At 60.6% G+C, this 56200-nt stretch carries 60 protein-coding genes and 4 tRNA genes (2 of these 64 cut by a window edge); 8 read left to right on the top strand and 56 right to left on the bottom strand.

The features are described from left to right. The 48 genes from LLY24_RS13565 to LLY24_RS13330 all read right to left on the bottom strand — a co-directional run. Window positions 1-443: the 5' portion of a DMT family transporter gene (locus tag LLY24_RS13565; protein ID WP_259036835.1), read on the bottom strand. 439 nt of this gene lie to the left of the window's left edge; 443 of the gene's 882 nt are visible here — the first part of the coding sequence; its start codon is at window positions 441-443; its stop codon lies beyond the left edge, outside the window. Between the two features lie 102 nt (window positions 444-545). Then, a complete protein-coding gene (locus LLY24_RS13560; RefSeq protein ID WP_259036834.1) occupies window positions 546-1886 on the bottom strand; it encodes a serine hydrolase in 1341 nt (446 codons plus the stop codon). A 267-nt stretch (window positions 1887-2153) separates the two neighbouring features. Continuing rightward, the gene (gene rplQ / locus LLY24_RS13555) at window positions 2154-2540 is read right to left on the bottom strand and encodes a 50S ribosomal protein L17 (protein ID WP_259036833.1); all 387 of its coding nucleotides are present in this window, start codon (window positions 2538-2540) and stop codon (window positions 2154-2156) included. A gap of 39 nt (window positions 2541-2579) precedes the next feature. Further along, the gene (locus LLY24_RS13550; protein ID WP_259036832.1) at window positions 2580-3575 is read right to left on the bottom strand and encodes a DNA-directed RNA polymerase subunit alpha; all 996 of its coding nucleotides are present in this window, start codon (window positions 3573-3575) and stop codon (window positions 2580-2582) included. 118 nt (window positions 3576-3693) lie between these two features. Further along, a complete protein-coding gene (rpsD, locus tag LLY24_RS13545; RefSeq protein ID WP_259036831.1) occupies window positions 3694-4314 on the bottom strand; it encodes a 30S ribosomal protein S4 in 621 nt (206 codons plus the stop codon). Window positions 4315-4326: 12 nt separating this feature from the next. Next, window positions 4327-4713 (bottom strand): 30S ribosomal protein S11, encoded by a 387-nt coding sequence (gene rpsK / locus LLY24_RS13540; protein ID WP_009723883.1) that lies wholly within the window; start codon window positions 4711-4713, stop codon window positions 4327-4329. Between the two features lie 52 nt (window positions 4714-4765). After that, a complete protein-coding gene (rpsM, locus tag LLY24_RS13535; protein ID WP_259036830.1) occupies window positions 4766-5122 on the bottom strand; it encodes a 30S ribosomal protein S13 in 357 nt (118 codons plus the stop codon). A gap of 122 nt (window positions 5123-5244) precedes the next feature. Beyond that, window positions 5245-5358, bottom strand: a complete 114-nt coding sequence (gene rpmJ / locus LLY24_RS13530) for a 50S ribosomal protein L36 (protein WP_081139244.1) — start codon at window positions 5356-5358, stop codon at window positions 5245-5247. A gap of 29 nt (window positions 5359-5387) precedes the next feature. Then, window positions 5388-6719, bottom strand: coding sequence for a preprotein translocase subunit SecY (secY, locus tag LLY24_RS13525; RefSeq protein WP_259036829.1), 1332 nt, complete (start codon window positions 6717-6719; stop codon window positions 5388-5390). Then, window positions 6720-7154, bottom strand: coding sequence for a 50S ribosomal protein L15 (rplO, locus tag LLY24_RS13520; RefSeq protein WP_259036828.1), 435 nt, complete (start codon window positions 7152-7154; stop codon window positions 6720-6722). A gap of 3 nt (window positions 7155-7157) precedes the next feature. Further along, a complete protein-coding gene (gene rpmD, locus LLY24_RS13515) occupies window positions 7158-7337 on the bottom strand; it encodes a 50S ribosomal protein L30 (RefSeq protein WP_259036827.1) in 180 nt (59 codons plus the stop codon). A gap of 6 nt (window positions 7338-7343) precedes the next feature. Beyond that, window positions 7344-7844, bottom strand: coding sequence for a 30S ribosomal protein S5 (gene rpsE / locus LLY24_RS13510; RefSeq protein ID WP_259036826.1), 501 nt, complete (start codon window positions 7842-7844; stop codon window positions 7344-7346). Window positions 7845-7855: 11 nt separating this feature from the next. Beyond that, the gene (gene rplR, locus LLY24_RS13505; protein WP_259036825.1) at window positions 7856-8206 is read right to left on the bottom strand and encodes a 50S ribosomal protein L18; all 351 of its coding nucleotides are present in this window, start codon (window positions 8204-8206) and stop codon (window positions 7856-7858) included. A 9-nt stretch (window positions 8207-8215) separates the two neighbouring features. Then, window positions 8216-8746, bottom strand: a complete 531-nt coding sequence (gene rplF, locus LLY24_RS13500) for a 50S ribosomal protein L6 (RefSeq protein ID WP_259036824.1) — start codon at window positions 8744-8746, stop codon at window positions 8216-8218. 9 nt (window positions 8747-8755) lie between these two features. Then, a complete protein-coding gene (rpsH, locus tag LLY24_RS13495) occupies window positions 8756-9148 on the bottom strand; it encodes a 30S ribosomal protein S8 (protein ID WP_259036823.1) in 393 nt (130 codons plus the stop codon). A 32-nt stretch (window positions 9149-9180) separates the two neighbouring features. Further along, on the bottom strand, window positions 9181-9486 hold the full coding sequence (gene rpsN / locus LLY24_RS13490; protein ID WP_259036822.1) for a 30S ribosomal protein S14: 306 nt from the start codon (window positions 9484-9486) through the stop codon (window positions 9181-9183). Window positions 9487-9496: 10 nt separating this feature from the next. Further along, the gene (gene rplE / locus LLY24_RS13485; protein WP_259036821.1) at window positions 9497-10036 is read right to left on the bottom strand and encodes a 50S ribosomal protein L5; all 540 of its coding nucleotides are present in this window, start codon (window positions 10034-10036) and stop codon (window positions 9497-9499) included. Between the two features lie 18 nt (window positions 10037-10054). Beyond that, window positions 10055-10369 (bottom strand): 50S ribosomal protein L24, encoded by a 315-nt coding sequence (gene rplX / locus LLY24_RS13480; protein ID WP_009723895.1) that lies wholly within the window; start codon window positions 10367-10369, stop codon window positions 10055-10057. A 14-nt stretch (window positions 10370-10383) separates the two neighbouring features. Continuing rightward, a complete protein-coding gene (gene rplN, locus LLY24_RS13475) occupies window positions 10384-10755 on the bottom strand; it encodes a 50S ribosomal protein L14 (protein ID WP_259036820.1) in 372 nt (123 codons plus the stop codon). A 51-nt stretch (window positions 10756-10806) separates the two neighbouring features. Beyond that, window positions 10807-11067 (bottom strand): 30S ribosomal protein S17, encoded by a 261-nt coding sequence (gene rpsQ / locus LLY24_RS13470; protein ID WP_259036994.1) that lies wholly within the window; start codon window positions 11065-11067, stop codon window positions 10807-10809. A 1-nt stretch (window position 11068) separates the two neighbouring features. Further along, entirely contained in the window at window positions 11069-11260 is a 192-nt protein-coding gene (gene rpmC / locus LLY24_RS13465; RefSeq protein WP_096276518.1) for a 50S ribosomal protein L29, read from the bottom strand. Beyond that, window positions 11260-11673: a 50S ribosomal protein L16 gene (gene rplP, locus LLY24_RS13460; RefSeq protein ID WP_007112000.1), complete on the bottom strand. Its 414-nt coding sequence runs from the start codon at window positions 11671-11673 to the stop codon at window positions 11260-11262. The genes rpmC and rplP overlap by 1 nt, the downstream gene beginning before the upstream one ends. Window positions 11674-11688: 15 nt before the next feature. Beyond that, window positions 11689-12390, bottom strand: coding sequence for a 30S ribosomal protein S3 (gene rpsC, locus LLY24_RS13455; RefSeq protein ID WP_259036819.1), 702 nt, complete (start codon window positions 12388-12390; stop codon window positions 11689-11691). An 11-nt stretch (window positions 12391-12401) separates the two neighbouring features. Further along, window positions 12402-12734 carry a 50S ribosomal protein L22 gene (gene rplV, locus LLY24_RS13450; RefSeq protein WP_018917732.1) on the bottom strand — a complete coding sequence of 111 codons (333 nt, stop codon included), beginning with the start codon at window positions 12732-12734 and terminating at the stop codon, window positions 12402-12404. A gap of 18 nt (window positions 12735-12752) precedes the next feature. Beyond that, complete coding sequence (gene rpsS / locus LLY24_RS13445; RefSeq protein WP_009098993.1) at window positions 12753-13028, bottom strand: 30S ribosomal protein S19; 276 nt, start codon at window positions 13026-13028, stop codon at window positions 12753-12755. Between the two features lie 33 nt (window positions 13029-13061). After that, window positions 13062-13892, bottom strand: coding sequence for a 50S ribosomal protein L2 (rplB, locus tag LLY24_RS13440; RefSeq protein ID WP_259036818.1), 831 nt, complete (start codon window positions 13890-13892; stop codon window positions 13062-13064). Between the two features lie 17 nt (window positions 13893-13909). Continuing rightward, window positions 13910-14206 (bottom strand): 50S ribosomal protein L23, encoded by a 297-nt coding sequence (gene rplW / locus LLY24_RS13435; RefSeq protein WP_259036817.1) that lies wholly within the window; start codon window positions 14204-14206, stop codon window positions 13910-13912. After that, entirely contained in the window at window positions 14203-14808 is a 606-nt protein-coding gene (gene rplD / locus LLY24_RS13430) for a 50S ribosomal protein L4 (protein WP_259036816.1), read from the bottom strand. Before rplD ends, rplW begins: the two co-directional genes overlap by 4 nt. A 15-nt stretch (window positions 14809-14823) precedes the next feature. Continuing rightward, a complete protein-coding gene (rplC, locus tag LLY24_RS13425; RefSeq protein WP_259036815.1) occupies window positions 14824-15462 on the bottom strand; it encodes a 50S ribosomal protein L3 in 639 nt (212 codons plus the stop codon). Between the two features lie 147 nt (window positions 15463-15609). Beyond that, window positions 15610-15921 carry a 30S ribosomal protein S10 gene (gene rpsJ, locus LLY24_RS13420; RefSeq protein WP_009098983.1) on the bottom strand — a complete coding sequence of 104 codons (312 nt, stop codon included), beginning with the start codon at window positions 15919-15921 and terminating at the stop codon, window positions 15610-15612. A 157-nt stretch (window positions 15922-16078) separates the two neighbouring features. Next, window positions 16079-17272 (bottom strand): elongation factor Tu, encoded by a 1194-nt coding sequence (gene tuf / locus LLY24_RS13415; RefSeq protein WP_259036814.1) that lies wholly within the window; start codon window positions 17270-17272, stop codon window positions 16079-16081. Window positions 17273-17301: 29 nt separating this feature from the next. Further along, complete coding sequence (gene fusA, locus LLY24_RS13410) at window positions 17302-19425, bottom strand: elongation factor G (RefSeq protein WP_259036813.1); 2124 nt, start codon at window positions 19423-19425, stop codon at window positions 17302-17304. A 169-nt stretch (window positions 19426-19594) separates the two neighbouring features. After that, window positions 19595-20065: a 30S ribosomal protein S7 gene (gene rpsG, locus LLY24_RS13405; RefSeq protein ID WP_259036812.1), complete on the bottom strand. Its 471-nt coding sequence runs from the start codon at window positions 20063-20065 to the stop codon at window positions 19595-19597. 139 nt (window positions 20066-20204) lie between these two features. Further along, window positions 20205-20579: a 30S ribosomal protein S12 gene (rpsL, locus tag LLY24_RS13400; RefSeq protein ID WP_259036811.1), complete on the bottom strand. Its 375-nt coding sequence runs from the start codon at window positions 20577-20579 to the stop codon at window positions 20205-20207. A 178-nt stretch (window positions 20580-20757) separates the two neighbouring features. Beyond that, window positions 20758-24972, bottom strand: a complete 4215-nt coding sequence (gene rpoC, locus LLY24_RS13395; protein WP_259036810.1) for a DNA-directed RNA polymerase subunit beta' — start codon at window positions 24970-24972, stop codon at window positions 20758-20760. Between the two features lie 10 nt (window positions 24973-24982). After that, on the bottom strand, window positions 24983-29059 hold the full coding sequence (rpoB, locus tag LLY24_RS13390; RefSeq protein ID WP_259036809.1) for a DNA-directed RNA polymerase subunit beta: 4077 nt from the start codon (window positions 29057-29059) through the stop codon (window positions 24983-24985). 253 nt (window positions 29060-29312) lie between these two features. Next, window positions 29313-29684 (bottom strand): 50S ribosomal protein L7/L12, encoded by a 372-nt coding sequence (rplL, locus tag LLY24_RS13385; protein ID WP_259036808.1) that lies wholly within the window; start codon window positions 29682-29684, stop codon window positions 29313-29315. A gap of 89 nt (window positions 29685-29773) precedes the next feature. After that, entirely contained in the window at window positions 29774-30277 is a 504-nt protein-coding gene (gene rplJ, locus LLY24_RS13380) for a 50S ribosomal protein L10 (protein WP_259036807.1), read from the bottom strand. Between the two features lie 313 nt (window positions 30278-30590). Continuing rightward, on the bottom strand, window positions 30591-31283 hold the full coding sequence (gene rplA, locus LLY24_RS13375) for a 50S ribosomal protein L1 (RefSeq protein ID WP_259036806.1): 693 nt from the start codon (window positions 31281-31283) through the stop codon (window positions 30591-30593). A 2-nt stretch (window positions 31284-31285) separates the two neighbouring features. Continuing rightward, a complete protein-coding gene (gene rplK / locus LLY24_RS13370) occupies window positions 31286-31717 on the bottom strand; it encodes a 50S ribosomal protein L11 (protein ID WP_018917744.1) in 432 nt (143 codons plus the stop codon). A gap of 161 nt (window positions 31718-31878) precedes the next feature. Beyond that, window positions 31879-32412 carry a transcription termination/antitermination protein NusG gene (gene nusG / locus LLY24_RS13365; protein ID WP_259036805.1) on the bottom strand — a complete coding sequence of 178 codons (534 nt, stop codon included), beginning with the start codon at window positions 32410-32412 and terminating at the stop codon, window positions 31879-31881. 8 nt (window positions 32413-32420) lie between these two features. Further along, window positions 32421-32804 (bottom strand): preprotein translocase subunit SecE, encoded by a 384-nt coding sequence (gene secE, locus LLY24_RS13360; RefSeq protein WP_259036804.1) that lies wholly within the window; start codon window positions 32802-32804, stop codon window positions 32421-32423. Between the two features lie 71 nt (window positions 32805-32875). Further along, window positions 32876-32951: transfer RNA gene (locus LLY24_RS13355), tRNA-Trp, on the bottom strand. A 153-nt stretch (window positions 32952-33104) separates the two neighbouring features. Further along, window positions 33105-33179, bottom strand: a tRNA-Thr gene (locus LLY24_RS13350). A gap of 15 nt (window positions 33180-33194) precedes the next feature. After that, a tRNA-Gly gene (locus LLY24_RS13345) sits at window positions 33195-33268 on the bottom strand. Between the two features lie 102 nt (window positions 33269-33370). Beyond that, a tRNA-Tyr gene (locus tag LLY24_RS13340) sits at window positions 33371-33454 on the bottom strand. A 128-nt stretch (window positions 33455-33582) separates the two neighbouring features. Then, window positions 33583-34422 (bottom strand): type III pantothenate kinase, encoded by an 840-nt coding sequence (locus LLY24_RS13335; RefSeq protein ID WP_259036803.1) that lies wholly within the window; start codon window positions 34420-34422, stop codon window positions 33583-33585. After that, entirely contained in the window at window positions 34419-35402 is a 984-nt protein-coding gene (locus LLY24_RS13330; protein ID WP_259036802.1) for a biotin--[acetyl-CoA-carboxylase] ligase, read from the bottom strand. Before LLY24_RS13330 ends, LLY24_RS13335 begins: the two co-directional genes overlap by 4 nt. A 173-nt stretch (window positions 35403-35575) precedes the next feature. Between LLY24_RS13330 and typA the strand changes: the two genes are divergently transcribed. Beyond that, window positions 35576-37399, top strand: coding sequence for a translational GTPase TypA (gene typA / locus LLY24_RS13325; protein WP_259036801.1), 1824 nt, complete (start codon window positions 35576-35578; stop codon window positions 37397-37399). Between the two features lie 81 nt (window positions 37400-37480). Here typA and LLY24_RS13320 read toward each other — a convergent pair whose 3' ends face one another. Next, window positions 37481-39049 carry a phospholipase D family protein gene (locus LLY24_RS13320; RefSeq protein ID WP_259036800.1) on the bottom strand — a complete coding sequence of 523 codons (1569 nt, stop codon included), beginning with the start codon at window positions 39047-39049 and terminating at the stop codon, window positions 37481-37483. Next, on the bottom strand, window positions 39049-39279 hold the full coding sequence (locus LLY24_RS13315; RefSeq protein ID WP_259036799.1) for a hypothetical protein: 231 nt from the start codon (window positions 39277-39279) through the stop codon (window positions 39049-39051). The genes LLY24_RS13320 and LLY24_RS13315 overlap by 1 nt, the downstream gene beginning before the upstream one ends. Window positions 39280-39345: 66 nt before the next feature. On the opposite strand from LLY24_RS13315, the gene LLY24_RS13310 reads away from it, so the two are divergent. Both LLY24_RS13310 and rapA read left to right on the top strand, forming a co-directional pair. Next, a complete protein-coding gene (locus LLY24_RS13310; RefSeq protein WP_259036798.1) occupies window positions 39346-40149 on the top strand; it encodes a TlpA disulfide reductase family protein in 804 nt (267 codons plus the stop codon). A 106-nt stretch (window positions 40150-40255) separates the two neighbouring features. Then, window positions 40256-43198, top strand: a complete 2943-nt coding sequence (rapA, locus tag LLY24_RS13305) for an RNA polymerase-associated protein RapA (protein WP_259036797.1) — start codon at window positions 40256-40258, stop codon at window positions 43196-43198. A 14-nt stretch (window positions 43199-43212) separates the two neighbouring features. On the opposite strand, the gene LLY24_RS13300 is transcribed toward rapA, so the two are convergent. Further along, the gene (locus LLY24_RS13300; RefSeq protein ID WP_259036796.1) at window positions 43213-44118 is read right to left on the bottom strand and encodes a TIGR01777 family oxidoreductase; all 906 of its coding nucleotides are present in this window, start codon (window positions 44116-44118) and stop codon (window positions 43213-43215) included. 442 nt (window positions 44119-44560) lie between these two features. Between LLY24_RS13300 and LLY24_RS13295 the strand changes: the two genes are divergently transcribed. After that, complete coding sequence (locus tag LLY24_RS13295) at window positions 44561-45481, top strand: MerR family transcriptional regulator (protein WP_259036795.1); 921 nt, start codon at window positions 44561-44563, stop codon at window positions 45479-45481. 67 nt (window positions 45482-45548) lie between these two features. Further along, complete coding sequence (phrB, locus tag LLY24_RS13290; protein ID WP_259036794.1) at window positions 45549-46955, top strand: deoxyribodipyrimidine photo-lyase; 1407 nt, start codon at window positions 45549-45551, stop codon at window positions 46953-46955. Between the two features lie 28 nt (window positions 46956-46983). Here the strand turns inward: phrB and LLY24_RS13285 are convergent, their stop codons facing one another. Next, window positions 46984-48813 carry a putative bifunctional diguanylate cyclase/phosphodiesterase gene (locus LLY24_RS13285; RefSeq protein ID WP_259036793.1) on the bottom strand — a complete coding sequence of 610 codons (1830 nt, stop codon included), beginning with the start codon at window positions 48811-48813 and terminating at the stop codon, window positions 46984-46986. Between the two features lie 371 nt (window positions 48814-49184). Here LLY24_RS13285 and fabA point away from each other — a divergent pair, with 371 nt between their 5' ends. Beyond that, complete coding sequence (fabA, locus tag LLY24_RS13280) at window positions 49185-49700, top strand: 3-hydroxyacyl-[acyl-carrier-protein] dehydratase FabA (RefSeq protein ID WP_259036792.1); 516 nt, start codon at window positions 49185-49187, stop codon at window positions 49698-49700. A gap of 12 nt (window positions 49701-49712) precedes the next feature. Then, on the top strand, window positions 49713-50930 hold the full coding sequence (gene fabB, locus LLY24_RS13275; RefSeq protein WP_259036791.1) for a beta-ketoacyl-ACP synthase I: 1218 nt from the start codon (window positions 49713-49715) through the stop codon (window positions 50928-50930). A 93-nt stretch (window positions 50931-51023) separates the two neighbouring features. Here the strand turns inward: fabB and LLY24_RS13270 are convergent, their stop codons facing one another. The 4 genes from LLY24_RS13270 to LLY24_RS13255 all read right to left on the bottom strand — a co-directional run bounded on the left by LLY24_RS13270 (window position 51024) and on the right by LLY24_RS13255 (window position 54852). Next, a complete protein-coding gene (locus LLY24_RS13270) occupies window positions 51024-51806 on the bottom strand; it encodes a lysophospholipid acyltransferase family protein (protein WP_259036790.1) in 783 nt (260 codons plus the stop codon). After that, window positions 51803-52696, bottom strand: coding sequence for a sugar nucleotide-binding protein (locus tag LLY24_RS13265; protein ID WP_259036789.1), 894 nt, complete (start codon window positions 52694-52696; stop codon window positions 51803-51805). Before LLY24_RS13265 ends, LLY24_RS13270 begins: the two co-directional genes overlap by 4 nt. A gap of 64 nt (window positions 52697-52760) precedes the next feature. Beyond that, a complete protein-coding gene (locus LLY24_RS13260) occupies window positions 52761-53402 on the bottom strand; it encodes a single-stranded DNA-binding protein (protein WP_259036788.1) in 642 nt (213 codons plus the stop codon). Between the two features lie 61 nt (window positions 53403-53463). After that, on the bottom strand, window positions 53464-54852 hold the full coding sequence (locus tag LLY24_RS13255; protein ID WP_259036787.1) for an MFS transporter: 1389 nt from the start codon (window positions 54850-54852) through the stop codon (window positions 53464-53466). A gap of 181 nt (window positions 54853-55033) precedes the next feature. Here LLY24_RS13255 and uvrA point away from each other — a divergent pair, with 181 nt between their 5' ends. After that, window positions 55034-56200, top strand: the start of a protein-coding gene (gene uvrA / locus LLY24_RS13250; RefSeq protein WP_259036786.1) for an excinuclease ABC subunit UvrA. The gene runs 1668 nt beyond the window's last position; 1167 of the gene's 2835 nt are visible here — the first part of the coding sequence; the start codon lies at window positions 55034-55036; the stop codon falls past the right edge of the window.

Here is a 56200-nt window from a genome sequence, read left to right as displayed (position 1 = left end):
TTGAGCGCACTGCTCCCTGGGCGGATAACAATGACTACGCCAACGAAGCCGATCAGTGACGCCACCAGAACTGAGCGTTCGATACGCTCGCCCAATACCGGAAACGACAGCAGCGTTACGAAAAGCGGTGCGACGAAGGCGATGGCGGTCGCTTCGGCCAACGGTAAGAGCGTTAACCCCAAGACGAAAAACCCCATCGTGCCGGTATAGATCAGCCCGCGAAGCAGGTGCACGCCTGGGCGGCGCGTCCCTAGCTTGCGCAGACCGCCACTGGCGTAAGCAAGCGCGGCAATCAGCGGAAGCGACACCAGCGAGCGAAAGAACATAATCTGCAGCGGCGAATGCACCTCACCCAGCCACTTGGACACGGCATCGCCCAGAGCCAAGAACAGTACGCCAAGGCACATGCTGCCGATGCCTTTGAGAGAGCTTTGGGTGTGCATACGACGTCTCACTCCTGCGTTCTTTCGAGGTGGTGCGCGGGGTGTATCAGGCGCAAAAAAAGGCCCCGCCGCTAAGCAAGCGGCGGGGCCGAGTGTTGCCGCTTAAAGACTGGCGTTGACGACCATACAGTCCATGCCCTGGGCACGCAGGGCTTCGCAGGCGTGGCGGGCATCGGGCTCGTCAAGGGCCATCAGCCGGGCGCGATAGACGCGATTCTCGACGTTATCGACCTCGACCTGGCCGCTGACATCACCCGGCAGACGCGACGCCGCCTGCTCGGCGTATTGATGCGCCTGCGCAGCCTGACTGAAAGCGCCGACCTGAATGCCCCAATCGCTGGCAGCACTACGCCGCGTAGACGAAGGTGCTGGCGCCATACCGGCCATGACCTGCTCGCGTTCGATGAAGGCGCGTAACGGATCGTCTTGGGTCGGCGGTGGAGTACTTGGCACAGGTATTGAGGCTTGCGCAGGTGCGGCCACCTGGGTACGCGGCGCACCATGATCCACCGTGGCGAGAAGCGCTGAGCCCTGTCCTGGCCCCTGTGGCGAGCGTGAAGGAGCGCTGGGTGGCTGTACCGGCGCGTCACCGCCAAAGCTCATGAACTCACGGGAAAAGTGGGTATCGGCAAGCCATGTAGGCTGGTCTCGCAGTCCGGCGCGTAAGAAGCTGCGATCGAGCAGATCGGCCATATGGGTATCGCGCGACTGAGCGCTGAAACCGCCCATCACCACCGCGATCATGCGTCGGCCATCGTGCACGGCGGTGGTCGCAACGTTGAAACCCGATGCGCGGATAAAACCAGTCTTTAGCCCATCGGCGCCGGGGTAGCTACCGACCAAGCGGTTGTGACTGGTATGACGCGTACCGCGAAAGGTGAATTCAGTGAGCGAGAAATAGGGGTAGTACTCGGGAAAATCCTGGATCAGCCGTGCCGAGAGGATCACCATATCGCGGGCAGTGGTGCTCTGTGCATCGTCCGGCAACCCCGAGGCGTTGCGGAAAGTGGTGTGCAGCATGCCAATGGCGCGGGCTTTTTCGGTCATTAGATTGGCAAACTGCCGCTCGCTGCCACCCAGCGCCTCGGCTAGCACCACGGCTACGTCGTTGGCCGATCGCACGGTGAGCGCGCGGATGGCGTTATCCACCGAGATAGTGCTCCCTGCGGCCAGCCACAGTTTAGAGGCGGGCATGGCGGCCGCTTGGCTAGAGACAGGCAGCTCCTGATTGAGGCTAAGCGAGCCGTTATTCAGCGCTTCGAAGGTGAGATAAAGCGTCATCATCTTGGTAAGCGAGGCGGGATAACGCGGCGCGTCGGCGTTTTCCGAGTAGAGTACCTCGCCGTTTTCGGCATCGACCACGATCCCCGCATAGCGCGGGTTGCTCTGCGCCTGGACGGCACTTGCCGTCAATAGCGTCGCCAACAGTAAAAGCCATGCCACGTAACCTTTCGCGGCGGCCCTGGGCACGCCATACGCCCACCTGAACATAGGTTCCCCTTGCTGAACTCGCCCGTTGATGCCGACTGTGTAAATGAGGGTATTCGACTACGTCGATACGCGGCGCCCGAATATGACGCCTTTGGCTCCATCCTACCGCATACCTCGGTGTACGGCACCGCTAAAGGCAGCGGTTTTTTCACCGCCCAACGAAAAAACCGACCCCTAGAGGTCGGTTTTCTTTTTTCACCGCGAGCTGCGCGTGCAGGCTTACTCTTCTGCAGCTGCCGCTTCGGCGACCGGACGGTCAACCAGCTCAACGAAAGCCATGGGAGCGTTGTCGCCAGCGCGGAAACCGCACTTGAGAATACGGATGTAACCACCCGGACGGTTGGCGTAACGCGGGCCCAACTCGTTGAACAGCTTGCCGACGGCTTCTTTCGAGCGCGTGCGAGAGAACGCCAGACGACGATTCGCAACGCTATCCTGCTTAGCCAGGGTGATCAGCGGCTCGATGACGCGACGCAGTTCCTTGGCCTTGGGCAGGGTTGTCTTGATGACTTCGTGCTCGACCAGCGAGACAGACATGTTCTTGAACATCGCCTGGCGGTGCGAGCTGGTACGATTTAAATGACGACCACTCTTACGATGACGCATGGTTGTGATTCCTTACCAAACTGGGACTCGAGTCGACGCTCACGCGGAGGCCTTGTCGTCCTTCAGGCTAGCGGGTGGCCAATTTTCCAACCGCATGCCGAGAGACAAGCCACGGGCTGCCAGAACGTCCTTGATTTCGTTCAGGGACTTCTTGCCGAGGTTCGGGGTCTTCAACAGCTCCACTTCCGTGCGCTGGATAAGATCACCGATGTAGTAGATATTCTCGGCTTTCAGGCAGTTCGCGCTGCGAACGGTCAACTCAAGATCGTCTACGGGGCGCAGAAGAATCGGATCGACATGATCTTCTTCTTCTTCGACTTCCTGCTCTTTGTCAGCTTCAAGGTCGACGAAGGCGGCCAGCTGCTCTTGCAGAATGGTCGCGCTGCGGCGGATCGCTTCTTCCGGGTCCAGGGTGCCGTCGGTTTCCAGGTTGATAATCAGTTTATCAAGGTCGGTACGCTGCTCGACACGAGCGGCTTCGACCGAGTAGGAAACGCGGCGGACGGGACTGAAGGTCGCATCCAGCTGCAGGCGGCCAATCGCACGAGACTCCTCATCGGAGCCACGAGCATCCGCCGGCTCGTAACCACGACCCAACGCCACTTTGAGCTGAATCTTAAGCTCGGCGCCCTCATTAACGTGGGCGATGACGTGATCGGGGTTGACGATTTCGACGCTGTGATCGAGCGCGATATCACCGGCAGTGACGACGGCTGGGCCCTGCTTGTTCAGCGAGAGCACCGCCTCATCACGGCTGTGCATCTTGATCGCAACATCTTTCAAGTTCAGAAGGATTTCGATGACATCTTCCTGAACCCCTTCAAGCGCACTGTACTCATGCTCGACACCCGCGATCTCGGCCTCGACCACGGCAGCGCCGGGCATGGAGGAGAGCAGAATGCGACGCAGCGCATTTCCGAGGGTGTGGCCAAAGCCGCGCTCGAAAGGTTCGAGAACGATCTTGGCGTGATGTGCGCTGATTTCTTCGACCTTGATGTCGCGTGGGCGGAGAAACTCTGTCACTGAACGCTGCATATGAACACCTTTGAGGCTGCCAAACGGATACTGAGTTCTTAAGAACGCGTACTCAAGGGCATTCGGGCGGTCGGCGCGAGGCCATTCCGCCCGGGCTTCAACGTGAAGCCTTCAATGCTTACTTGGAGTACAGCTCGACGATCAGGTTTTCGTTGATGTCGGCAGTCAGGTCACCGCGTTCAGGCAGAGCCTTGAAAGTGCCTTCCATCTTCTTGGCGTCGATGTCGATCCACGCCACGTCGCCGCGGTTAGCGGAGAGCGACAGAGCACCCTGGATACGGGCCTGGTTCTTCGCCTTCTCGCGAACGGCTACCACGTCACCCGGCTTCACTTTGTAGGAAGCGACGTTGACGGTGCGGCCGTTGACGGCAATCGCCTTGTGGCTGACCAGCTGGCGCGCTTCGGCGCGAGTGGAGCCAAAGCCCATGCGGTAGACGACGTTGTCCAGTCGGGATTCGAGCAGCTGCAACAGTACTTCACCGGTAGCCCCTTTCAGGCGCGCGGCTTCTTTGTAGTAGTTGCGGAACTGCTTCTCGAGTACGCCGTACATACGACGTACTTTCTGCTTCTCACGAAGCTGCAAGCCGTAGTCGGAAAGACGCTGACGACGCTGGCCGTGTACACCCGGGATCTGCTCGGATTTACACTTTTTCTCGAAGGGAGTCACGCCACTCTTCAAAAAGAGGTCGGTGCCTTCACGACGAGACAGTTTGCACTTCGGTCCAATATAACGAGCCATGAATCTGTCTCCTTAAACGCGGCGTTTCTTCGGCGGACGGCAGCCATTGTGGGGAATGGGCGTCGCGTCGGTGATGCTTTGCACGCGGAAGCCGGCGGCATTCAGTGCGCGCACGGCGGATTCACGGCCGGGACCGGGGCCTTTGACCAGCACATCGACGTTTTTCACACCATACTCGGCTGCAGCAGTCGCTGCACGTTCGCTTGCAACTTGCGCAGCGAACGGGGTGCTCTTACGAGAACCACGAAAACCCGAACCACCGGCAGTTGCCCAAGAAAGAGCGTTGCCCTGGCGGTCTGTGATCGTCACGATCGTGTTGTTAAAAGAGGCGTGGATGTGCGCAACGGCGTCCACTACCTGCTTTTTAACCTTTTTACGGTTACTACGCGGGTTAGCCATGTTGATGTCTATTCCTGTCTTTACACAGACTCTCTATGCAAGAGTCGACGTGTTATTTGCGGATCGGCTTACGCGGGCCCTTACGGGTGCGCGCGTTAGTCTTGGTCCGCTGACCACGCAGCGGAAGACTACGACGATGACGCAGACCACGGTAGCAACCCAGGTCCATGAGACGCTTGATGTTCAGCGTCACATCACGACGAAGGTCGCCTTCTACGGTGTACTTACCAACTTCAGAACGCAGGGTATCCAGCTCGTCGCTGGAAAGGTCCTGAATCTTGGTAGTCGGCGCGATACCAGCAGCAGTACAGATGTTCTGCGCGCGAGTACGGCCAATCCCGAAGATATAGGTCAGCGAGATCGCCGCATGCTTGTTGTCCGGGATATTGACGCCTGCAATACGGGCCATCAGCTTACTCCGAAATTTGAGCGGCTTGCTCGTTAATCATCTACAAAAGGCGCAACAGCATACCCCTTAGACTGCCCTAAGGCAAGGGGTATGCCTGCACCCACTCAATGACAGCGTAGGAATTAACCCTGACGCTGCTTGTGCCGAGGTTCGACGCAGATTACGCGTACTGCGCCATTGCGACGAATGATCTTGCAGTTACGGCACATTTTCTTCACGGAAGCTCGAACTTTCATCGTTCTTTCTCCAATACGGGCGACGCGTTTCAGCGCATGATGCCGCCGCTACCGTAGCCTTTCAGGTTGGACTTCTTCATCACCGAGTCATATTGATGCGACATGAGGTGCGACTGCACCTGAGCCATGAAGTCCATGATGACCACCACCACGATCAGAAGCGAGGTACCGCCGAAGAAGAACGGCACGTTCCAGGCCACGATCAAGAACTGGGGCATCAGGGAAACTGCAGTGATATATAGGGCACCGAACAGGGTCAGGCGTGACATGACCTTGTCGATATAGCGAGCGGTCTGCTCGCCGGGGCGAATACCCGGCAGGAAGGCACCCGACTTTTTCAGATTGTCGGCGACGTCCTTGGGATTGAAGACCAGCGCTGTGTAAAAGAAGCAGAAGAATACCACCGCCGCTGCGAAAAGCAAGATGTAAAGCGGCTGACCCGGCGCAAGCGCCTGGGAGGCACGCTGCAGCCACTCGAGCCCCTCGCCTGCACCGACCCACTGGCCGATGGAAGCAGGAAACAGGAGAATGCTGGAAGCGAAAATCGCCGGGATAACCCCCGCCATATTCACTTTCAGCGGCAAATAGCTGCTTTGGCCCGCATACATCTTGTTGCCGACCTGCCGACGCGGATAGTTGACCTTGAGGCGGCGTTGACCACGCTCAATGAAAACTACGAACGCAACAGTCGCAATGCCGAGCACGGACAGCGCCAACAGCGGGAGGACGTTCCAGGCCCCTTCGTTACGAGCAAGCTCGAAAGCTTGTCCCACGGCACTGGGCAGCCCCGCTACGATACCGGCGAAAATCAGCAGCGAAATACCGTTGCCGATCCCCTTCTCGGTAATCTGCTCACCCAGCCACATCATGAACACCGCACCCGCCACGAAGGTGATGACTGCGGTGAAAAAGAAGCTGAAGTCAGCGCTGTAAGCGATGCCTTGGCTTGCCAAACCGACCGACATACCGGTCGCCTGGACAAGCGCCAGTATCACCGTGCCGTAGCGGGTGTACTGGCTGATCTTACGGCGGCCGGCCTCGCCCTCTTTCTTGAGCTGCTCAAGATGAGGGGAGACCGCTGTCATGAGCTGCATGATGATCGACGCCGAGATGTAGGGCATGATCCCTAAGGCGAGGACGCTCATGCGCTCCAGGGCGCCACCCGAGAACATGTTGAACATGCCCAGGATGGTGCCCTGTTGCTCTCTAAACAAGGCAGCAAGCTGGTCAGGATTGATACCCGGCACGGGAATGTGGGCACCGATACGGTACACCACGATGGCGATGAAAACGAAGCGCAGGCGAGCCCACAGTTCACTCAGACCGCTGCCCATCGCCGGCATATTTCCTGACTTGGCCATTTAGTCCTCTACTTTACCACCAGCAGCTTCGATCGCAGCGCGGGCACCTTTGGTGACCTTAACTCCACGAACGGTAACTGCTTTGTTCAGTTCGCCGGAAAGGATGACCTTCGCGAAACGCGTGGCATCTTTCAGCACGTTGGCTTGCTTGAGGGTTTCCAGAGTGACTTCGTCACCTGAAACCTTGGCCAGCTCTGCCAAGCGGACTTCCTCAGATACCAATGACTTGGCAGAGGTGAAGCCGAACTTGGGCAGACGACGCTGCATCGGCATTTGTCCGCCTTCGAAACCAGGCTTGACGCTGCCGCCGCTGCGCGACTTCTGACCTTTGTGGCCACGGCCACCGGTCTTGCCCAGACCGGAACCGATACCACGACCAACACGCTTCTCAGCGGGTTTGGAGCCCGGTGCCGGGCTCAGGGTATTGAGTTTCATGGATTACTCTCCCTCAACGCGCACAAGGTAGTTAACCTTGTGGATCATGCCGCGTACGGCAGGGGTGTCTTCCAGTTCAACCGTGTGACCGATGCGACGCAGACCCAAGCCCTTCATAGTGGCTTTGTGCTTGGGCAGGATGCCGATGGTGCTGCGGGTCTGGGTAACCTTGATAGCTGCCATGGTGTCTTACCCCGTAATCGCTTCGACAGACAGACCGCGCTTGGCAGCCACGTCTTCCGGTGCTTGCATGGAGGACAGACCTTTAACGGTTGCACGTACCACGTTGACCGGGTTGGTGGAACCGTAGCACTTGGCCAGTACGTCGTGGACACCGGCGAGCTCCAGTACGGAGCGCATGGCGCCACCGGCGATGATGCCGGTACCTTCGGAAGCCGGCTGCATGAAGACCTTGGAGGCGCCATGACGCGCTTTCACCGGGTACTGCAGCGTGTGGCCAGCGAGGTTGACCTTGACCATGTTGCGACGAGCCTGGTCCATTGCCTTCTGGATCGCGACCGGCACTTCACGCGCCTTACCACGACCGAAACCGACACGACCTTTACCATCGCCTACGACGGTCAGCGCGGTGAAGCCGAAAATACGACCACCCTTGACCACCTTGGCGACGCGGTTGACCTGCACCAACTTCTCTTGCAGATCTCCGCTTTGCTGTTCGTTCTTCGCCATCGTTAAACCCTTTAGAATTCCAGGCCGCCTTCACGAGCGGCGTCGGCCAGAGCCTTGACGCGACCGTGATACTTGAAACCAGCACGGTCGAAGGCCACCTGGGTGATGCCTGCTTCTTTTGCGCGCTCGGCAATCAGTGCACCGACCTTAGAGGCGGCATCTGAGTTACCGGTTGCACCCTCGCGCAGGGCCTTGTCCAGCGTGGAAGCGCTGGCCAACACCTTGCCACCATCCGGCGAGATAATCTGCGCGTAGATGTGACGCGGGGTACGGTTGACGCACAGGCGGAACGCGCCTAGCTCGCGGATCTTGGCGCGAGCGCGGCGGGCACGACGGAGACGAGATTCTTTCTTCGCGTTCATAACCCTGCCTTACTTCTTCTTGGCTTCTTTGCGACGCACCTGCTCGTCGGCGTACCGGACACCCTTGCCTTTGTACGGCTCGGGCGGACGGAAGGCGCGGATCTCCGCGGCGACTTGGCCGAGCTTCTGCTTGTCCGCGCTTTTCAGCACGATCGTGGTGTTCTTCGGCGTTTCCGCTTCGACACCAGCAGGCAGTTCGTAGTCAACCGGGTGAGAGAAGCCCAGTGAAAGATTGAGCGTCTGGCCTTTCGCTTGGGCACGATAACCGACGCCAACAATTTCGAGAGTTTTCGTGAAACCCTCGGATACGCCCGTTACCAGGTTCTGAACCAAGGCGCGGGTAGTACCGGCCATTGCCCAGCTCTTGGCAGTTTCGCTCGGGGCGAAGGTCAGCTGGCCATCTTCCTGAGCGATCACCACGTCCGGGTGAACGGTCAGCGACAGCGTGCCTTGGCCGCCCTTGGCGGTCAGCTGGTCGGCGTCGATCTTGATCTCGACACCGGCAGGCACTTTAACCGGATATTTCGCAATGCGGGACATTCCAGCCTCCTAGAATACGGTGCAGATGACTTCGCCACCGACACCCGCCTGGCGAGCGGCGCGATCGGTCATGACGCCCTTGGAGGTCGTCACGATCGCGATACCCAGGCCATCGGCGACCTTGGGCAGGTCGTCCTTACCCTTGTACTGACGCAGAGACGGCTTGGAGACCCGCTGAATGTGGTCGATAACCGGCTTGCCCTCGAAGTACTTGAGGGTAACAGTCAGTTCGGGCTTGGTGCCTTCGGCTACCGAGTAATCGGCAACGTAGCCCTCTTCTTTCAGCACGCGGGCCACTTCCACTTTCAGCTTGGAAGACGGCATGGTGACCGTCTCCTTGGTGGCCATCTGCGCATTGCGGAGACGTGTGAACATATCCGCCAGAGTATCTTGCATGCTCATTTAATGTGCGCTCCTGATGATTCTACGTGGCGTTACCAGCTGGACTTCTTGAGTCCAGGGACGTCGCCACGCATGGCGGCTTCACGCAGCTTGTTACGGCCGAGACCGAACTTGTTGTAAAAACCGTGCGGACGGCCAGTCACGCGGCAGCGGTTACGCTGGCGTACCGGGCTCGAGTCGCGCGGCAACTGCTGCAGCTTCAGCGTCGCCTCGAAGCGCTCTTCGTCAGAAGTGTTGACGTCCGAGATGATAGCCTTGAGCTCGGCGCGTTTGGCCGCATACTTCTCGACCAGTTCAGCACGCTTTTGCTCACGCTCGATCATACTTTTCTTAGCCATGATCCAACCCTTATTTCTTGAACGGGAAGTTCAGTGCCGTTAGCAGCGCACGACCTTCCTCGTCGGTGTTGGCGGTAGTGGTGATGGTGACATCCAACCCCCGGACGCGATCGACTTTATCATATTCGATCTCCGGGAAGATGATCTGCTCACGCACACCCATGGAGTAGTTGCCACGACCGTCGAAGGACTTCGGGTTGAGACCACGGAAGTCACGCACGCGGGGAATCGCGATGTTGACCAGGCGATCGAGGAAGTCCCACATGCGCTCAGAGCGCAGGGTCACCTTGATGCCGATCGGCCAACCTTCACGCACCTTGAAGCCCGCGATGGACTTGCGTGCCTTGGTCACCAAAGGCTTTTGACCGGAGAGTTTCTCCAGATCGCCGATGGCATTGTCGATCAGCTTTTTATCGCTGACCGCTTCGCCGATACCCATGTTCAGGGTCACCTTGGTGATCCGGGGTACCTGCATTACGTTGGCGTAGCTGAACTGCTCTTTGAGTTGAGCCACCACCTCGTTTTGATAACGTTCTTTCAAGTTCGCCATTTTGCTACCCGACTCGCGTTAGGCGTCGATCTGCGTCTGCGTCGACTTGTAGATACGTACCTTGGTACCGTCTTCCTTCACCTGGAAGCCGACGCGATCCGCCTTACCGGTCTCCGAATTGAAGATGGCTACGTTGGACGCGTGAATCGGAGCCTCACGCTCGACGATACCGCCCTGATTGCCCGCCATGGGATTGGGCTTGGTGTGACGCTTGATCATGTTCACACCGGATACCACGAAGCGGTTCTCTAGAACGCGCTTGACGGTACCACGCTTGCCCTTGTCCTTGCCGGCGATGACGATGACTTCATCGTCACGTTTGATCTTTTGCATATCCGCCTCGCTCCTTACAGCACTTCAGGCGCCAAGGAAATGATCTTCATGAACTTCTCGTTACGAAGCTCACGAGTTACCGGTCCGAAGATACGGGTACCGATCGGCTGTTCGTTGGTGTTGTTCAACAGAACAGCCGCATTTCCGTCAAAGCGGATCAGCGAACCGTCAGCACGACGGACGCCACTGCGGGTGCGAACGACGACCGCTTTCAGCACTTGGCCTTTTTTGACCTTGCCGCGAGGGATCGCTTCTTTCACCGTTACCTTGATGACATCACCAACGTGAGCGTAGCGGCGGTGTGAACCACCCAGCACCTTGATGCACTGCACCCGGCGCGCTCCGCTGTTGTCGGCGACATCCAGCATTGTCTGAGTCTGAATCATCGGTTTTCTCCAAACCTAATCTGACTGCACTGGTTTGACAGACGCAGGGTGTTAACCTTTGGCCTGCTCGACCACCTCGACCAGCGCCCAAGCTTTCTTCTTGGAAAGCGGACGGCACTCCTGAATGGAAACCGTATCGCCTGCCTTAGCTTGGTTCGCCTCATCATGGGCGTGCAGCTTGGTGGAGCGCTTAACGTATTTTCCGTAGATCGGGTGACGCTCACGGCGCTCGATCATTACCACGATGGACTTGTCCATCTTGTCGCTCACGACTTTACCGATGAGCGTGCGTGTCTTCTTCTCTTCGGCCATCTCAATCACCTGCCTTCTCGTTGAGCATAGTCTTCACGCGGGCGATGTCCCGACGGACCTGCTTGAGCAGATGAGTCTGGCTGAGTTGGCCAGTGGCCTTCTGCATGCGCAGGTTGAACTGCTCGCGGAGTAGCTCGAGGAGCTGCTCTTGGAGCTCTCCTGCGGACTTTTCACGAATTTCCTGTGCTTTCATCACATCACCGTCCGTTTCGCAAAGGTGGTGGACAGGGGCATCTTTTGTGCGGCCAGCTCGAATGCTTCACGGGCCAGCTCTTCGGATACACCTTCAATTTCGTACAGGACCCGACCCGGTTGGATCTGGGCTACCCAGTACTCAACAGAACCTTTACCTTTACCCATACGAACTTCGAGCGGCTTTTTGGAAATCGGCTTGTCAGGGAAAACGCGGATCCAGATTTTACCGCCACGTTTGACGTGACGTGTGATCGCACGACGGCCGGCTTCGATCTGACGCGCAGTGATGCGGCCGCGACCGGTTGCCTTCAGACCGTACTCCCCGAAGCTGATCTTGCTTCCGCGATGCGCCAGGCCACGGTTGCGGCCTTTCATCATCTTGCGGAATTTCATACGCTTGGGCTGTAACATCGACTCGCTCTCCCCTTACTTGGAACCTTTCTTCTTGGGCGCGTTGCCGGCCGGCTGTTGCTTGGCCTTGGCACGGACTTCCTCGATACCGCCGAGGATTTCGCCCTTGAAGATCCACACTTTGACGCCGATGACGCCGTAGGTGGTGTGAGCCTCAAAAGTGGCATAGTCGATATCAGCACGAAGGGTATGTAGCGGAACACGGCCTTCGCGATACCATTCGGTACGTGCGATTTCGGCACCACCCAAGCGACCTGACAGCTGGATTTTGATACCGCCAGCACCCAGACGCATCGCGTTCTGTACCGCACGCTTCATGGCGCGACGGAACATGACACGGCGCTCGAGCTGACCGGCAACGTTGGCAGCTACCAGCTTGGCATCCAGCTCCGGCTTGCGAACTTCTTCGATGTTCACATGAACCGGGACACCCATCATCTCGGTGAGGTCGCGACGCAGGCGGTCGACGTCTTCACCTTTCTTACCGATCACGATACCCGGACGAGCAGTGTGAATGGTGATGCGGGCGTTGTTGGCCGGACGCTCGATGTGAATGCGGCTCACGGAAGCGTTTTTCAGACGCTCTTCCAGGAAGCTGCGCACTTCGAGATCGTTGTTGAGCTTATCGGCGTAAGCGCCGCGCTCGGCATACCAGACAGAAGCATGGTCCTTGACGATGCCCAGTCGAATGCCTGTTGGATTGACTTTCTGACCCATCTGGTCGACTCCTACTTCTCGGCTACCTTGACGGTGATGTGGCAGGTGCGCTTCAAGATACGATCCGCGCGGCCCTTGGCACGCGGCTTGATACGCTTGAGCGTCATGCCCTCATCGACGCAGATGGTCGAGACACGCAGCTCGTCGATATCCATACCGTTATTTTCTTCCGCGTTTGCAATGGCGGACTGAAGCACTTTCTTGACCAGCTTGGCAGCCTTCTTCGGGGAGAAGGTCAGCAGGTCAATAGCTTCGGCGACCGGTTTACCGCGCACCTGGTCAGCCACCAAACGGGCCTTCTGGGCGGATAAACGAGCGCCACGCAGCTTAGCTGTGACTTCCATCTCTCAATCCTCTCTGGCTTACCGTTTGGCTTTCTTGTCCGCCGCATGACCGCGATAAGTGCGGGTGGCAGCGAATTCGCCCAGCTTGTGACCAACCATTTCCTCGGAGACATGCACCGGGACGTGTTGGCGACCGTTATGGACTGCGATGGTGAGACCCACCATGTTCGGCAGGATCATGGAACGACGCGACCAAGTCTTGATCGGTTTGCGGTCGTTCTTCTCCACTGCAGCCTCAACCTTCTTCAAAAGATGAAGGTCAATGAAGGGACCTTTCTTAAGTGAACGTGGCACAGCCGTTACCTCTTAATGTCTTGGCAATTTCGATCAACGCGTCTTGTTACGACGACGAACGATCAGCTTGTCGGTGCGCTTGTTCTTACGCGTCTTGTGACCCTTGGTCGGCACGCCCCAAGGCGTGACCGGATGACGGCCACCGCTGGTGCGGCCTTCACCACCACCGTGCGGGTGGTCTACCGGGTTCATCGCGACGCCGCGAACGGTCGGACGCACACCTCTCCAGCGCTTCGCACCGGCCTTGCCAAGTTGACGCAGGCTGTGCTCGGAGTTGCTCACTTCGCCCAAGGTCGCACGGCACTCGGCCAGGATCTTGCGCATCTCGCCAGAGCGCAGACGCAGCGTGGCGTAGTTACCTTCACGAGCGACCAGCTGGGCGCTAGTACCGGCACTGCGAGCAATTTGCGCGCCTTTGCCCGGCTTGAGCTCGATACCGTGAACGGTGGAACCCAGCGGGATATTGCGCAGCGGCAGGGCATTGCCCTTCTTGATGGGCGCGTTGACACCAGACTCCAGCACGTCACCCGCGCTGACACCTTTCGGTGCGATGATGTAACGACGCTCGCCATCGGCGTACTTCAGTAGTGCGATGTGAGCACTGCGGTTCGGATCGTATTCCAGACGCTCAACGGTGGCCGGAACGCCATCCTTGGTGCGTTTGAAATCGATCAGCCGGTAGTGCTGACGGTGACCACCGCCCACGTGGCGGGTGGTGATGCGACCGTTGTTGTTACGGCCACCGGACTTGGACTGCTTTTCCAGAAGCGGCGCGTAAGCGCGGCCCTTGTGCAGCCCTTCACCAACGATCTTGACGACGTGGCGACGACCGGCGGATGTGGGTTTGGTCTTGACGATTGCCATTATCCGTACTCCTGCCCTTATTCGGCGCCAGAGAAGTCTTCGAGCGTTTCGCCCGCAGCCAGGGTCACGTACGCCTTGCGGTAGCCTTTACGCTGGCCAACGCCATGTGCGGTACGCTTGGTCTTACCCTTGACGTTCAGCACTTGAACGCCGCCGACCTTCTTGCCGAACAGAGCTTCAACGGCTTTCTTGATCTCGGGCTTGGTCGCGTCGGAGGCGACTTTGAAGACGTACTGGTTGCGTTCAGCAGCCATTGCTGCCTTCTCGGTCACGTGCGGTCCAAGCAGAACCTTGAATACGCGTTCCTGGTTCATGCCAGCTTCTCCTCGAATTTACGCAGAGCGGAGACGGTCACGAGCACCTTGTCATAGGCGATCAGGCTGACCGGATCAGCGGCAGCAACGTCCACCACTTGTACGTGGGGAAGGTTGCGAGCGGCCAGATAGAGCTTCTCGTCGACTTCTTCGGTGACGATCAACGCCTTCTCGAGGTCGAGCTCTTTCAGCTTGGCAGCTACCTGCTTGGTCTTCGGCGCTTCGACGCTGAACTCTTCAACCACGACCAGACGCTCTTGACGCACGAGCTCGGAGAGGATGGAGCGCATGGCAGCGCGGTACATCTTGCGGTTGACCTTCTGGGTGTAGTCCTGCGGACGTGCCGCAAAGGTCACACCACCGCTACGCCACAAAGGCGAACGGATGGTACCCGCACGCGCACGACCGGTACCCTTCTGGCGCCACGGCTTTTTGCCGCCACCACGGACTTCGGAGCGCGTTTTTTGAGCGCGAGTACCCTGACGACCACCGGCCAAATAGGCGGTGACGACTTGGTGAACGAGCGCTTCATTGAATTCTTTGCCAAAAGTGGCGTCAGCTACTTCAACGCTACCCGTGCCTGCAGCAAGATTCAGATTCATTGCTAATTATCCCCTTCAGCCAGCTTTCACGGCGCTGCGAACGATAACGTCGCTACCGGTTGCTCCCGGTACGGCGCCCTTGATCAGCAGCAGGTTACGCTCGGCGTCGACACGGACGATCTCAAGGCTTTGAACGGTGCAGCGGACGTTACCCATCTGACCGGCCATTTTCTTGCCTTTGAATACACGACCCGGCGTCTGACACATACCGATGGAGCCCGGCGCGCGGTGCGACAGGGAGTTACCATGGCTGTTGTCTTGAGTACGGAAGTTCCAGCGCTTAACAGCACCCTGGAAACCTTTACCCTTAGAGGTGCCGGTTACGTCGACTTGCTGACCAGCTTCGAAGAGGGATACGGTGAAAGAGCCACCCACTTCCGGAGCGTCTTCGCCGTCTGCTAGACGGAACTCCATCAGGGAATAGCCAGCCTCGACACCCGCCTTGGCAAACTGTCCAGCTTGCGCTTTGGTGAGGTGCTTGGCCTTGCGAGAGCCAGTTGTAACCTGAACCGCGGCGTAACCGTCAGACTCGACAGTTTTAACGCGCGTGATGCGGTTAGGATCAACTTCAATTACGGTTACGGGCACAGATGCGCCGTCCTCGGTAAAGACGCGGGTCATCCCGGCCTTTTTACCGACCAAACCGATAGTCATTCTCAGTTCTCCTATAGTGTACGGGGCTATCACCCGCTATGGCTGCACTTTCCAGAGCATTCCACTAGCACATTGTATGGCGTCTCACGACGCGGCGGCTGCTGCACGAGACCATCTCGAGCGCTGGGCCGCAAGTGTCTAGTGTGATTAGTCGAGCTTGATTTGCACGTCTACGCCAGCGGCGAGGTCGAGCTTCATCAGCGCATCAACGGTCTTCTCGGTCGGCTCGACGATATCGAGCACACGCTTGTGCGTACGAATCTCATACTGGTCACGCGCGTCTTTGTTGACGTGCGGCGAGATCAGGATGGTGTAACGCTCGCGATTGGTCGGCAGCGGAATCGGGCCACGAACCTGAGCACCAGTACGCTTAGCGGTTTCAACGATTTCCGCAGTGGACTGATCGATCAGACGATGGTCGAAGGCTTTCAACCGAATGCGAATCTTCTGGTTCTGCATTGCCTTAAACTCCAATGGATGTCGACGGCGCGAGCCGTCTACCCACGCATTCAAAGGATGCGCATTATAGGCACGCCAAAAGCCCATGTCAAACACTTGCTGATGGTGCGCAGAAAGGGGGCTCTTGCGAGCCCCCTTTATCGATCAAGTAATAAGATTACTTGACGATTTTGGCTACGACGCCAGCGCCGACGGTACGACCGCCTTCGCGGATAGCGAAGCGCAGGCCGTCGTCCATAGCGATCGGAGCGATCAGGGTGACAACCATCTTGACGTTGTCGCCCGGCATGACCATCTCAACGCCTTCCGGCAGTTCACACGTACCGGTTACGTCAGTGGTACGGAAGTAGAACTGCGGACGGTAGCCTTTGAAGAACGGCGTGTGACGACCACCTTCTTCTTTGGACAGAACGTAGACTTCAGCTTCGAAGACGGTGTGCGGGTTGATGGTACCCGGCTTGGCCAGAACCTGACCACGCTCAACGTCATCACGCTTAGTACCACGCAGCAGCGCACCAACGTTCTCACCTGCACGACCTTCGTCGAGCAGTTTACGGAACATTTCGACACCGGTAACGGTAGTCTTGGTGGTGTCTCTGATACCAACGATCTCGATCTCTTCGCCGGCTTTGACGATACCGCGCTCGATACGGCCGGTAACAACGGTACCACGGCCAGAGATAGAGAATACGTCTTCGATCGGCATCAGGAACGGCTGGTCGATAGCACGCTCCGGCTCCGGAATGTACTCGTCGAGCGCCTTAATCAGGTTGGCAACGGCGGTGGTGCCCATGCCGTTGTCGTCTTCACCGTTGAGCGCCATCAGTGCAGAACCGATGATGATCGGGGTGTCGTCGCCCGGGAAGTCGTACTCGTTCAGAAGTTCGCGAACTTCCATTTCGACCAGCTCGAGGAGCTCTTCGTCATCGACCATGTCAGCCTTGTTCAGGAACACGACGATGTACGGAACGCCAACCTGGCGAGACAGCAGGATGTGCTCACGAGTCTGCGGCATGGGGCCGTCAGCAGCGGAACAGACCAGGATAGCGCCATCCATCTGGGCAGCACCGGTGATCATGTTCTTGACGTAGTCAGCGTGTCCCGGGCAGTCGACGTGAGCGTAGTGACGCTCTTCAGACTGGTACTCAACGTGAGACGTGGCGATGGTGATACCGCGCTCACGCTCTTCCGGAGCGTTGTCGATAGAATCGAACTGGCGCCATTCGCCGCCGAATACTTCGGCAGAAACGCGGGTCAGGGCCGCAGTCAGAGTCGTTTTACCGTGGTCGACGTGACCGATGGTGCCGACGTTGACGTGCGGTTTGGAACGTTCAAATTTTTCCTTAGCCACTGCTATAACCTCTTTACGTTAGCTAACGGTTAACCGTTTTGGTTGATGACGGCTTCAACGACGCTGGAGGGCGCCTCCTCGTACTTCGCGAACTCCATAGAGTAGCTCGCACGGCCCTGGGTCTGTGAGCGCAGATCGGTTGCGTAACCGAACATCTCACCCAGCGGCACCGTTGCACGAATGACTTTACCTGCGGCGGAGTCATCCATGCCCTGCACCAGGCCGCGACGACGGTTCAGGTCACCCATGACGTCACCCATGAAATCTTCGGGGGTCACGACCTCGACCTTCATCACCGGCTCCAGCAGCACGGCCTTGGCCTTCCTGGCACCTTCTTTCACTGCCATGGAAGAAGCAATCTTGAACGCAGTCTCGTTAGAGTCCACGTCATGGTAGGAACCATCGTACAGCGTGACCTTGACGTCGATCATCGGGTAGCCCGCGATGACACCGTTTTGCAGCTGCTCGAAAGCACCCTTCTCGACCGCCGGGACGTACTCCTTAGGAACCACGCCACCTACGATCTCAGAGTTGAATTTGAAGAAGATTTCGTCTTCGCCTTCACCCTTCTCTTCGGCGGTCAGCGGCTCGATGCGCAGCCAAACGTGACCGAACTGACCACGACCACCAGACTGACGCACGAACTTACCTTCCTGCTCGACGCTGCCGCGGATGGTTTCACGGTAGGCCACCTGCGGCTTACCGATGTTGGCTTCCACCTTGAACTCGCGACGCATACGGTCGACGATGATGTCCAGGTGCAGCTCGCCCATGCCCGAGATGATGGTTTGACCCGTCTCTTCGTCGGTCTTGACGCGGAAAGAGGGATCTTCCTGGGCCAGCTTGCCCAGCGCGATACCCATCTTCTCTTGGTCAGCCTTGGATTTCGGCTCAACGGCTACGGAAATAACCGGATCCGGGAACTCCATACGCTCGAGAACGATCTTGTTGTCAGGATCGCACAGGGTGTCACCGGTAGTGACGTCCTTCAGGCCGATACAGGCAGCGATGTCGCCCGCCAGTACTTCCTTGATCTCTTCGCGCGAGTTGGCGTGCATCTGAACGATACGGCCAACGCGCTCTTTCTTCTGCTTGACGGAGTTATACACGCCGTCACCAGAATTGAGCACGCCCGAGTAGACGCGAATGAAGGTCAGGGTACCAACGAAGGGGTCGGTCGCGATCTTGAACGCCAGGGCCGCGAAGGGCGCACTGTCGTCGGCTTCACGCGTCGCGATGGTGCCATCCTTATCGTCCAGCTCACCTTCGATCGCCTTGACTTCGGTCGGCGACGGCATGTATTCGATGACGCCGTCGAGTACCGCCTGAACACCCTTATTCTTGAACGCAGAACCACAGGTGACCAGAACGATCTCGTTAGCCAGCGTACGCGCGCGCAGACCCGCCTTGATCTCGGCTACGGAGAGCTCGCCCTCTTCGAGGTACTTTTCCATCAGCTCTTCGTTGGCTTCGGCAGCGGCCTCGACCATCTCTTCACGGTACTTCTCGGCAGTCTCTTGCAGCTCGGCCGGAATGTCGACGAGCTCGAATTTCATGCCCAGGCTCTCCTCGTCCCACAGGATAGCCTTCATTTCGATCAGATCGACGACGCCCTTGAAGTCTTCCTCGGTGCCCCAGTTGATCTGGATCGGCACGGCGTTAGCGCCCAGACGATCTTTCAGCTGGTCGACGACCATGAAGAAGTCAGCACCGGTACGGTCCATCTTGTTGACGAAAACCATACGGGGAACTTCGTACTTGTTGGCCTGACGCCAAACGGTCTCGGTCTGCGGTTGAACGCCGGAGGAGCCGCACAGTACGACGACCGCGCCATCGAGTACGCGCAAGGAGCGCTCTACTTCGATGGTGAAGTCAACGTGCCCGGGGGTGTCGATGATGTTGATACGGTGCTCATCGAACTGCTGGGCCATACCACGCCAAAAGGTGGTTACTGCCGCAGAGGTGATAGTAATACCACGCTCTTGCTCCTGCTCCATCCAGTCAGTAGTTGAAGCACCCTCGTGCGTCTCACCCAACTTGTGATTCAAGCCGGTGTAGAACAAAACACGCTCGGTTGTCGTGGTTTTACCCGCGTCAACGTGGGCGACGATACCGATGTTGCGATAACGCTTAAGTGGAGTCTTGCGTGCCACGGTGAAACTCCCGTTGGTTGGCGATGCTCGTTAATCTAGCGGTGCACTTTCTGCTTATGCCACCGCCGCCATCGACAACGATAGCGGCGGCGTGTTGCAAAACCGTATTTTCAACCGTTTAGCAACGCAGCACAGATAACAGAAAGCGCTGAGCCCAGGGTCACTGCGCTTAGAAGCGGTAGTGAGAGAAGGCCTTGTTGGCTTCTGCCATACGGTGCACGTCTTCACGCTTCTTGACTGCGGAACCCTTACCTTCTGCGGCATCCAGCATTTCGCCTGCCAGACGCTGAACCATCGTCTTCTCACCGCGACGACGCGCCGCGTCCACCAACCAGCGCATGGCGAGCGCTTGGCGGCGGGACGGACGAACTTCTACCGGCACCTGATAGGTCGCACCACCAACGCGGCGCGACTTCACCTCGACCATTGGCTGGATGGTTTCCAGCGCCTTGTCGAAGATTTCCAGCGGCTCTTCATTACTACGCTCGGCAACCTTGTCCAGCGCACCATAGACGATGCGCTCAGCTACGGACTTTTTGCCGCTGACCATCAGGTGGTTCATGAACTTGGCCAAACGCTCACTTCCGAACTTAGGATCCGGTAGGATCTCGCGCTTCGCTACAACTCTTCTTCTAGGCATGATAAGCCCTCGATTAAGGATCCTTCAGGTAAACCCGGAACTGACTCAATGCGCCGCCCGACCTTACTCTTATCAGACCATCAATAATTGATGTAAATCCAAACCGGCAAGCGCTTATGCCGCTTGCCCATACGCCGAATTAGGACTTCGGACGCTTGGTACCGTATTTGGAACGGCCCTGCTTACGGTTCTGTACGCCGGAGGTATCCAGGGCGCCACGAACAGTGTGATAACGCACACCCGGCAAGTCTTTTACACGACCGCCGCGAATCAGAACAACGGAGTGCTCCTGCAGGTTGTGACCTTCACCACCGATGTAGGAAGAGACTTCGAACCCGTTGGTCAGGCGCACACGGCAGACCTTACGCAGGGCCGAGTTCGGCTTCTTCGGGGTGGTGGTGTAGACGCGGGTGCAAACGCCGCGACGTTGCGGGCAGGCCTGAAGCGCGGGCACGTCACTCTTGCTGACGGGGCGCTTGCGCGGCTTGCGCACTAGCTGATTAATCGTTGCCATGGTGTTTAGCTGACTCCAATGGTTGCCTTGGCCTTTAACAAGTACTGACAGCAGATGCGGGCGCACCCACCCCACTGTTAAAGGCTGCGCATTCTAATGGCTGGCCCTAGGCGGCGTCAAGTCCTGCCGGGAGCACGCTCCCGGCAGGGGCTCGACCGCGTCGAACCAGGGTCTTTCTCTATAGCTCGTCGTCGGAATCCAGCGCGGTCAACTGCGCGCCCAGCTCCTGCTCGACCTCGGTAGCCGAGGGGCTGAACAGGCGCTCGACGTCTTCGCGCTTGCGACGACGCTCAGCGTGGTGGGTCAAGCCGGTGCCTGCCGGAATCAGGCGCCCAACCACCACGTTTTCTTTCAGGCCGCGCAGATAGTCGCGCTTGCCGGTAACCGCCGCTTCGGTCAGTACGCGGGTCGTCTCCTGGAAGGAGGCCGCAGAGATGAACGACTCGGTGGCCAGGCTGGCCTTGGTGATACCCAGCAGCAAGCGTTGGAACTTGGCCGGGAACTTCTCTTCTTTCTCCAGACGCGCGTTCTGTTCGAGCACGCGTACCACCTCGACCTGGTCGCCGGTGATGAAGTCGGAGTCACCGGCGTCGGTGATTTCGACCTTACGCAGCATCTGACGCACGATGACTTCGATGTGCTTATCGTTGATGCCTACGCCCTGGAGACGATAAACGTCCTGTACTTCGGCGACGATGTACTTGGCCAGCTCGCTGACACCCAGCAGACGCAGGATGTCGTGCGGGTTGCTCGGGCCATCCGAGATCACCTCGCCCTTCTCGACGCTCTCGCCCTCGAACACGGCGATCTGGCGCCATTTCGGGATCAGCGCTTCGAAGGCATCGCCAGATTCCGGCGTGATCATCAAACGACGCTTGCCCTTGGTCTCCTTACCGAAGCTCACCACACCGCTGATCTCGGCGAGAATCGCCGACTCTTTGGGCTTACGCGCTTCGAACAGGTCGGCTACGCGCGGCAGACCACCGGTGATATCCTTGTTGCCCGATGCCTCGACGGGAATACGCGCAACGATTTCACCCACGCCGATCTTCGCGCCATCTTCGACCGAGATGATCGAGTTACCCGGCAGCAGATACTGCACCGGCGTGTTGGAACCGGAGACCGAGACGTACTCGCCGGCCGCATCTTTTAACATGACCATCGGGCGCTTGTCGCGACCGGCCATGGGACGTGCCGCTGACTCGATGACCTCAATGGAGGAGAGACCGGTCATCTCATCGACCGAGCGGTGCATGGTGACACCCTCGTCGAGGTCGATGAACTGCGCCTGACCTTCCACTTCCGCCACGATCGGGTGCGTGTGCGGGTCCCACTTGGCGACCGTTGCACCGGCATCCACTACGTCGCCGTCACGCACCGACAGTTCAGCACCGTAGGGCAGTTTGTAGTACTCGCGCTCGCGACCGTGGTCGTCGGCAACCGCCAGCGCACTGGAGCGCGATACCACGACGAGTTTGCCGTCGGCACGCTCGACGTGCTTGATGTTGTGCAGACGCACCTTGCCGCCGTGCTTGACCTGTACGCTATCCACCGCCGAGGAGCGCGATGCCGCGCCACCGATGTGGAAGGTACGCATGGTCAGCTGGGTACCCGGCTCACCGATCGACTGCGCGGCGATAACGCCGACGGCCTCACCAATGTTGACCTGGTGACCACGGGCCAGATCGCGGCCGTAGCACGAGGAGCAGACGCCGTGTGCGGTTTCACAGGTAATCGCGCTGCGCACGATGATCTCGTCGACGCCCATGGTATCGAGCTCGGCACACCACTTCTCATCGAGCAGGGTGTTGCGCGGAATCAGCACCTCTTCGGTGCCCGGATCGACGACGTCCTGCGCTACCACACGGCCCAGTACACGCTGGGACAGCGGTACGATGATATCGCCACCCTCGATGATCGGGTGCAGCGTCAGGCCGTTTTCGGTGCCGCAGTCGACCTCGGTAATGACCAGATCCTGAGCAACGTCGACCAGACGACGGGTCAGATACCCCGAGTTGGCCGTTTTCAGTGCCGTATCCGCCAGGCCCTTACGCGCGCCGTGGGTCGAGATGAAGTACTGGAGTACGTTCAGACCTTCACGGAAGTTGGCCACGATCGGCGTTTCGATGATCGAGCCATCGGGCTTGGCCATCAGGCCACGCATACCGGCGAGCTGACGAATCTGCGCCGCACTACCTCGGGCGCCGGAGTCGGCCATGATGAAGACGCTGTTGAACGAGTCCTGCTCGACTTCGTTACCGTCGCGGTCGATGACGGTCTCTTTCGAGATACCCGCCATCATCGCCTTGGCGACTTTATCGTTGGCTTTCGACCAGATGTCGATGACCTTGTTGTACTTCTCACCCGCAGTCACGAGACCCGAGGAGAACTGGTCTTCGATCTCTTTGACTTCGGCCTCGGCCGCCTCGACGATCTCGACCTTGGCTTCCGGAATGACGAAGTCGTTGACGCCGATGGAGGCACCCGACCACGTCGCCAGACGGAAACCGGTGTACATCAGTTGGTCGGCGAAGATCACCGTGGGCTTGAGCCCGGAGCGACGGTACACCTCGTTGATCAGGCCAGAGATGGCCTTCTTCTTCATCGGCTTGTCGATCAGCTCGAAGGGCACGCCTTCGGGCAGGATACGGAACAGAAGCGCGCGGCCGACGGTGGTTTCATAGATACGGCGATGGAACGACTTCGCGCCGGTCTCTTCTTCAATATCGATCTCGTCCAGGCGCACTTTAACGCGGGCGTGCAGCGACACCGATTGAGTGCCGAAGGCGCGCTCGACCTCGTTGAGGTCGGCGAACACCATGCCTTCGCCCTTGGCGTTGATCTTTTCACGGGTCATGTAGTACAGACCCAGAACGACGTCCTGCGACGGCACGATGATCGGCTCGCCGTTGGCCGGTGAGAGCACGTTGTTGGTAGCCATCATCAGCGCACGGGCTTCGAGCTGAGCTTCCAGGGTCAGCGGTACGTGTACCGCCATCTGGTCACCGTCGAAGTCGGCGTTGTAGGCCGCACACACCAGCGGGTGCAGCTGAATCGCCTTACCTTCGATCAGCAGCGGCTCGAACGCCTGGATACCCAGACGGTGCAGCGTCGGCGCACGGTTGAGCAGTACCGGGTGTTCGCGGATGACGTCGGCGAGGATGTCCCACACTTCGGGCAGTTCGCGCTCGACCATCTTCTTGGCCGCTTTGATCGTGGACGCATGGCCCAGCGACTGCAGCTTGGAGTAGATGAACGGCTTGAACAGCTCGAGCGCCATCTTCTTCGGCAGACCACACTGGTGCAGGCGTAGAGTCGGGCCAACGGTGATGACCGAACGACCCGAGTAGTCGACGCGCTTACCCAGCAGGTTCTGACGGAAACGGCCCTGCTTACCCTTGATCATATCGGCCAGGGATTTCAGCGGGCGCTTGTTGGAGCCGGTGATGGCGCGGCCGCGACGGCCGTTGTCCAGCAGCGCATCGACCGCTTCCTGAAGCATACGCTTCTCATTGCGCACGATGATGTCGGGCGCATTGAGGTCGAGCAGACGCTTCAAACGGTTGTTACGGTTGATCACGCGGCGGTACAGATCGTTCAAATCCGACGTCGCGAAGCGACCGCCGTCCAGCGGTACCAGCGGACGCAGGTCCGGCGGCAGCACGGGCAGTACTTCCATGACCATCCACGCCGGCGCGTTGCCGGAGTGGTAGAAGGCTTCCAGAAGCTTCAGGCGCTTGGAGAGCTTCTTGATCTTGGTTTCGGAGTTGGTCTGCGGAATCTCTTCGCGCAGCGTGTTGATCTCCTCCTCCAGATCGATGTCCTTCAAAAGCTCCTGGATGGCTTCGGCGCCCATGCGAGCGTCGAAGTCATCACCGAACTCTTCCAGCGCTTCGAAGTACTGCTCGTCGTTCATCAGCTGACCGCGCTCGAGCGTGGTCATGCCCGGATCGATGACCACGAAGGACTCGAAATAGAGCACGCGCTCGATGTCGCGCAGGGTCATGTCCAAGAACATGCCGATGCGTGACGGCAGTGACTTCAAAAACCAGATATGAGCAACGGGCGAGGCCAGCTCGATGTGGCCCATGCGCTCACGACGCACGGCGGCCTTGGTGACCTCGACGCCGCACTTCTCACAGATGATGCCGCGGTGCTTCATGCGCTTGTACTTGCCGCATAGGCACTCGTAGTCCTTGACCGGGCCAAAGATCTTGGCGCAGAACAGTCCATCACGCTCCGGCTTGAACGTCCGGTAGTTGATGGTCTCGGGCTTCTTCACCTCGCCGAAGGACCAGGAGCGAATCATGTCCGGCGACGCCAGGGTAATCTTGATCGCGTCGAATTCTTCGGACTGAGACTGCGATTTGAGTACTTTCACCAAATCTTTCATTGGAAGGCTCCTAGCTCTCTAACTCGATATCGATGCCCAGCGAGCGGATTTCCTTCACCAGTACGTTGAAGGATTCCGGCATGCCTGCCTGCATGGTGTGGTCGCCGTCCACGATGTTTTTGTACATCTTGGTACGACCCTCGACGTCGTCCGACTTGACCGTGAGCATCTCCTGCAGGGTGTACGCTGCGCCATAGGCTTCGAGCGCCCACACTTCCATCTCTCCGAAACGCTGACCACCGAACTGCGCCTTGCCGCCCAGCGGCTGCTGCGTGACCAGCGAGTAGGAACCGGTAGAACGCGCGTGCATCTTGTCGTCCACCAGGTGGTTGAGCTTCAGCATGTACATGTAGCCAACGGTTACCGGGCGGTCGAAGGCGTCGCCGGTACGGCCATCGTACAGCGCCATCTGACCGGACTCGGGCACGTCGGCCAGGGTCAACAGATGCTTGATCTCGTGCTCTTTGGCACCGTCGAAGACGGGGGTGGCCATGGGCACACCGGCCTTGAGGTTCTTGGCCAGAGCGATCACTTCGTCGTCGCTCAGGGTATCGAGCGCTTCCTGACGCGTACCCGGGGTGTTGTACACCTGACCCAGGAAGTCGCGAATTTCGCTGACCTGCTGGTCACGGGCATCGCGCAACAGCGCTTCGATCTTGACGCCAAGGCCACGGGCCGCCATGCCGAGGTGGGTTTCGAGAATCTGACCCACGTTCATCCGCGACGGTACACCCAGCGGGTTCAACACCACGTCGACCGGCTCTCCCTTCTCGTCGAACGGCATGTCTTCGATCGGCATGATCGCCGAGATAACACCCTTGTTACCGTGACGACCGGCCATCTTGTCGCCCGGCTGGATGCGACGCTTGACCGCCATGTAGACCTTGACGATCTTGAGTACGCCAGGTGCCAGATCGTCGCCCTGAGTGAGCTTGCGCTTCTTGTCTTCGAAACGCTCGTCCATCTCTTTGCGACGGTTTTCGAGCTGCTCGTCGGCCTGAGCCAGCAGTTCGTTGTAGGTCTCGTCCTGCATGCGCAGTTTGAACCACTGCTGACGCGGCAGCTCGTTGAGGTAGGCTTCGTCGAGAACGTCGCCTTTCTTGAGCTGCGGACCGCCGTTGACGGCCTGACCTTCCAGGGTACGCTTGAGACGCTCGAAGGTAGCGTCTTCGGCGATACGGTAGGTCTCTTGCAGGTCCTTACGCACTTCGTCGAGCTGCATCTGCTCGATGGAGAGCGCGCGCGAGTCCTTCTCCACGCCGTCACGGGTGAACACCTGAACGTCGATGACGGTACCCTTCATGCCGGTCGGGGCACGCAGGGAGGTGTCTTTAACGTCAGAGGCCTTCTCACCGAAAATCGCGCGCAAGAGCTTCTCTTCCGGCGTCAGCTGGGTCTCGCCTTTGGGCGTGACTTTACCCACCAGAATGTCGCCGGGGCCCACTTCGGCACCGATGTAAACCACGCCCGCCTCGTCCAGCTTGGAGAGCGCCGACTCACCCACGTTGGGGATGTCGGAGGTGATCTCTTCCGGCCCGAGCTTGGTGTCGCGCGACACACAGGTCAGTTCCTGGATGTGGATCGTGGTGAAACGGTCTTCCTGGACCACCCGCTCGGAGAGCAGGATGGAGTCCTCGAAGTTGTAACCGTTCCAGGGCATGAACGCGATGCGCATGTTCTGACCCAGGGCCAGGTCGCCCATGTCGACGGAGGGGCCGTCGGCGAGGATGTCGCCAATGGCCACGCTGTCGCCCGGGCGCACGATCGGGCGCTGGTTCATGCAGGTGTTCTGGTTCGAGCGGGTGTACTTGGTCAGGTTGTAGATGTCGACCCCGGCTTCACCGCCGATGATCTCGTCTTCGTTGACCCGTACCACCACGCGACGCGCGTCGACAGAGTCGATCACGCCGCCACGGCGCGCGACCGCACAGACGCCGGAGTCACGGGCGACGAAGCGCTCCATGCCGGTACCTACCAGCGGCTTCTCGGCGCGCAGCGTGGGCACCGCCTGACGCTGCATGTTGGCACCCATCAAGGCGCGGTTGGCGTCATCGTGCTCGAGGAACGGGATCAGCGCGGCCGCAACCGAGACGACCTGACGCGGTGAAACGTCCATCAACGTCACCTGCTCGGGGCGCATGAAGGTAGTTTCACCACGGTGACGTACCTGAACCAGGTCGTCAGAGAGCTTGTTCGACTCGTCCACCGCAGCCGACGCCTGAGCGATGACGTAGTCGCCCTCTTCGATCGCCGAGAGGTGAACGATATCGTCGGTCACCTGACCAGCATTCACCTTACGGTACGGCGTCTCTAAAAAGCCGTAGCTGTTGGTGTGACTGTAGGTCGCCAGCGAGTTGATCAGACCGATGTTCGGGCCTTCCGGCGTTTCGATCGGGCACAGACGGCCGTAGTGCGTGGCGTGAACGTCGCGCACCTCGAAGCCTGCCCGCTCGCGGGTCAGACCACCCGGGCCGAGTGCAGACACACGGCGCTTGTGGGTAACTTCCGACAGCGGGTTGTTCTGGTCCATGAACTGAGAGAGCTGCGACGAGCCAAAGAACTCCTTCACCGCCGCCGCGACCGGCTTGGCGTTGATGAGATCCTGTGGCATCAGGCCTTCGCTCTCGGCCATGGAGAGACGCTCTTTGACTGCGCGCTCAACGCGCACCAGACCCACGCGGAACTGGTTCTCGGCCATCTCGCCGACGCAGCGAATGCGGCGGTTACCCAGGTGGTCGATATCGTCGACGTCGCCAAAGCCGTTACGGATGCTGATCAGCTCACGCATGACATCGAGGATGTCTTTACGGTCGAGCACGCCAGAACCGGTGTCTTCTTCACGACGCAGACGACGGTTGAACTTCATCCGCCCTACGCCGGAAAGATCGTAACGGTCTTCGGTGAAGAACAGGTTGTGGAACAGCGTCTCGGCGGCCTCTTTGGTGGGCGGCTCGCCGGGGCGCATCATGCGGTAGATCTCGACCAGCGCTTCGAGCTGTGAGCTCGTAGTATCGAGCTTCAGGGTGTCGGAGATGAACGGACCGCAGTCGAGATCGTTGGTGTAGAGGGTCTCGATACGGGTAATGCCACCTTCGGCCATGCGCTCGAGCACCTCGGGGGTGATCTCGGTGTTGCAGGGCACGACCAGCTCGCCGGTTTTGGCGTCGATCTGATCTTTGGCCAGGGTTTTGCCGTAGAGGTACTCCATCGGCACTTCCAGACGCTCGATACCCGCCTTTTCCAGCTGACGGATATGCTTCTGGGTGATACGACGGCTCTCTTCGACGATCACATCGCCATTGGCGTCCTTGATGTCGAAGGTGGCGGTTTCACCGCGCAGGCGCGACGGCACCAGCTCCACGGAGAAGCCGGACTTCTCGATGTGGAAAACGCTGGTGTCGAAGAACTCGTCGAGGATCTCTTCGGCGCTCATACCCAACGCGCGCAGCAGTACCGAGGCCGGCAGTTTGCGGCGACGGTCGATACGCACGAAGACGTTGTCCTTGGGGTCGAACTCGAAGTCGAGCCAGGAGCCACGATAAGGAATTACGCGAGCAGAGTAGAGCAGCTTGCCAGAGGAGTGGCTCTTGCCCTTGTCATGATCGAAGAACACACCGGGCGAGCGGTGGAGCTGGGAAACGATTACCCGCTCGGTACCATTGATCACGAAGGTACCGTTCTCGGTCATTAGGGGGATTTCCCCCATGTAGACTTCTTGCTCTTTGATGTCCTTGATCGCCTTGTTCGAAGAGTCGCGATCGTAGATGATCAGACGAACCTTCACTCGCAGCGGAGCCGAGTAGGTCACACCGCGCAGCTGGCACTCCTTGACATCGAACGCGGGCGTGCCGAAGCGGTAGCTGACATACTCAAGTGCGGCGTTGCCCGAGAAGCTCTCGATCGGGAACACGGACTTGAAGGCAGCGTGCAGGCCGACTTCGTGACGCTCGTCAGGCGAACGATCTTGCTGGAGAAAGTCGTAGTAGGAATCAAGCTGGATGGCCAGCAAGTAAGGCACATCCATCACTTGGGGCAGTTTGCCGAAATCCTTGCGGATGCGTTTTTTCTCAGTGTATGAGTAAGCCATCTGTATTCCCCAGCTTGTTCACCATGGGTGACCGATGCGTGGTCATCTGCCCTGCGGGCGTGTCAGACGCAGACAGCAAGCTCCTTTTCGGGTAGCTCGCCGTCGAAAATCTTGAACGATAACGCTGTTGCTCGTCTTCTGCCATAACGCGCGTCAGTTATAGCGCTTATTACAACAGAAAAAGGCCGGCAGCGGGAATTTCCCGCCGCCAGCCGCGGAAGCTTACGCGGTGCGTAAACCCGTGAGGCACAAATTACTTGAGCTCGACGGTAGCGCCCGCTTCTTCCAGTTTCTTCTTCGCAGCTTCGGCGTCGTCCTTGGACATCGCTTCTTTCAGCGTGGCCGGCGCGCCGTCAACGGCACCCTTGGCTTCTTTCAGGCCAAGACCGGTGATTTCACGAACGGCTTTGATGACGTTAACTTTCTTGTCGCCAGCAGAGGTCAGTACCAGGTCGAATTCGGTCTGCTCTTCAGCAGCGGCTTCGCCACCGCCAGCCGGGCCAGCCATAACGGCGGCAGCGGCAGATACGCCGAACTTCTCTTCCATCGCTTCGATCAGCTCGACGACTTCCATGACGGACATGTCGGCTACGGCGTTGATGATATCGTCTTTGGTCAGTGCCATTGTCTCATTCCTAACTTTGCGGGAGCGCTAAGCGCTCGGGATTCAGTGCTGGGTTCAAGCGGCGAGTCGCCGCCTGGCAGAAGCGCCGATTAAGCGGCTTCTTCCTGCTTCTTGTCGCGCAGGGCGGCCAGGGTACGAACCAGCTTGCCAGCGGAAGCTTCTTTCATGACCGACATCAGCTTGGCGATTGCCTCGTCGTATGTCGGCAGCGTTGCCAGACGGTCGATGTCGGCAGCCGCGATCAGCTCACCTTCGTAGGCCAGTGCCTTAACTTCGAAGTTCTGCTCGGACTTGGCGAAATCTTTGAACAGACGAGCGGCAGCGCCCGGGTGCTCGGTAGAGAAAGCCAACAGAGTCGGACCAACGAAGCTCTCGTTCAGACACTCCCACTGAGTGCCTTCGAGGGCGCGGCGTGCCAGAGTGTTGCGAACAACACGCAGCTGGACGCCATTCTCGCGCGCCTGCTTACGCAGACCGGTCATTTTCTCGACCGTGACGCCACGAGAATCGGCAACTACGACGGAGAGAGCGCTCTTGGCTGCTTCACTGACTTCGGCAACAATCGCTTTCTTGCCTTCAAGTGCTAGTGGCACAGTGATCACTCCTTCGTGCCGGAACCCGTTATCAGGCTCCGGTGGTTACCATCTCTTCCGACGCACGCGCCGGAAGCCTTGGGGATGGTGCTCACCAGAAAGCGGTTTTGCTCAGCTACAGCGAACTCAAGCTTCACCCACTGGCGGCCACACCATCTGCGCAGGCGCTCTAGGCGATTAAGCCGCGGATAACGAGGTCACCGGCGGCACCTGCGGTCTTTGACGATGCCCGAGGCGAAACGCCCCGGGGACCGCAAAGTTCTTGCTCGGTAGCGGCTGCCAGGGCAGCCGCATCGTGATCGCTCGGCGGGCCTTAGGCCAGCGCAGAGTGATCGATGGTCAGACCCGGGCCCATGGTGGTGGACAGAGTCATCTTCTTGAAGTAGATACCTTTGGACGCGCTCGGCTTGAGGCGCTTCAAGTCAGCGACCAGCGCTTCCAGGTTGCCCTGAATAGCGGCAGCATCGAAATCCACTTTACCCAGGGTAGTGTGAATGATGCCGTTTTTGTCGGTACGGAAACGCACCTGACCCGCCTTGGCGTTCTTGACCGCCGTCGCCACGTCAGGCGTTACGGTGCCGACCTTCGGGTTCGGCATCAAGCCGCGCGGACCAAGGATCTGACCCAGCTGACCAACGACGCGCATCGCGTCCGGCGAGGCGATGACGACGTCGAAGTCCATCACGCCTTTCTTGACCTGCTCGGCCAGATCGTCCATACCGACGATGTCGGCACCGGCTTCTTTCGCTGCATCGGCGTTAGCGCCCTGGGTGAAGACCGCTACGCGAACGTCTTTACCTGTACCGTTAGGCATAACGGTGGCGCCACGTACGACCTGGTCGGATTTACGCGGATCGACACCAAGGTTGATGGCGATGTCCACGGACTCCTTGAATTTGACGGTAGACAGCTCAGCGAGCAGAGCAACCGCTTCTTCCAGGGCGTAAGACTTGTTGGGGTCGACTTTTGCGCGAATCTGCTGCGCGCGCTTAGACAGTTTAGCCATGATCAGAGACCCTCCACGTTCAAGCCCATGCTACGCGCGCTACCGGCAATGGTGCGCACGGCAGCGTCAAGATCGGAAGCCGTCAGATCCGGCTCCTTGGTCTTGGCGATCTCTTCGAGCTGCTCGCGAGTAACGGTACCGACCTTCTTCTTGTTCGGCTCACCAGAACCGGACTTGATGCCAGCGGCCTTTTTCAGCAGCACGGCAGCAGGCGGCGTCTTGGTGACGAACGTGAAGCTACGGTCGGAGTAGACGGTGATGACGACTGGCGTCGGCAGACCCGGCTCGATCTCTTGAGTTGCTGCGTTGAACGCTTTGCAGAACTCCATGATGTTCACACCGTGCTGACCCAGGGCCGGGCCGACGGGGGGACTGGGATTGGCTTTACCTGCAGCAACCTGCAGTTTGATGTAAGCCTGTACTTTCTTGGCCATTGCTCGCTCCGTTTGGGTATTAGCGCCTTGCGGCTCCCCGTTTAGCAGCGCGCCGACCAGAGGCCAGCGCACAAAGAAAACGTTTTAAAACAGTAACTTTCAAACAACAATCTTTCAAACAGCAGCTTTAACACAAGCGGCATTAAAGCTGCTGTTACAACTTACTCTTTCTCGACCTGAGAGAACTCAAGTTCGACCGGCGTCGCCCGACCGAAGATCAGTACGCTGACCTGCAGGCGACTCTTGTCGTAGTTGACCTCTTCGACCACGCCATTGAAGTCGGCAAACGGACCGTCGATGACGCGAACCGACTGACCGGGTTCGAACATGGTCTTGGGACGCGGCTTGTCGGTGCCATCTTTGACCCGACGCAGAATCGCTTCGGCTTCGCGCGAGGTGATCGGCGCCGGCTTCTCCTTGGTACCACCGATGAAACCCATTACACGGGGCGTCTCGTTGACCAGGTGCCAGGTCTCGTCGACCATCTCCATCTCGACCAGTACGTAGCCGGGATAGAACTTACGCTCGCTCTTGCGCCGCTTGCCATCGCGCATCTCGACGACTTCTTCGGTCGGCACCAGAATCTCACCAAAGAGATCCTCCATACCGTGCATTTTCACCCGCTCGATGAGCGAGCGCATGACGTGCTTTTCGAAGCCGGAGTAGGCGTGGACGACGTACCAACGTTTGGACATGAAAACTCCTAACCAATGACGCCGGACATCGCCCAGCTAAGCAGCGTGTCGATCAACCACAGCACTAGGCCCACCACCATGACGGCGACCAGCACGATAGCCGTGGTCTGAATCGTTTCCGGGCGCGTCGGCCAGACGACCCGCTGAATCTCTTTCTTGGCGTCGCGCGCAAGCGTCAACAAAGCGCGACCCTTGGTCGTCGACATCGCGATTAGCGCCGCTACGGCGCAGAGCGCCACAACACCCAGCACGCGGTACAAAAGACCCACATCGACGAAATAGGTATTGCCCACCACGGCGATCGCCACCAACGCAACGACCGCTGCCCACTTGAGCCCGTCATGGCGCGTCTGCTGCACCTCAGCACCGTGCTTTACAGAACCAGGCTTCATAAAACGAGACTCCTAAGGGCTGGCGAACAATAAAGGAATTTGGAAAAAAGACATACCAGCCTGGGGAAGACTGGCAGGCCAGGAGGGAATCGAACCCCCAACCTGCGGTTTTGGAGACCGCTGCTCTGCCAATTGAGCTACTGGCCTATATCGTCTGCACAGCTCTCTTTGCGAGAGCCCATGCAATAGCGGGCGCTATCGTAGCGAAGAAATCTTCGCGTGACAAGCCCTACCTTCATCCACGCAAGGCGCGCTAGATAAAGACAAAAAAAGCGAGCTTAGCTCGCTTTCTCTGCAATGTGGAGCTCATGGACGGAATTGAACCGTCGACCTCACCCTTACCAAGGGTGTGCTCTACCCCTGAGCTACATGAGCGCAAAACACATCAACTGGAGCGGGCGGCGGGAATCGAACCCGCACCATCAGCTTGGAAGGCTGAGGTTCTACCATTGAACTACGCCCGCTTAACCACTGCCAGAATGACAAGCCGTCGGACGCCGAACGTTAGACAATATCCACTACCGGCTTTCATTCCGCAACACGACCAGATCATGCTGCTTAAATCTTGGTGGAGGGGGAAGGATTCGAACCTTCGAAGCTTTCGCGGCAGATTTACAGTCTGCTCCCTTTGGCCACTCGGGAACCCCTCCAACGTGGCGGCACATTATGCCAGCCATCCAAACAGAGTCAAGATCGAAAACCACTTATTTCATCGAATCTTACGCGCCCTACTGGCCTTGACCAGCAGAACCATCTGCCTGGAACGCGCAGCATTGTGTCAAAGCAGCATCGAGAATGCAAGGCCTGCACGGATTTTTTCTAGCACCACCGGCTCGGGCACCCGCGGGGCACCGGACATTTTACCCGCCCGCTCGGCTAGCGTTAGCGGAAAGCAGGCCTCGAGCCCACCGTAGACCATATCCGGCCAAACCGCGTGGGGCACCTGCACGCCACGCGAGACCACGCGGGCATCACCACCGGTGAGCAGCATCGGCAGCGCTACGCTCTGCTGATCGCACACTTCGCTATAGATACGATTGATGGCACTCACCGCTGCCATATAAATGCCGTGATTGACCGCGTCCGCCGTACGCCGCCCAGGCTCCAACAGCGCATCGGATTCGCTATCCGGGTCGATGGCGACGTTGCGCGTCCCCAGCTTCAGGCTCTCCTTCATTAGCCGAAGTCCTGGCATGATGAAGCCCCCCAAGTGCGTTCCGCCAGGCAGCACGAAGTCGATGGTGATGGCGCTACCGCAGTCGACGGCGCAACACCCGCCCGCCAACTGATAGCCTGCCAGCGCCCCCATCCAGCGATCCACGCCCAGACGGTGCGGCTCCTCGTAGCCGTTGACCACGCCCAGCGCCTCGGGCGCGGAGCGCGCTACGTGCACATGGCGCACGCGGCGTCGCAGCAACGCCACGGTCTCTTCCAGCACGGCGGCGCGAGCCACGCTCGATATGCGCACCGCCTCTACCACGTCGAGATCGGGAATGTCCGCGCCGGGGCGCCACTCTTCACGGGTCCAGACCGCGCCACGCGAACGAATCTCGCTGCTGGTGACATCCTTTAGCCGCCACTTGGAGAGCGTATTACCAATATCCAGATCCAGAATCATAAGCGCCTGCGTACGCTGATCTCACCACCCGCCAAACGGCGCGACTGGCCTTGCTCGACGACCCATAAATTGCCGCTGTCGTCGACGTCGCCCGCGACGGCGTCGCGGGTCTCACCGCCCTGGATCACCCGAATCGGCAACCCCGCATAGGCGTGATGGGCATTCCAGTCGTCGCGCCAGGCGGCAAAGCCCTGCCGCTCGAAGTCGGCAAGCATGGGCAGAAGCCCGCCCATGAGGTCGGCAGCCAAGGCGTTGCGCGACACGTTAGGGTTAGCCTCGAAAAGTCCCGCCACCGGCTGGTCGATCGACGCGCGCAGAGCAGGCGGAATCAATAGGTTCATCCCCATCCCGATGACCACGTCGCATGGCCCTTCGGCATCGCCCGTGACCTCGACCAGAATACCCGCCAGTTTTCCAAGTTCCGCTTCGGGCGTGGTCAGCAAAATATCGTTGGGCCATTTTAGCCGCGGCGAAACGCCATGCTGTTCGAGTACCTTGGCCACCACGACACCCACGGCAAGGCTCAATCCTTCGAGCGTGGCGATACCGGACTCGAAGCGCCAGCCCAGCGAGATCATCAAATTCTGTCCCCAGGGCGTTTGCCAGGTGCGACCCCGCCGCCCTCGCCCGGCAGTTTGCAGCTCGACCAGGCAGACTTCGCGATGCCCCGCCCCCTGCTTGAAGCGCTGACGAAGGAATTCGTTGCTAGAAGGAAGGTGGTCCTCGACGAACAGCCGCGCCAGATGATGGCGGGCAGCGGTCGGCAGCTGGGAAACGATGGCCGCTCCAGCTAACGGCTCATGGCGATGCGCCAGGCGATACCCCCGCCCCTTGACCGCGATCAGCTCGATGCCGAGGGCTTCCAGTTTTTTTAGCTGTTTCCATACCGCAGCCCGGGAAACGCCCTGCGCCTCGCCGAGCGCTTCGCCGGAATGGACGTCGCCATCGCTTAACAAACGCATCAGGTTACCGATGGTCATGTGCCTGCCCCAACTGGGAAAACGGCTATCTTAACGGATGCGGCTAGAGGGCGAAAACAACCGCCTTTGGGTAATTGACGTAATGCATAGCGCCCTACCCAGAACAGACAGCGCTGGTAGTCGACCGAACCAAACCCTATAATGCCGCCCTATTTTCCCAGCAGGATCGCGTCGTGATCGAGAATCTTCGCAACATTGCCATCATCGCCCACGTTGACCACGGCAAGACTACCTTGGTAGACAAGCTGTTGAGTCAGTCGGGCACGCTAGACCGCAAGGCCGAAGGCCAAGAGCGGATCATGGACTCCAACGACCAGGAAAAGGAACGCGGCATCACCATCCTGGCCAAGAACACTGCCATTCGCTGGCAGGACGGCGCCGGCACCCAGTACCACATCAACATCGTGGACACCCCTGGGCACGCCGACTTCGGCGGCGAAGTAGAGCGTGTCATGTCGATGGTCGACTCGGTCCTTCTGCTGGTCGACGCGGTAGATGGCCCGATGCCACAGACGCGTTTCGTTACCCAGAAAGCCTTTGATCGTGGCCTCAAGCCGATCGTGGTGGTCAACAAGATCGACCGCCCTGGCGCGCGTCCGGATTGGGTCATCGACCAGATCTTCGATCTGTTCGATAACCTCGGCGCGTCCGACGAGCAGCTCGACTTCCCGATCATCTACTGCTCGGCGCTCAACGGCATTGCCGGTATGGAGCCCGAGGAGCTGGCCGACGACATGAACCCCATGTTCCAGGCCATCGTCGACATCGTCGAGCCGCCCAAGGTCGAGATCGACGGACCCTTCCAGATGCAGATCTCGGCGCTCGATTACAACAGCTACGTTGGCGTCATCGGCCTTGGCCGCATCATGCGCGGTAGCGTCAAGCCCAACCAGCAGATCAGCGTCATCACCAAGGAAGGCCAGACCCGCAAGGGCAAGGTCGGTCAGGTGATGACCCATATGGGCCTCGAGCGCGTTCAGACCCAAGAAGCCACGGCGGGCGACATCGTCTGCATCACCGGCATCGAAGATCTGGCGATCTCCGACACCCTGTGCGATCCGACGGCGGTCGAAGCCCTGCCTGCGCTCTCGGTCGACGAGCCTACCGTCTCCATGACCTTCCAGGTCAACGACTCGCCCATGGCCGGTCGCGACGGTAAGTACGTCACCAGCCGTAACATCAAGGATCGCCTCGAGCAGGAACTGATCCACAACGTAGCGCTGCGCGTCGAGCAGGGCGAAACGCCCGAGAAGTTCAAGGTATCCGGGCGCGGTGAATTGCACCTGTCGGTACTGATCGAAACCATGCGTCGCGAAGGCTTCGAACTCGCCGTGGGCCGCCCCGAGGTCATCATCAAAGAGATCGATGGCGTCAAGCAGGAGCCCTACGAAGAAGTCATCATCGACTGTGAAGAGCAGCACCAGGGCGCCATCATGGAGGAACTCGGCTACCGCAAGGGCGAGATGACCAACATGAACCCCGACGGTAAGGGTCGCGTACGTCTGGACTTCATGATCCCGGCGCGCGGCTTGATCGGCTTCCGCGGTCAGTTCATGACCCTGACCTCGGGCACCGGCATCCTCACCAGCCGCTTCGATCACTACGGCGATCTCAAGCCTGATGCCGCCATCGAGCGTCGCAACGGTGTTATGGTCTCCATGGTCGACGGCAAGGCGCTGGCCTACGCCCTCTACGCTCTGCAGGATCGCGGCAAGCTGATCATCGATCACGGCACCGAGGTCTACGAAGGTATGCTGGTCGGTATTCACAGCCGCGCCAACGACCTGGTGGTCAACCCCACTAAAGGCAAGAAGCTCGACAACATGCGCGCCTCGGGCAACGACGAGAACATCGTGCTGACCCCGCCGGTACGCTTCAGCCTCGAACAGGCGATCGAGTTCCTGGACGACGACGAGCTGGTCGAAATCACGCCCAACTTCATCCGCCTGCGCAAGAAGTTCCTCAAGGAAAACGAGCGCAAGCGCGCCAAGAAGTAATAGCGCCAGCAACTCTGCTGTTGTTCTACAAAGCCCACCCTCGCGGTGGGCTTTTTCGTGCGCGCACCCAACTAAGATGCGCTAGAGCCAGCGTTCGAGCCGGGCGACGTGGCTGAACCAGGCGTTGAGCTGGCGCCAAGTGCTGCCGGGTTCTTCGGTTAGCACGCGGTACTCGCCGTTGTGGCGGTAGTGCCATTCGAGCCCCGCCTCACTCTGGCGTACCTGATAGCTGATAGCGGGCGACTGACCAATGCGCACGAGTTCTTCGAACTCGGCCACCAGCGAAGCGCTTTCGGCCAGCACGCCGACTTCGCTGTTCCACAGCACCGAGCGCGGGTCGGCGTTGAACGAGCCGACGAAGAGCTTATCGTCGTCGAAGCCGAGCGCCTTGATGTGCAACGCCGACGCCGAACGCCCCGGCACGCGCAGCGCCTGGCCAGCGTCGTCCTCCTGCTCGGGGCGTAGCTCGAAAAGATCGATACCGTGCGCTAGCAGACGTTCGCGCCAGGGGGCGTAGGCGCCGTGTACCACGGCGGCGTCGGTAGAGGCCAGCGAGTTGGTGATGATGTCGATGTCGACACCGCGATCGGCCAGCGCCGTCAGCCGCTCGACACCCCACTCGGTGGGCACGAAATAGGCCGAGATGACCACCAGGCGCTCGCTTGGGTCGGTGGCGGCGCGTAAATCGCCGAGCAGCGTCTCCTGCCACTCGGGAGTATGCGACCAGCCAGGCTTGCCAGGGGCGTCCCACAGCGCCGTGCCCTCGCCCCAGTGCAGCCGCTCCCAGGGCGGGGCGATGCGCGGCTGGCGGCGCAGGCGCACGAAATACTCGGCGTCGGCGTTGGCTTCGAGCCAAGCCTCAAGCGACGCCTTGAGCAAACGCCAGGCGTCGTCTTCCGCCGGGTGATAGCGGGCGATGGGCTGGGCGAGGCCGTGATTCCAGTAGAGATCGAAACCGTGCGAGAGCTCGTTCACGACGGGGCCGATGGCGACCAGATCGAGGTCGGTGAAGTTGCGCGTGTCATCAGCATCGAAATATTCGTCGCCGAGGTTACGACCACCGACGATGGCCACACTGTTGTCGGCGATCCACAGTTTGTTGTGCATGCGCCGATGCTGACGCACGGGGTCGCCAAAGGCCGCCAGCACCCGCGTCCATAAATGGCTTCGGCCAAGGGGCATGGCGTTGTAGACGCGCACCTCGACATTGGGGTGGGTCGCCAACGCCGCCAGGCGGTCGCCCTGGCCAATGGCCCCCATGTCGTCGATCAGCAGGCGCACCCGCACGCCCTTTTCGGCGGCGCTCAAAAGGCGCGCAAGGATCAGCCGCGTGGTTTGGCCATCGCCCAGCAGATAGGTCTGAATATCCAGCTCGCGCTCGGTCTGATGAATGAGTCCAGCGCGCACCGCGAAGGCTTCCTGGCCGTTGGCGAGCAGCGAAAAACCGTCGCGAGCGCCCTCGCCGTGCTCGGCGAGCCGCTGGGCGGCCTGCCGCCCCAACCAGGTCGCACGGGCCGCCTCGCTATCGAGCGACACGCTGTGCTCGCGCATGACCGCCTGCGAGCAGCCGGTCATGCCGCCTAGCGCCAGCGCGCAGGCGACCAGCGTACCGATGAAGGACGTACCACTGAGACGACGTGGAGTCGCCATCAGTCGCGCTCACCCTGGCGCTCGGCGCGCGCCTTGCGCGCCCTATTTCGCCGGTAGAGCCTGGCCAGCGCCACGCCCAAGGCGCAGACGATCATCGCCGCCAACACGCCGCCCTGCCAGGGCCGGGCGGCGTCGCCCAACACCGTTTCCAGAGTGATGATCATAATGAAGCCCAGCGCCTGGGAGCCAATGGCCCAAACTCTAAGCGGGTCGAAAGCCGGTGCTGGCATGGCGTTCTCCGTCATCGCCGATTTGCATGCTAAGGTGGCCCAGTGTACCCGTTTATCGAGACGACCATGAATGCTATTGCGCTGGGGCCCGTTCTGCTCTCCTTACCCCGTCTTTACGCTCTGCTTTGCGCGCTTGCCCTGCTTTTGGCCCTGCGCTTTCTATTGGGTCTGCCCAAAGCCGTACTGGCGCGCTATACCACCGGGCTGATCCTTGCCTGGCTCGTCGGCGCCCGCCTGGCGCACATCGTGCTTCACCACGAAAGCTATGTCCTCGCACCGCTCGATGCCATCAAACTGTGGCAACCGGGCTACCACCCCGTCGGCGGCTGGCTAGGCGCGCTTGTCTGGAGCCTCTGGGCCCTGCGCGGGCGCTGGCTCGCGCTCGGCGGCGCCGCAGTACTGCTCACCGGCACGTCGCTGGTTTGGCTGGCCCTGGTCAGCGTGATGCCGGGCGGTTCGGCGTTTCCCGTGGCGCGTATTCCCGCGCTGAGCCTCGAGGATCTCGACGGCCATTCGGTCGATCTCTCCGACCTCGCCGATGGCGGGATGCCGGTGGTGGTCAATCTTTGGGCCACTTGGTGCCCGCCCTGCCGCCGTGAAATGCCGCTGTTGCAGGAGCTCGAAGCCCAAGGCGAGGTGCGCGTCGTGGTCGTCAACCAGGGTGAGGAGCTGCTGCCCGTGGTGCGCTATCTCGACGAGCAGTCGCTGCACTTTACCCATGCGCTGCGTGATCCGAGCCAGACGCTAATGACCACCGTCGAAGCGCCGGGCTTACCCACTACTATCCTGTTTGATGCCGACGGTACGACACGGGACATCCACGTCGGCGAGCTGACCCGCGCTCACCTGGCAAGCTGGCTCGACGATTGAGCGTTTAGGCGCTTAATCCTTTCTCCCCTTTGCGTTAGAATCGCCCGCCCTGTTGCCGCCTGCCCCGCCGCGGGCGGCACGACCCGTTTTGCAACCCCGAGGCATCATGAGCGATTTTTCCCCCGGCCAGCGCTGGATCAGCGACGGCGAAGCCGAGCTTGGACTCGGCACCGTGCTGAACTGCGACGCCCGTAGCGTGACCATCTTGTTCGGTGCCAGCCAGGAAACCCGTACCTATAACACCCGCCAAGCGCCGCTGACCCGCGTTCAGTTCGGCAGCGGCGACCGTGTGCTTGCCGCAGAGGGCTGGCAGATGGTGGTCGACGACAGCAAAGAGAGCCGTGGGCTGATCGTCTATATTGGCGAGGACGAGCACGGCGCCCTGCGCGAGCTGCCCGAAACCAAGCTCGCCGACACCATGCAGTTCGATCAGGCGCGCGACCGCCTGCTGACCGGCCAGGTGGATCGCAACGACTGGTTCGATCTGCGCTTTCGCACCCTGCACCACTACCAGCGCATTGAACAGCACGGCGCCTTGGGCTTTTCCGGGCCACGCATCGACCTGATTCCTCACCAGCTCTACATTGCCGACGAAGTCGCCCATCGCCACGCCCCGCGGGTGCTGCTCGCCGACGAAGTGGGCCTGGGCAAGACCATCGAGGCCGGGCTGATTTTGCACCGCCTGCTGCTCACCGGGCGCATCGAGCGCGCGCTGATCCTCGTACCCGACAGCCTCACGCACCAGTGGCTGGTCGAGCTACTGCGTCGTTTCTCGCTCAGCGTAACGCTGCTCGACGAGCACCAGAGCCAGGCCCACGGCAGCGCCAACCCCTTCGAGAGCGGCCAGCTGATTCTGGCAAGCCAGGGGTGGCTATTTGCCAACCCGCAGCGCCAAGCCCAAGCGCTCGCCAGTCGCTTCGATCTGCTCATCGTCGACGAGGCGCACCACCTGGACTGGAGCGAAGCGGCCAGCGGCCCAGGCTACCAGTGCGTCGAGCAGCTCGCCGCCGACATCGCCGGTCTCTTGCTACTAACCGCCACCCCCGAACAGATGGGCGTGGCGAGCCACTTTGCCCGCTTGCGCCTGCTCGACCCCGAGCGCTACCACGACCTTGCCCGCTTCAAGGCCGAAGAGCAGCACTATACCGAGGTGGCCGCCGCCATCGACGCCCTCGAGGCGCTGCCGGGTAACGCCGCAGCCGCCGAGCGCCTGGAAGCAGTGATCGACGACCGCGACAGCCGCGCGCTGCTCGCAACGCTAAACCACGCCGAGTCCAGCAGCGAGCAGCAGGCCACGGCACGCGATCAGTTGCGCGATGCCCTGCTCGACCGCCACGGCACCGGGCGGGTGATGTTTCGCAATAGCCGCCGTCACGTTGGCGGCTTTCCCGCGCGCCATCTGCACCTGGCGCCTCTGGCACCGCCTTCGGCCTACCGCCGCGTCATGCGCCGTCTGGAGCGCGACGACGACTACCTCGACGAGTTGCTGATCGAAACCGGCATGGACCACCCGGACGTGCTGATCTATCCCGACGCCATGTACCGCGAACTTGGCGACGACCCGCTCAACGCCGAGCCTTGGTGGCAGATCGACCCGCGCGTCAATTGGCTGCTAGAGCGCTTGAGTGACGTCGAGAACGGCTTCGCCAATGAAAAAGTACTGGTCATCGCCCACCACCGCGCCACCGCCGAAGGGATCGCCGAAGGGCTACGCGTACTTGGCGGCTACCACGCGCCGGTGTTCCACGAGGGGCTGTCGCTGATCGAGCGCGACCGCGCTGCTGCCGCCTTCGCCGACGAAGAGGACGGCTGCCAGGTACTGGTGTGCTCGGAGATCGGCTCGGAGGGGCGTAACTTCCAGTTCTGTCGCCATCTGGTGATGTTCGATCTGCCCCAGCATCCCGATCAGCTCGAACAGCGCATCGGCCGTCTCGATCGTATCGGCCAGCGTCACGCCATCGAGATCCACGTGCCCACCTTCGAGGCCAGCCCCGGCGAGCGCCTGCTGCGCTGGTATAACGAGGGGATGGACGCCTTCAGCGCGCCCCACGGTATCGGCAGCGATCTTTTCGACGCCTTCGGCGATGCCCTGGCCGATGCGCTGCTCGACGATGAGATGCTCGACGATATTATTGAGGAGACGCGTACCCTGCTCACCGCGCGCCAGGCCGAGCGCGACGCCGGGCGCAACCGCCTGCTCGAACTCAACGCCTGCCGCCCGGTCAAGGCCGAACGCGTCATCGAGGCCATTCGTAGCCTCGACGACGATAGCGCGCTGCCGCGCTATGTCGAGCGCGCCCTGGACATCTTCGGAGTCGATAGCCAGGAGCTCGGCGGCGACCTCTTCCACCTCCAGCCCAGCCCGCAGATGCTCGACGGCCTGCCGGGGCTGGTAAAAGGCGAAGAGGGCTTTACCGCGACCTACCGACGCGATCTGGCGCTCGCCCGCGACGACGTCCAGCGTCTCTCCTGGGAGCACCCGCTGCTGCGCGAGATGATGGGGCGTATTCTCGACGGCACCATGGGTAACACGGCGCTGGCGCTGCTGCGCCATCCGGCGATTCCCAGCGGCCGCGTCATGGCCGAACTTATCTTTCGCACCCACTGCCCGGCCCCGAAAGCGCTGCACCTCAACCGCTTCCTGCCCCCCACGGCCGTGCGCGTACTGCTCGACGAGTCGGGCGCCAACCTCACCGACAAGATCTCCTTCACCGGGCTCTCCAAGAACCTACAGAAGGTCAACAAGTCGCTGGCGCGGGATCTGATCAAAAGCCGTCATGAGGCTCTACGTGGCCTGCTGGTGCAGGGTGAGAGCGAAGCCGAACGCGAGCTACCCAGCATCGTCGAGGCTGCCGAGACGCGCATGCGCCAACAGCTCGACGCCGAGCTTGCACGCCTGAGTGCGCTTGCCGAGCATAACCCGGCAGTGCGCCAGAGCGAGCTCAGCGCGCTGGTCGCCGAGCGTCAGACGCTCAGCGACGCCATCGAGAATACCCGCCTGCGCCTGGACGCCGTGCGGGTGATCATCACCGTCGATGCCGAGGGCTGATCAGAGCGTTCACATTAGCGCGCCAATATCTCGCTCAAGGCCGTATCGAGGGTGGGATAGCGAAAGGTGAACCCGGCCGCCTGCAGGCGCGCCGGGCGCATGTCCGCCCCGGTCAGGAGCAGCCGCGACATTTCACCCAGCGCCGCCTTCAACACGAAGGCGGGGGCTACGAAGGGTGCCGGGCGTTTGAGCGTGCGCGCCAGCGTACGCGTGAACTCGGCGTTGGTGACCGGCTGAGGAGCGCTGGCGTTGAACGGTCCGTCCAATGCCTCGTTTTCGAGCAGAAAAACGATGACCTCGACGAGATCGTCGCGGTGAATCCACGGCATGAACTGACGCCCGCTGCCTAGGCGAGCACCTAGCCCCAGCTTGAATGGCGGTAGCATCTTTTCCAGGCTACCGCCGCCAGCATCGAACACCAAGCCAGTACGCAGCAGTGCCAAGCGGATGTCGAGCTCGCTTAACGGCTGCGCCGCGGCCTCCCACTCGGCGCAAAGCCGGTGGGCGAACTCGGGGTGCGGCGGCGTCTCTTCGCTCACCTCACGATCACCCTGGTCGCCGTAATAGCCCATCGCCGAACCCGATACCGCCACGCGCGGCAGCGCCTGACCGTTGGCCGCAAGCTGCTGGCAGAGCATTACCAGCTGTGCTGTCGCTTCCAGGCGCGAATCGAGCAGACGGCGCTTTTGCGCCGCGCTCCAGCGTTTGGCGGCGATGGACTCGCCCGCCAGATTGACGATGGCCTCTGGCGGCGCATCGATGAACGCCTGGGCGCTGTCGCGAATGTCGCATCCGGGCAGGCGTTCGCGCACTTTGTGCGGCGTGCGTGACACGACCTGCACCGCGTGCCCGAGTGCGTTGAGCCGCTGGCATAGCCGCTGCCCAACGAAACCGCTTCCTCCGGTGATCAATACGCGCATGGTGGGCTCCTGATGAGTGAGTGGTGAGTGATTATACCAACCCTCTACACGTCTGCTACAATATGAGCATTAACGCGAGCGATAGCAGCGCCCCGGCGTGCTGAAAGGTCTACGAGAATCTTGACCAGGGCTTAGCCAGCACTACGTTCTTACCATAGTCCATTCGCCTTGGGCTGATGAGTAAATACCCATGATGTGCGCCTCATGGTGTGCCACATGATTGATTAGTAAGCCCTGATCGAGCCGTCGCGATTGCGGCAAGAGGTTGTACCCATGAGCAACAAGTTGTACAAAGGGGCATGGCGGTTCTGTAACCACTCCTGCATTCGCGTCCTCTTAGACGGCAGCCCGAGCTACAGCCGTGTATCACTTTCGCTCGCGCGAGCATCAATGGATCAACGCAGCATCCCACGCTGCCCGTAATTAAGAGGCACTGGCGCCCATGAGCAACAAGGCGACCCACTCCCCCGATACCCCGCTCTATCCCATTCGCGAGGTATCTCGCCTGACGGGCGTCAATTCGGTCACCCTGCGCGCCTGGGAGCGCCGCTACGGCCTGATTCGGCCTCAGCGTACGCCCAAGGGGCATCGCCTCTACGCTCAGGACGATATTTCACGTATCGAGCGCATTCTGCAGTGGCTCAACCGTGGCGTACCGGTCAGCCAAGTGGTCGACCTGCTCGATCAGCCGGAAACCATTGAGGCGCCGATGCCCGACGCCGGCGACTGGGAGAGTCAGGTCAATCAGCTCCAGGGCGTGATCGAAGCGCTCGACATGCCGCGTCTCGAAGCGCTCTACCACCAAAGCTTGGCGCTCTACCCCATGAGCGTGATGGTCAACGAACTCTGGCATCCGGTGATTAAACGCCTGGAAGCCAAGTGGGTCGATGAGCCTGACGAGCTGGTACGCCGCACCCTCGAAACCTTCTTGCGCAGCCAAGTGGGCATTCGGTTGCACTACGCCAACCAAGCCACGCGCGGCCCGCTGATCCTGCTCAACACTATGCCCGATGACCCTGGGCCGATGTGGATGCTGCTGATCGCGCTGATGGCCAGCGAGCAGGGCTACCGTATCCAGATCCTCGATCACACCCTGGCGCTGGAAGCGCTGCCCCAGGCCGTTTCTCGCCTGCACTGTTCGATGGTGTTGCTGTGCAGCGGCCAGCGCGAACAGGATGACTACTATCGCGAGGCGCTGCCCATCGCCGCTGAGGCGCTCAACGTGCCGCTGGGGGTATGCGGGGAAGTTGCTCGCCTGCGCGATCACGATCTGCGCCGAAGCCCGGTGCACGTGCTTGGCGACGACATTCCCCAGGCCGTCGCTCGGCTGCGCCCACTGCTGCGCGAGACCGGCGTGTTCTAGTCTAGCGCCGCGTCATTTCTGCCCTGGCAACGCTGGGGCAGTCTAGATTTTGGCAAGGAGGCCGTGCATGGCTCGACAGCTCGTTTGGTTGCGCAGCGATCTGCGCGTTCACGATAACAGCGCGCTGGAAGCGGCGGCTGCCAAGGGGCCAGTGATCGCGGTCTTTTTGCGCAGCGTGCCGCAGTGGCAGGCGCACGGCCACGGCGCCAACAAGATCACCTTCTGGCAGCGTGGCGTGGCAGCGGTTAAAGAAGCACTAGAGGGGCTCAACGTCCCCCTTTTGCACCGCGACATCGACCACTATGACCAAGCCCCCAAGGCGCTACTCGAGATCGCCCGCCAACACGATATCGCCACGCTGCATTTCAACTACGAATACCCGCTCAACGAGCGCCGCCGCGACGACGCAGTCATTGCCGCCTTCAAGAACGCCGAGCTTGGCATTCACGGCCATCACGACGAAATCGCCTTCGCCCCCGGCACGCTTTTAACCGGCAAGGAGGAGTACTACAGCGTCTTCACGCCCTTCGCCAAGGCTTGGCATAGCCGTCTTGAAGCGCACCATTTGGCGCTGCGCGATACCCCCAAGGCACAGAGAAAGCTAACGCTTAAGAGTGACCCGCTGCCCGCGCTACCCGACCTTGATGCCGAGCCAATCGATGGCCGCCAATGGCCCGCCGGTGAAGACGCCGCAGGCGATGCCCTCGAGCGCTTTTTACGCTTTCGCGCTCGCCACTACCAAAAGCAGCGTGATTTTCCTGCGCTACGGGGCACCAGCGAGCTCTCCGCCTACTTGTCGCTCGGCATGATCTCCCACCGCCAGTGCCTGCAGGCGATACTGCACGACAATGGCGGCCATCTGGGCGACGGCGACGCGGGTTTGACCACCTGGGCCAACGAACTGATCTGGCGTGAGTTCTATCGCCACGTGTCGTTTGGCTTTCCCGAGGTATGCCGCCATGAACCCTTCAAGGCGTCGACTCAAAAGCTCAAATGGCGCGACGATGAGACAGGCTTCAAGGCGTGGTGCGAGGGGCGTACGGGCTACCCGCTAGTCGATGCCGCCATGCGCCAGTTGGTTGCCACCGGTTGGATGCACAACCGCCTGCGCATGGTGGTAGCGATGTTTTTGAGCAAGCACCTACTGATCGACTGGCGCCGAGGCGAGGCGTTTTTCATGGCGCATCTGATCGACGGCGATTTCTGCTCGAACAACGGCGGCTGGCAGTGGGCCGCCTCCACGGGTACCGATGCCGCGCCCTATTTTCGTATCTTTAACCCCACCACCCAGTCACGCCGCTTCGATCCCGAAGGCGGGTTCATCGCCCAATGGCTGCCGGAACTTGCCGAGCTACCCGCCAAGGCGCGCCATGCGCCGCCGCGCGACATGCTCACCCAGCTCGACTACCCAGCGCCCATCGTCGACCACAAGGCCGCCCGCCAGCGCGCGCTCGACGCCTTCAAGGCGCTCTGAAAAAGACGTCCGGAGTAAAAGCGACTCGCTACAACAGCTCCCTTGCAGCGCTCAGGCGCTGCTCCAACTCGTCGGCGGGTTGCGGGCGGGCGAAGTAGTAGCCCTGCACAATGGGGCAGCCCGCATCGATGAGGAACTGGCACTGCTGCTGGGTCTCCACGCCTTCGGCGATCACCTCGAGCCCCATGCCGCGCGCCATCGCCAGCACGGCCGTGACGATGGCGGCATCGGCCTGGTCATGGGGCAACTCACGAATGAAGGCGCGGTCGAGCTTGATCTTGTCGACCGGCAGGCGTTTGAGATAGCCAAGCGACGAATAGCCGGTACCAAAGTCGTCGATGGCGATCTGATACCCCTGCTGGCGCAGCGCCTCAAGACGCGGCGCCATGTCGCCAGCGCGCTCGTCGAGCAGCACCGACTCGGTGAGTTCGAGCCCGATCTGCCAGGGTGAGAGCTGGTAGCGCTTGAGGCAACTGGCCAACTGCGCCTCCAAATCCCCCTGAAATAGCTGCAGTGCCGAAATGTTGACCCAGATGGTCAGCGCTGGCATACCGCTATGGCGCCAATGCGCCTGCTGAGCGCAGGCTTTTTCGATGACCCAGGTGCCGAGCTCGGCCATGAGGCCGTGGCGCTCGGCGAGAGGAATGAAGTGGGCAGGCGAAATCATGCCCTGCTGAGGGTGGCGCCAGCGCAAAAGCGCTTCCATTCCCACTGTTTCACCACTTTGACTTGCGTGCTGGGTCTGGAAGTGTAGCTCTAGCTGATCGCCCGAGATCAGCGCTTCGCGCAGGTCGCTCACTAATGCCAGTTGGGGGCTGTCCTGCTGATCCAGCGCAGGGCGAAAGCGCAGGCTATGGTTGCGCCCCAGGCGCTTGGCGCCGTATAGCGCCGACTCCAAGCGCTGAAACAAGATACCCGAATCGCGGCCATCCTCGGGTGCTCGACAGCTGCCGATGGTCAATCCCAAGCGCAGAGAGTGATCATCGACTTCGAAGGGGCGGCTCATGTGCTCGCGCAGCGCGGCGATCCACTTGTCATGGTCATCGAAGGTGGTAGTACGAATGACCATGAACTCGTCGCCACCTAGCCGTCCCACTACGCTACCCGCGACATACCCCGCCAGGCGCTGGGCAAAGCGGGCCAAGAGGCGGTCGCCCTGCTCGACACCCAAACTATCGTTGACCGACTTTAGGCCGTCGATATCGATCAGAGCGATATCGAGGCTCTCCCCCGCGCGCAGGTGGCGCAGGCGCGAGGCCATGAGATCGTGCAGCCGCCGACGGTTGGGCAGGCCGGTCAAAGGGTCTTCGTAGCCGATGCGGCGTAGATCGTGCTCGCGCGCCTTCTGCGCCGAAATATCGGTAAAGAGGTGGATGAAGTGGGTGATCTCACCGCGGCGGTCGGTCACCGCGCGCACCTTTAGCCATTCGGGGTACTCGTCGCCGGGCTTGCGCCGGTTCCACATCTCGCCTTCCCAGCGCCCGGTGCTTTTTAGCGTATTCCAAAACTTCTGGTAGAACGCTTTGTCGTGGCGCGGAGCGGCAAGGCTTTCGAGGGTGCGCCCTTGGATCTCGGCCGCGGTGAATCCGGTGATCTCGGTAAAGGCGGGGTTGATCGCCAGCACTCGATTGTGGGCATCGCTGATCGCCATGGCATCACTGGTGAGCGCAAGCGCACTCTGGGCAAGCTCAAGGCGCTGGCGCTGACGTCGCAGTTGGCGGTAGGCATCCCAGCCGCCAAGCGCTACGACCACCACCGCGACCAGGCGCAGCGTGGCATCGGGCAGCCATATGCAGGCAGGCAGCGCCGCCAGCGCCGCCCATACCAATGGACGATTGAGAGAAACGGGGAGCCACATGGCTATTCGCTCTGCCCTCTATCTGAACCCAACTTCCAGAACCCAACTTCATCGCAGGGCAAAACCCTCTGTACGATAGTAGCTTACGCCATCATGCCGATAATGTGGGCGTTTGGATACCGAAATCATCGCTCCAAGCGCAATCATCGTTGGGCATTCAACGCTTGCCCGATACGTAGCGAACGCCTTGCGTTAACGCCTTTATTCGAGCGTGCAGCAAAGGCCTACGGCAAAAAGGATAACCCCGTGTTACGTGCATTCATCACCGCCGAGAAGTAGACTAGGCGTGCCCTGCGGGCCGTTTTTCGGTACTCCGCCTCGGCTTGGGTGCCTAAGCGGCCTACGACCATCTTGATATTCGGAACGATTCAGTGACCAAGCAACACTCCTTTGATCGCGAAGAACTGCTGGCTTGCTCGCGCGGCGAGCTTTTCGGCCCCGGAAACGCACAGCTTCCGGCGCCCAACATGCTCATGCTCGACCGCATCACTCACATCGCCGAAGAGGGCGGTGAATACGGCAAAGGCGAGCTGATCGCCGAGCTCGATATCCATCCCGACCTGTGGTTCTTCGACTGCCACTTCCCGGGAGACCCGGTGATGCCGGGTTGCCTCGGTCTCGATGCCATGTGGCAGTTGGTGGGCTTTCACCTCGGCTGGCTGGGTAACCCAGGCCAGGGCCGGGCGCTGGGCTGCGGTGAGGTCAAGTTCACCGGCCAGATCCTGCCCCAGGCAAAGAAAGTGACCTACAGAATCAACATCAAGCGCGTCATCACTCGGCGTTTGATCCTCGGCATCGCCGATGGCACCGTCTCCGTCGACGGGCGCGACATCTATCAAGCCAACGATCTGCGCGTTGGCCTGTTCACCTCTACTGCGAATTTTTGACAGGAGGCTCCCATGCGACGAGTGGTAGTCACCGGCCTTGGCGTCGTGTCCTGCCTGGGTAACGACCAGCAACAGGTTTTAGAGGCGCTCAAGAACGGACGTAGCGGCATACGCTTCAAGCAAGAGTACGCCGATCTCGGGTTTCGTAGCCAGGTCGCGGGTAGCGTCGATATCGACCTCGATGCCCTGATCGATCGGAAACTGCGCCGTTTCATGGGCGATGCGGCGGCCTACGCCTACGTCGCCATGGCACAGGCGATCGAGGATGCAGGACTTACGCCCGAACAGGTCTCCAATGAGCGCACCGGCCTCATCGCCGGTTCTGGCGGCGCTTCCAGCGCCAACCAGGTCGAAGCCGCCGATGTCATGCGCGATAAGGGCCTGCGGCGCGTAGGGCCTTATCGAGTCACCCGCACCATGGGCAGCACGGTATCGGCGTGTCTGGCCACGCCGTTCCAGATCAAGGGCGTCAACTACTCGATCTCTTCTGCCTGCGCGACGTCGGCGCACTGCATCGGCAGCGCCATGGAGCAGATCCAGTTGGGCAAGCAGGACGTCGTCTTCGCCGGTGGCGGCGAAGAAGAGCACTGGACGCTCTCTTGCCTGTTCGACGCCATGGGCGCACTCTCGACCCAGTACAACGACAGCCCCGAGAAGGCGTCGCGCCCCTACGATCAGGCGCGTGATGGCTTCGTCATCGCTGGCGGTGGCGGCATGCTGGTACTCGAGGAGCTCGAACACGCCAAGGCGCGCGGCGCCAAGATCTACGGCGAGTTGGTAGGCTACGGCGCGACCTCCGACGGCCAGGACATGGTCGCCCCCTCGGGCGAAGGCGCGGTGCGCTGTATGCGCCAGGCGATGGCCAGCGTCGATGGCAAGATCGACTACATCAACACCCACGGCACCTCGACGCCGGTGGGCGATGTCGCCGAGCTCAAGGCGATCCGTGAGGTCTTCGGCGACACTACGCCGGCGATGAGCTCGACCAAGTCCCTGACCGGCCACTCCCTGGGCGCCACCGGCGTTCAAGAGGCGATCTACGCGCTATTGATGATGCAGCACGACTTCGTCGCCGCATCCGCCAACGTCGAGCAGCTCGACGAGCAGGCCGACGGTTTCGACATCGTTACCGAGCGCCGCGACGGCGTGCGCCTCGAGCGCGTGCTCTCCAACAGCTTCGGCTTCGGCGGCACTAACGCCTGCTTGGTGTTCCAGCGCTACGCGAGCTAATCAGCGCATCGAGTAGTATCTGGTTAAACGCAAAACGGCACCTTGAATAGGTGCCGTTTTGCGTTGGCGCTTAGTGGACCTGATTCGCTTCGCTTAAACCTGGGCCGACGACTCGACGACAGAGGGTGAGACTACGTCCTTGGGCGCGGCAGGCGCCGGGCGCGGCACCTCCGAGATGCGCGCAAGCTCGCCCTCGATCCACGCCTCGACCAGCGCCATGACCTCATCGGGCGTGCGCCCTTCGGTATCGATAGCCGGTCCAATGCGCACCTTCAACACCCCAGGGTGCTTGACCCAATGCCGCCCCGGCCAGCGCTCGCCGCCGTTATGCGCCACGGGCAGCACCGGCACGCCAGCACGGCAGGCTACGACGCTGCCACTCTTGTTGTAACGCCGCCGTTTGCCGGGATCGACACGGGTGCCTTCGGGAAAGATCAGCACCGACATGCCACTTTGTAGCCGCGCCACGCCCTGCGTCAATACCTGCTTGAGTGCCTGGGCGGGGCGTGCGCGATCGAGCCCGATGGGGTGCAGCATGCGCAGCCCCCAGCCGAAGATGGGCAGGCGTAACAGCTCTTTTTTCAGCACCGTGCACACCGGCGGCTTCATTACCTGAAGAAACAGCGTCTCCCACTCGCACTGGTGATTGGCCTGGATGACGCACGGCCCCGCTGGAATGTTGTCACGCCCGGTGATGTCGTAGCGCACGCCGCAGGCAAGGCGAAACCACGCCAGGATGACGTAGTTGTAGATATTGAGCAGACGATAGCGCCCGCGTAGCGGCAACAGCGGCGCAACCGGCAAGAAGAGCACGCCGCACACCAGCATGACGGTGAAATAGCCCATATAGAACACAGTACTGCGCACTACGTTCATCGTCCGCTTTCTCCTGTATCAGCGTTCGGCTCGCCGTCGCGGGTCAAACACCAGGCGTCGAGCATGCGCCCCACCTCCAGGCGCCAGGGCTTTTGGTGAACGCCGAACACATCGAGCACGCGACGACAGTTGAGCACACGCCTAAGCTTGGCATCGTGGTGATGATTGAGCGCCGTCACCTCACCCAGCGCTACCGTTTCACCGCGCCCCTCCAAGTGGGTCGCCAGCTGCGTACGCACCATGGAAGTGAAGGTGAAGGCGCTGACCGGTTCAGTGCCGGCCAGATGGTAGGCTCCCCAGGCATTGGCCCCACACGCCTGCTGCTGCAGCATGCCAATTAGCGACATAGCTACGGCATCGGCCGAGGTCGGTGAGAAGATGACGTCCTCGGCGGCGCGTACGGGCTGGTTCGTCACTAGGCTATCGATGAGCTCGTTCAGCCAGGCGTGACTCCCTTCGAGGGCGAAGAGCGGCCCCAAGCGCACGATCAGGTGGCGGGCGTGTTCGGCACGGATACGATCACCGGTCTGCACCAGACGCCGCAGCCCCTCATCGCGCGGCGCGGGCACCACATGCTCGTCGATGGCACCGTCGAACCCCTCTTCATAGAGTTGATCGGATACGCACCAGACCAGCGCCACCTCGGCGGCCAGGCAAGCGTCGAGGCAAGCCTCGACCGCATCGGCGTGATCCTTGATCGCCAGCGGGGTCAACTCCAGCGGCTGAGATAGCGGCGGAACGATCACCGCATCGGGTGCGACGCGCTCAAGCATGGCGGGCGTTGCCACCGTGCCCTGCTCGATCACCAGCTCAGTATCCGAGCGTCGATTGGCTTCGCGCACGAGCGCCAGGCTCAGGCAGTGGCCTGCATCCAGTATCAGCAGTTTCAAGAACGCCTCTCCCCGGTTACGCCCGCAGTTGGAGCATCGCGCATGACGCGCTTAGCCGCATACCTCAGAACGGAATCTCGTCGTCAAAATCGTCGAAGTTGCCCGGATCCGGTGCACCGTAGTTGTTCTGGTTGTTCTGGTTATTATTGGGCGCGGGCTGTGCGGGTGCACCGCGCTGCGGCTGGCCACCGCCCTGCTGCGGATAGCCTTGACCAGAGGGCTGACCGCCGTAGTTACCTTGGTTGGGCGCCTGCTGGGCCGGACCGTTGGGAGCGTTGTATTGGTTACCCTGCTGGCCGTAGTTCTGGCCGCCGCCTTGCGCGTAGCCGCCGCCCTGCGGGCCAGCGCCACCGCCCTGGAAGTCACCGCCGCGCGCATCAAGCATCTGCATGTCGTTGGCGACGATTTCGGTGGAGTAGCGGTCCTGGCCGTTCTGATCCTGCCATTTGCGCGTCTGCAAACGCCCTTCGATGTAGACCTTGGAGCCTTTCTTCAGGTACTGCTGAGCGATCTCGGCGGTCTTGTTGAACAGCACGATACGGTGCCACTCGGTGCGCTCCTGGCGCTGACCGCTTTGACGATCCATCCAAGTATCGCTAGTCGCCAGGTTTAGGTTGGCCACCGCCGTGCCGGAGGGGGTGAAGCGTACTTCAGGGTCCTGACCCAGGTTGCCGATCAGGATGACTTTGTTGATACCACGAGCCATGAGCTGCTCCTCTGGTGTACGTACTTGCGTCCCGCAGCTCAAATCAGCTGCGCATTTAGATTCAGGTATTAGGGCTGCCCGGCGGCGTCAGTAGCCGCGTAAGCGCCGCGCGATCGAGCTGCTGGCGATTGACCTTGAGGTAGGCCAAACGCTCCTCGGGTACCACCATGACGTCCTCGACGCCCGCCACCTCGGCCAGCCGCGTCATCAAGAGCTCCAGCGCATCGGGGCGCGTTTCGTGCAGCGCCACCACTTCACTCGAAAGCGGTGCGGGCGCAGGCAGCCCCCACATCATCAGCCACCAGGCCAGCGCCAAAAGCGCCGCACCGATGAAGACCGCATCGAGCCCCCACTGGTGCGATAGCCACCCCCCTAGCGTGCCGCCAAGAAAGGCGCCGAGAAACTGGCTGGTCGAGTAGACACCCATGGCGGTGCCCTTGGCGCCGGCGGGGGCGAGCTTACTCAACATCGAAGGCAGCAATGCTTCGAGTAGGTTAAATCCGGTAAAGAAGGCCAAAAGCCAGGCAAATAGCCAGGGCTCTCCAGTAACCGGCAAGCCCAGGCACGCCAAGCTCACGGCGATCACGCCGATCGCCAGCAGGCATATCGTCCGAGTGCAGTGCTTTTTCTCGCCCACGATCACAAGCGGCACCATCAGTACGAAGGCCACCCCCATCATGGCAAGATAGGCCAGGCCATGGTAGTTGACCGCGATACCGGCATCGAGCAGACGAAAGGGCACGGCAACGAAGATCGCCATCAGCACCAAGTGTAGCGAGAAAATGGAGACATCCAGGCGCCACAGATCGGGGCGTGAGAGCACGCTCTTGAGCTGCTGACGATCCATTCCCACGTCCCGGTGACGTACCCGACGCGGTGCCACCGGCACCCAGCGCCAAAGTACCAACAGCCCCACCAGGGTCAAACCTGCAGTGAACCAGAACACCCCGGAAAGCCCCGCCCAGGCGGCGAGCCAGGGTCCAATCACCATGGCGATGGCGAAGGAGACGCCGATCGAGAGCCCGATGGTAGCCATGGCGGCGGTACGGATCTGCTCGCGCGTCTGGTCGGCAAGTAGGGCCATGATAGCTGCGGCCACTGCACCGCCGCCCTGCAGCGCGCGGCCTAGAATGATGCCAAAGATCGAACTCGAACTGGCCGCGACGATACTGCCGATCGCGAAAATCACTAGCCCCATGGCGATGACGCGCTTGCGCCCAATGCGATCCGACAGCAGGCCGAAGGGAATTTGCAGCAGCGCCTGGGTCAGGCCGTAGACACCCAGCGCCACGCCCACAAGCAGCGGCGTAGCACCGCTTAGGGTATCGGCGTAGAGCGCCAATACCGGCAATACCATGAACAGCCCCAGCATGCGTGAGGCGTAAAGACCGGCCAGCCCGCTGATCGCGCGGCGCTCGGAGGCCAGCAGATTGACGGAAACCTTGCGCATATCACCTTGTCTGTGCAAAGCGGGCGAAACATGCCCGCATCTGAGATAACCGCTCATTCTAACGGTTTCGCCTCTCCCTGGGAACGCTCGCCCGACTGTAGATTTAGCCAGTCGATTTTGCGGGATCGGGAGGAAAAACCGTATAATTGATCTTTTGCCGCGCGCAACTCACGAGGTGTTGATGGACAGCATTCTGGTCAGGGGTGCCCGCACCCACAACCTCAAGCAGATCGACGTTGACCTGCCCCGCGATAAACTTATCGTGGTGACCGGCCTTTCCGGTTCGGGCAAGTCGTCGCTGGCGTTCGACACCCTCTACGCCGAGGGGCAGCGGCGCTACGTGGAGTCGCTCTCCACCTACGCCCGCCAGTTCCTCTCGATGATGGAGAAGCCCGACGTCGACCACATCGAAGGCCTCTCCCCGGCGATCTCGATCGAGCAAAAATCGACCTCGCACAACCCGCGCTCGACGGTCGGCACCATCACCGAGATCTACGACTACCTGCGCCTGCTCTTTGCTCGCGCGGGCACGCCACGCTGCCCCGAGCACGGCGAAGACCTTGAAGCCCAAACCATCTCGCAGATGGTCGACCAGGTGATGAACCTGGCCGAGGGCACCAAGCTCATGCTGCTCGCCCCAGTGGTCAAGGGGCGTAAGGGCGAGCACCTGCAGCTGTTGGCCGAACTGCGTGCCCAGGGCTTCGTGCGTGTTCTAATCGACGGTCAGGTACTCGAACTCGACGACATCGCCCCGCTCGACAAGCGCAAGAAGCACGATATCAGTGTGGTGGTGGATCGCTTCAAGGTGCGCGATGACATCGTCCAGCGTCTGGCCGAATCCTTCGAGACCGCGCTGAATCTCGCCGATGGCACGGCAATGATCCACTTCATGGACGATGGGCGCGATGATCTCGCCTTCTCCTCCCGCTTTGCCTGCCCGGTGTGCGGCTATTCGCTCGCCGAGCTCGAACCGCGCATGTTCTCGTTCAACAACCCCGCGGGCGCCTGTCCCACCTGCGATGGCCTCGGCGTACAGCAGTACTTCGACCCCGAGAAGCTGATTAGCCACCCTGAGCTTTCGCTCGCCGAAGGGGTGATCAAGGGCTGGGATCGGCGCAACATTTACTACTTCACCCAACTACAGGCGTTGGCCCAGCACTATCGCTTCGAGCTCGAAACGCCCTGGCAAGAGCTCGCCCGCCACGAGCGCGACGTCATCTTGAACGGCAGCGGCAGCGAGGAGATCGCGTTTTCTTACGTCGGTGAGCGTGGGCGCAAAATCGTGCGCGAACACGCCTTCGAGGGTGTGCTACCTAACCTCCAGCGGCGCTACCGCGAAACCGAATCG

The organism is Halomonas dongshanensis, assembly GCF_024790395.1.
GTDB classification, from domain to species: Bacteria; Pseudomonadota; Gammaproteobacteria; order Pseudomonadales; family Halomonadaceae; genus Vreelandella; species Vreelandella dongshanensis.
This window is presented reverse-complemented; position numbering and strand designations above follow the sequence as displayed.

Bases quoted from the DNA above. Each gene is read 5' to 3' on its own strand.
- LLY24_RS13270 (WP_259036790.1), bottom strand. From the start codon at position 51,806: ATGAACGTAGTGCGCAGTACTGTGTTCTATATGGGCTATTTCACCGTC.
- secY (WP_259036829.1), bottom strand. From the start codon at position 6,719: ATGGCCAAGTCAGGAAATATGCCGGCGATGGGCAGCGGTCTGAGTGAA.
- LLY24_RS13320 (WP_259036800.1), bottom strand. From the start codon at position 39,049: ATGGCGACTCCACGTCGTCTCAGTGGTACGTCCTTCATCGGTACGCTG.
- rapA (WP_259036797.1), top strand. From the start codon at position 40,256: ATGAGCGATTTTTCCCCCGGCCAGCGCTGGATCAGCGACGGCGAAGCC.
- rplK (WP_018917744.1), bottom strand. From the start codon at position 31,717: ATGGCCAAGAAAGTACAGGCTTACATCAAACTGCAGGTTGCTGCAGGT.
- LLY24_RS13285 (WP_259036793.1), bottom strand. From the start codon at position 48,813: ATGTGGCTCCCCGTTTCTCTCAATCGTCCATTGGTATGGGCGGCGCTG.
- LLY24_RS13260 (WP_259036788.1), bottom strand. From the start codon at position 53,402: ATGGCTCGTGGTATCAACAAAGTCATCCTGATCGGCAACCTGGGTCAG.
- rplP (WP_007112000.1), bottom strand. From the start codon at position 11,673: ATGTTACAGCCCAAGCGTATGAAATTCCGCAAGATGATGAAAGGCCGC.
- rplX (WP_009723895.1), bottom strand. From the start codon at position 10,369: ATGCAAAAGATCAAACGTGACGATGAAGTCATCGTCATCGCCGGCAAG.
- rplC (WP_259036815.1), bottom strand. From the start codon at position 15,462: ATGACTATCGGTTTGGTCGGTAAAAAGGCCGGGATGACCCGCGTCTTT.
- phrB (WP_259036794.1), top strand. From the start codon at position 45,549: ATGGCTCGACAGCTCGTTTGGTTGCGCAGCGATCTGCGCGTTCACGAT.
- rplA (WP_259036806.1), bottom strand. From the start codon at position 31,283: ATGGCTAAACTGTCTAAGCGCGCGCAGCAGATTCGCGCAAAAGTCGAC.
- rpmJ (WP_081139244.1), bottom strand. From the start codon at position 5,358: ATGAAAGTTCGAGCTTCCGTGAAGAAAATGTGCCGTAACTGCAAGATC.
- rpsD (WP_259036831.1), bottom strand. From the start codon at position 4,314: ATGGCTCGTTATATTGGACCGAAGTGCAAACTGTCTCGTCGTGAAGGC.
- LLY24_RS13330 (WP_259036802.1), bottom strand. From the start codon at position 35,402: ATGACCATCGGTAACCTGATGCGTTTGTTAAGCGATGGCGACGTCCAT.
- LLY24_RS13255 (WP_259036787.1), bottom strand. From the start codon at position 54,852: ATGCGCAAGGTTTCCGTCAATCTGCTGGCCTCCGAGCGCCGCGCGATC.
- rplR (WP_259036825.1), bottom strand. From the start codon at position 8,206: ATGAACGCGAAGAAAGAATCTCGTCTCCGTCGTGCCCGCCGCGCTCGC.
- rpsJ (WP_009098983.1), bottom strand. From the start codon at position 15,921: ATGCAGAACCAGAAGATTCGCATTCGGTTGAAAGCCTTCGACCATCGT.
- rpmD (WP_259036827.1), bottom strand. From the start codon at position 7,337: ATGGCAGCTATCAAGGTTACCCAGACCCGCAGCACCATCGGCATCCTG.
- rplW (WP_259036817.1), bottom strand. From the start codon at position 14,206: ATGAACCAGGAACGCGTATTCAAGGTTCTGCTTGGACCGCACGTGACC.
- rplE (WP_259036821.1), bottom strand. From the start codon at position 10,036: ATGGCGAACTTGAAAGAACGTTATCAAAACGAGGTGGTGGCTCAACTC.
- rpsK (WP_009723883.1), bottom strand. From the start codon at position 4,713: ATGGCTAACCCGCGTAGTAACCGTAAAAAGGTTAAAAAGCAGGTAGTG.
- LLY24_RS13300 (WP_259036796.1), bottom strand. From the start codon at position 44,118: ATGCGCGTATTGATCACCGGAGGAAGCGGTTTCGTTGGGCAGCGGCTA.
- rplD (WP_259036816.1), bottom strand. From the start codon at position 14,808: ATGAATCTGAATCTTGCTGCAGGCACGGGTAGCGTTGAAGTAGCTGAC.
- rpsH (WP_259036823.1), bottom strand. From the start codon at position 9,148: ATGAGCATGCAAGATACTCTGGCGGATATGTTCACACGTCTCCGCAAT.
- nusG (WP_259036805.1), bottom strand. From the start codon at position 32,412: ATGTCCAAACGTTGGTACGTCGTCCACGCCTACTCCGGCTTCGAAAAG.
- rpmC (WP_096276518.1), bottom strand. From the start codon at position 11,260: ATGAAAGCACAGGAAATTCGTGAAAAGTCCGCAGGAGAGCTCCAAGAG.
- rplV (WP_018917732.1), bottom strand. From the start codon at position 12,734: ATGGAAGTCACAGCTAAGCTGCGTGGCGCTCGTTTATCCGCCCAGAAG.
- rpsM (WP_259036830.1), bottom strand. From the start codon at position 5,122: ATGGCCCGTATTGCAGGCGTCAATATCCCGGACAACAAGCATGCGGCG.
- secE (WP_259036804.1), bottom strand. From the start codon at position 32,804: ATGAAGCCTGGTTCTGTAAAGCACGGTGCTGAGGTGCAGCAGACGCGC.
- rpsE (WP_259036826.1), bottom strand. From the start codon at position 7,844: ATGGCGAAGAACGAACAGCAAAGCGGAGATCTGCAAGAGAAGTTGGTG.
- LLY24_RS13310 (WP_259036798.1), top strand. From the start codon at position 39,346: ATGAATGCTATTGCGCTGGGGCCCGTTCTGCTCTCCTTACCCCGTCTT.
- fabB (WP_259036791.1), top strand. From the start codon at position 49,713: ATGCGACGAGTGGTAGTCACCGGCCTTGGCGTCGTGTCCTGCCTGGGT.
- rpsC (WP_259036819.1), bottom strand. From the start codon at position 12,390: ATGGGTCAGAAAGTCAATCCAACAGGCATTCGACTGGGCATCGTCAAG.
- rplF (WP_259036824.1), bottom strand. From the start codon at position 8,746: ATGTCCCGCATTGCGAAATATCCGGTTAAAGTGCCTGCCGGTGTCGAG.
- rpsL (WP_259036811.1), bottom strand. From the start codon at position 20,579: ATGGCAACGATTAATCAGCTAGTGCGCAAGCCGCGCAAGCGCCCCGTC.
- rplQ (WP_259036833.1), bottom strand. From the start codon at position 2,540: ATGCGTCATCGTAAGAGTGGTCGTCATTTAAATCGTACCAGCTCGCAC.
- LLY24_RS13295 (WP_259036795.1), top strand. From the start codon at position 44,561: ATGAGCAACAAGGCGACCCACTCCCCCGATACCCCGCTCTATCCCATT.
- rplL (WP_259036808.1), bottom strand. From the start codon at position 29,684: ATGGCACTGACCAAAGACGATATCATCAACGCCGTAGCCGACATGTCC.
- rplO (WP_259036828.1), bottom strand. From the start codon at position 7,154: ATGAAACTCAATACCCTGAGCCCGGCACCGGGCTCCAAACCCGCTGAG.
- rplB (WP_259036818.1), bottom strand. From the start codon at position 13,892: ATGGCAATCGTCAAGACCAAACCCACATCCGCCGGTCGTCGCCACGTC.
- LLY24_RS13315 (WP_259036799.1), bottom strand. From the start codon at position 39,279: ATGCCAGCACCGGCTTTCGACCCGCTTAGAGTTTGGGCCATTGGCTCC.
- rpsN (WP_259036822.1), bottom strand. From the start codon at position 9,486: ATGGCTAAGAAAAGTATGATCGAGCGTGAGCAAAAGCGTGCTGAACTG.
- rpoB (WP_259036809.1), bottom strand. From the start codon at position 29,059: ATGGCTTACTCATACACTGAGAAAAAACGCATCCGCAAGGATTTCGGC.
- LLY24_RS13550 (WP_259036832.1), bottom strand. From the start codon at position 3,575: ATGCAGCGTTCAGTGACAGAGTTTCTCCGCCCACGCGACATCAAGGTC.
- rpsQ (WP_259036994.1), bottom strand. From the start codon at position 11,067: ATGGCCGAAGAGAAGAAGACACGCACGCTCATCGGTAAAGTCGTGAGC.
- LLY24_RS13335 (WP_259036803.1), bottom strand. From the start codon at position 34,422: ATGATTCTGGATCTGGATATTGGTAATACGCTCTCCAAGTGGCGGCTA.
- rpoC (WP_259036810.1), bottom strand. From the start codon at position 24,972: ATGAAAGATTTGGTGAAAGTACTCAAATCGCAGTCTCAGTCCGAAGAA.
- rplN (WP_259036820.1), bottom strand. From the start codon at position 10,755: ATGATTCAGACTCAGACAATGCTGGATGTCGCCGACAACAGCGGAGCG.
- rpsG (WP_259036812.1), bottom strand. From the start codon at position 20,065: ATGCCTAGAAGAAGAGTTGTAGCGAAGCGCGAGATCCTACCGGATCCT.